Source organism: Shouchella sp. JSM 1781072, assembly GCF_041949915.1.
Classification (GTDB): domain Bacteria; phylum Bacillota; class Bacilli; order Bacillales; family Bacillaceae_D; genus Shouchella.
Genome location: NZ_JBHFQE010000005.1, coordinates 1 through 57,671 on the forward strand (window position 1 = coordinate 1; position 57,671 = coordinate 57,671).

Annotated in this window: 58 protein-coding genes, 1 tRNA gene and 1 other annotated feature (1 of these 60 running past the window's edge); of the genes, 6 read left to right on the forward strand and 53 right to left on the reverse strand. The window is 40.1% G+C overall.

What is annotated here, in order from left to right; all coding sequences use genetic code 11:
- Nucleotides 1-417: 417 nt before the first annotated feature.
- The 22 genes from lysS to yabP form a co-directional block, all read right to left on the reverse strand.
- On the reverse strand, nucleotides 418-1,911 hold the full coding sequence (gene lysS / locus ACE1TH_RS19500) for a lysine--tRNA ligase (RefSeq protein ID WP_375079800.1): 1,494 nt from the start codon (nucleotides 1,909-1,911) through the stop codon (nucleotides 418-420).
- Between the two features lie 252 nt (nucleotides 1,912-2,163).
- Nucleotides 2,164-2,370 (reverse strand): helix-turn-helix domain-containing protein, encoded by a 207-nt coding sequence (locus ACE1TH_RS19505; RefSeq protein WP_375079801.1) that lies wholly within the window; start codon nucleotides 2,368-2,370, stop codon nucleotides 2,164-2,166.
- Complete coding sequence (folK, locus tag ACE1TH_RS19510; RefSeq protein ID WP_099305539.1) at nucleotides 2,319-2,849, reverse strand: 2-amino-4-hydroxy-6-hydroxymethyldihydropteridine diphosphokinase; 531 nt, start codon at nucleotides 2,847-2,849, stop codon at nucleotides 2,319-2,321. Before folK ends, ACE1TH_RS19505 begins: the two co-directional genes overlap by 52 nt.
- Nucleotides 2,846-3,205: a dihydroneopterin aldolase gene (gene folB / locus ACE1TH_RS19515; RefSeq protein ID WP_099305541.1), complete on the reverse strand. Its 360-nt coding sequence runs from the start codon at nucleotides 3,203-3,205 to the stop codon at nucleotides 2,846-2,848. Before folB ends, folK begins: the two co-directional genes overlap by 4 nt.
- Complete coding sequence (gene folP / locus ACE1TH_RS19520) at nucleotides 3,198-3,971, reverse strand: dihydropteroate synthase (RefSeq protein ID WP_375079820.1); 774 nt, start codon at nucleotides 3,969-3,971, stop codon at nucleotides 3,198-3,200. The genes folB and folP overlap by 8 nt, the downstream gene beginning before the upstream one ends.
- Nucleotides 3,972-4,014: 43 nt before the next feature.
- Complete coding sequence (gene pabC / locus ACE1TH_RS19525; RefSeq protein WP_375079802.1) at nucleotides 4,015-4,863, reverse strand: aminodeoxychorismate lyase; 849 nt, start codon at nucleotides 4,861-4,863, stop codon at nucleotides 4,015-4,017.
- On the reverse strand, nucleotides 4,848-5,444 hold the full coding sequence (pabA, locus tag ACE1TH_RS19530) for an aminodeoxychorismate/anthranilate synthase component II (protein WP_375079803.1): 597 nt from the start codon (nucleotides 5,442-5,444) through the stop codon (nucleotides 4,848-4,850). Before pabA ends, pabC begins: the two co-directional genes overlap by 16 nt.
- Nucleotides 5,441-6,883 carry an anthranilate synthase component I family protein gene (locus ACE1TH_RS19535; protein ID WP_375079804.1) on the reverse strand — a complete coding sequence of 481 codons (1,443 nt, stop codon included), beginning with the start codon at nucleotides 6,881-6,883 and terminating at the stop codon, nucleotides 5,441-5,443. Before ACE1TH_RS19535 ends, pabA begins: the two co-directional genes overlap by 4 nt.
- A 105-nt stretch (nucleotides 6,884-6,988) precedes the next feature.
- Entirely contained in the window at nucleotides 6,989-7,927 is a 939-nt protein-coding gene (gene cysK / locus ACE1TH_RS19540; protein ID WP_099305549.1) for a cysteine synthase A, read from the reverse strand.
- A gap of 289 nt (nucleotides 7,928-8,216) precedes the next feature.
- Nucleotides 8,217-9,095 carry an Hsp33 family molecular chaperone HslO gene (gene hslO / locus ACE1TH_RS19545; RefSeq protein ID WP_375079805.1) on the reverse strand — a complete coding sequence of 293 codons (879 nt, stop codon included), beginning with the start codon at nucleotides 9,093-9,095 and terminating at the stop codon, nucleotides 8,217-8,219.
- Nucleotides 9,096-9,109: 14 nt separating this feature from the next.
- Nucleotides 9,110-9,877 carry a type III pantothenate kinase gene (locus tag ACE1TH_RS19550; RefSeq protein WP_099305553.1) on the reverse strand — a complete coding sequence of 256 codons (768 nt, stop codon included), beginning with the start codon at nucleotides 9,875-9,877 and terminating at the stop codon, nucleotides 9,110-9,112.
- 48 nt (nucleotides 9,878-9,925) lie between these two features.
- On the reverse strand, nucleotides 9,926-11,929 hold the full coding sequence (ftsH, locus tag ACE1TH_RS19555; protein WP_099305555.1) for an ATP-dependent zinc metalloprotease FtsH: 2,004 nt from the start codon (nucleotides 11,927-11,929) through the stop codon (nucleotides 9,926-9,928).
- A gap of 70 nt (nucleotides 11,930-11,999) precedes the next feature.
- Entirely contained in the window at nucleotides 12,000-12,539 is a 540-nt protein-coding gene (gene hpt, locus ACE1TH_RS19560) for a hypoxanthine phosphoribosyltransferase (protein ID WP_176554498.1), read from the reverse strand.
- Between the two features lie 38 nt (nucleotides 12,540-12,577).
- On the reverse strand, nucleotides 12,578-13,960 hold the full coding sequence (tilS, locus tag ACE1TH_RS19565; RefSeq protein ID WP_375079806.1) for a tRNA lysidine(34) synthetase TilS: 1,383 nt from the start codon (nucleotides 13,958-13,960) through the stop codon (nucleotides 12,578-12,580).
- Between the two features lie 18 nt (nucleotides 13,961-13,978).
- The gene (locus tag ACE1TH_RS19570) at nucleotides 13,979-14,938 is read right to left on the reverse strand and encodes a protein kinase domain-containing protein (RefSeq protein WP_375079807.1); all 960 of its coding nucleotides are present in this window, start codon (nucleotides 14,936-14,938) and stop codon (nucleotides 13,979-13,981) included.
- Nucleotides 14,919-15,644 carry a vWA domain-containing protein gene (locus ACE1TH_RS19575; RefSeq protein WP_099305563.1) on the reverse strand — a complete coding sequence of 242 codons (726 nt, stop codon included), beginning with the start codon at nucleotides 15,642-15,644 and terminating at the stop codon, nucleotides 14,919-14,921. The genes ACE1TH_RS19570 and ACE1TH_RS19575 overlap by 20 nt, the downstream gene beginning before the upstream one ends.
- 63 nt (nucleotides 15,645-15,707) lie before the next feature.
- Nucleotides 15,708-18,230 (reverse strand): stage II sporulation protein E, encoded by a 2,523-nt coding sequence (gene spoIIE / locus ACE1TH_RS19580; RefSeq protein ID WP_099305565.1) that lies wholly within the window; start codon nucleotides 18,228-18,230, stop codon nucleotides 15,708-15,710.
- A 336-nt stretch (nucleotides 18,231-18,566) separates the two neighbouring features.
- Nucleotides 18,567-18,640 (reverse strand) — tRNA-Met (locus tag ACE1TH_RS19585).
- A 138-nt stretch (nucleotides 18,641-18,778) separates the two neighbouring features.
- The gene (locus ACE1TH_RS19590) at nucleotides 18,779-19,240 is read right to left on the reverse strand and encodes a S1 domain-containing RNA-binding protein (protein WP_099305567.1); all 462 of its coding nucleotides are present in this window, start codon (nucleotides 19,238-19,240) and stop codon (nucleotides 18,779-18,781) included.
- Nucleotides 19,241-19,316: 76 nt separating this feature from the next.
- Nucleotides 19,317-19,694: an FtsB family cell division protein gene (locus tag ACE1TH_RS19595; protein WP_373454121.1), complete on the reverse strand. Its 378-nt coding sequence runs from the start codon at nucleotides 19,692-19,694 to the stop codon at nucleotides 19,317-19,319.
- Between the two features lie 11 nt (nucleotides 19,695-19,705).
- On the reverse strand, nucleotides 19,706-20,263 hold the full coding sequence (gene yabQ / locus ACE1TH_RS19600) for a spore cortex biosynthesis protein YabQ (protein WP_375079808.1): 558 nt from the start codon (nucleotides 20,261-20,263) through the stop codon (nucleotides 19,706-19,708).
- Nucleotides 20,263-20,577, reverse strand: a complete 315-nt coding sequence (yabP, locus tag ACE1TH_RS19605) for a sporulation protein YabP (protein WP_078439973.1) — start codon at nucleotides 20,575-20,577, stop codon at nucleotides 20,263-20,265. The genes yabQ and yabP overlap by 1 nt, the downstream gene beginning before the upstream one ends.
- 102 nt (nucleotides 20,578-20,679) lie before the next feature.
- Here yabP and ACE1TH_RS19610 point away from each other — a divergent pair, with 102 nt between their 5' ends.
- Nucleotides 20,680-21,165, forward strand: a complete 486-nt coding sequence (locus tag ACE1TH_RS19610) for a hypothetical protein (protein WP_099305573.1) — start codon at nucleotides 20,680-20,682, stop codon at nucleotides 21,163-21,165.
- A gap of 48 nt (nucleotides 21,166-21,213) precedes the next feature.
- Here the strand turns inward: ACE1TH_RS19610 and ACE1TH_RS19615 are convergent, their stop codons facing one another.
- Complete coding sequence (locus ACE1TH_RS19615; RefSeq protein WP_099305666.1) at nucleotides 21,214-22,263, reverse strand: NAD(P)/FAD-dependent oxidoreductase; 1,050 nt, start codon at nucleotides 22,261-22,263, stop codon at nucleotides 21,214-21,216.
- A 238-nt stretch (nucleotides 22,264-22,501) separates the two neighbouring features.
- Between ACE1TH_RS19615 and ACE1TH_RS19620 the strand changes: the two genes are divergently transcribed.
- Nucleotides 22,502-23,479 (forward strand): 2-hydroxyacid dehydrogenase, encoded by a 978-nt coding sequence (locus tag ACE1TH_RS19620; protein WP_369682419.1) that lies wholly within the window; start codon nucleotides 22,502-22,504, stop codon nucleotides 23,477-23,479.
- 64 nt (nucleotides 23,480-23,543) lie between these two features.
- Here the strand turns inward: ACE1TH_RS19620 and ACE1TH_RS19625 are convergent, their stop codons facing one another.
- Genes ACE1TH_RS19625 through ACE1TH_RS19640 form a run of 4 tightly spaced genes read right to left on the reverse strand, consistent with a single transcriptional unit; the run spans nucleotide 23,544 to nucleotide 27,529 of the window.
- A complete protein-coding gene (locus tag ACE1TH_RS19625) occupies nucleotides 23,544-24,200 on the reverse strand; it encodes an HAD family hydrolase (RefSeq protein WP_255224338.1) in 657 nt (218 codons plus the stop codon).
- Nucleotides 24,200-24,454: an RNA-binding S4 domain-containing protein gene (locus tag ACE1TH_RS19630; protein ID WP_099305579.1), complete on the reverse strand. Its 255-nt coding sequence runs from the start codon at nucleotides 24,452-24,454 to the stop codon at nucleotides 24,200-24,202. The genes ACE1TH_RS19625 and ACE1TH_RS19630 overlap by 1 nt, the downstream gene beginning before the upstream one ends.
- Before the next feature lie 18 nt (nucleotides 24,455-24,472).
- Entirely contained in the window at nucleotides 24,473-25,927 is a 1,455-nt protein-coding gene (gene yabN / locus ACE1TH_RS19635) for a bifunctional methyltransferase/pyrophosphohydrolase YabN (protein WP_375079809.1), read from the reverse strand.
- A 9-nt stretch (nucleotides 25,928-25,936) separates the two neighbouring features.
- Nucleotides 25,937-27,529 carry a putative polysaccharide biosynthesis protein gene (locus ACE1TH_RS19640; RefSeq protein ID WP_099305583.1) on the reverse strand — a complete coding sequence of 531 codons (1,593 nt, stop codon included), beginning with the start codon at nucleotides 27,527-27,529 and terminating at the stop codon, nucleotides 25,937-25,939.
- Between the two features lie 155 nt (nucleotides 27,530-27,684).
- On the opposite strand from ACE1TH_RS19640, the gene ACE1TH_RS19645 reads away from it, so the two are divergent.
- Complete coding sequence (locus ACE1TH_RS19645; protein ID WP_099305585.1) at nucleotides 27,685-28,293, forward strand: YIP1 family protein; 609 nt, start codon at nucleotides 27,685-27,687, stop codon at nucleotides 28,291-28,293.
- 26 nt (nucleotides 28,294-28,319) lie between these two features.
- On the forward strand, nucleotides 28,320-29,378 hold the full coding sequence (locus ACE1TH_RS19650; protein ID WP_375079810.1) for an undecaprenyldiphospho-muramoylpentapeptide beta-N-acetylglucosaminyltransferase: 1,059 nt from the start codon (nucleotides 28,320-28,322) through the stop codon (nucleotides 29,376-29,378).
- A gap of 75 nt (nucleotides 29,379-29,453) precedes the next feature.
- Here ACE1TH_RS19650 and ACE1TH_RS19655 read toward each other — a convergent pair whose 3' ends face one another.
- The 19 genes from ACE1TH_RS19655 to ACE1TH_RS19745 all read right to left on the reverse strand — a co-directional run bounded on the left by ACE1TH_RS19655 (nucleotide 29,454) and on the right by ACE1TH_RS19745 (nucleotide 47,859).
- Nucleotides 29,454-30,089, reverse strand: a complete 636-nt coding sequence (locus tag ACE1TH_RS19655; protein WP_176554496.1) for a YIP1 family protein — start codon at nucleotides 30,087-30,089, stop codon at nucleotides 29,454-29,456.
- A 98-nt stretch (nucleotides 30,090-30,187) separates the two neighbouring features.
- A complete protein-coding gene (gene spoVT / locus ACE1TH_RS19660) occupies nucleotides 30,188-30,727 on the reverse strand; it encodes a stage V sporulation protein T (RefSeq protein ID WP_099305591.1) in 540 nt (179 codons plus the stop codon).
- A 136-nt stretch (nucleotides 30,728-30,863) separates the two neighbouring features.
- The gene (gene mfd / locus ACE1TH_RS19665; protein WP_375079811.1) at nucleotides 30,864-34,406 is read right to left on the reverse strand and encodes a transcription-repair coupling factor; all 3,543 of its coding nucleotides are present in this window, start codon (nucleotides 34,404-34,406) and stop codon (nucleotides 30,864-30,866) included.
- 121 nt (nucleotides 34,407-34,527) lie between these two features.
- Nucleotides 34,528-34,755, reverse strand: coding sequence for an anti-sigma-F factor Fin (locus ACE1TH_RS19670; protein WP_176554497.1), 228 nt, complete (start codon nucleotides 34,753-34,755; stop codon nucleotides 34,528-34,530).
- Between the two features lie 64 nt (nucleotides 34,756-34,819).
- Complete coding sequence (gene pth, locus ACE1TH_RS19675) at nucleotides 34,820-35,380, reverse strand: aminoacyl-tRNA hydrolase (protein ID WP_375079812.1); 561 nt, start codon at nucleotides 35,378-35,380, stop codon at nucleotides 34,820-34,822.
- Between the two features lie 71 nt (nucleotides 35,381-35,451).
- Nucleotides 35,452-36,108, reverse strand: a complete 657-nt coding sequence (locus ACE1TH_RS19680; protein WP_099305599.1) for a 50S ribosomal protein L25/general stress protein Ctc — start codon at nucleotides 36,106-36,108, stop codon at nucleotides 35,452-35,454.
- A 114-nt stretch (nucleotides 36,109-36,222) separates the two neighbouring features.
- A complete protein-coding gene (locus ACE1TH_RS19685; RefSeq protein ID WP_099305601.1) occupies nucleotides 36,223-37,173 on the reverse strand; it encodes a ribose-phosphate diphosphokinase in 951 nt (316 codons plus the stop codon).
- A 27-nt stretch (nucleotides 37,174-37,200) separates the two neighbouring features.
- Nucleotides 37,201-38,562 carry a bifunctional UDP-N-acetylglucosamine diphosphorylase/glucosamine-1-phosphate N-acetyltransferase GlmU gene (glmU, locus tag ACE1TH_RS19690; RefSeq protein WP_099305603.1) on the reverse strand — a complete coding sequence of 454 codons (1,362 nt, stop codon included), beginning with the start codon at nucleotides 38,560-38,562 and terminating at the stop codon, nucleotides 37,201-37,203.
- A gap of 150 nt (nucleotides 38,563-38,712) precedes the next feature.
- Nucleotides 38,713-39,009 (reverse strand): septation regulator SpoVG, encoded by a 297-nt coding sequence (gene spoVG / locus ACE1TH_RS19695; RefSeq protein ID WP_099305605.1) that lies wholly within the window; start codon nucleotides 39,007-39,009, stop codon nucleotides 38,713-38,715.
- 721 nt (nucleotides 39,010-39,730) lie between these two features.
- Nucleotides 39,731-40,102 (reverse strand): RidA family protein, encoded by a 372-nt coding sequence (locus tag ACE1TH_RS19700; RefSeq protein ID WP_099305607.1) that lies wholly within the window; start codon nucleotides 40,100-40,102, stop codon nucleotides 39,731-39,733.
- A 14-nt stretch (nucleotides 40,103-40,116) separates the two neighbouring features.
- Nucleotides 40,117-40,944, reverse strand: coding sequence for a pur operon repressor (purR, locus tag ACE1TH_RS19705; protein ID WP_099305609.1), 828 nt, complete (start codon nucleotides 40,942-40,944; stop codon nucleotides 40,117-40,119).
- Nucleotides 40,945-40,975: 31 nt separating this feature from the next.
- Complete coding sequence (ispE, locus tag ACE1TH_RS19710) at nucleotides 40,976-41,869, reverse strand: 4-(cytidine 5'-diphospho)-2-C-methyl-D-erythritol kinase (protein ID WP_375079813.1); 894 nt, start codon at nucleotides 41,867-41,869, stop codon at nucleotides 40,976-40,978.
- 547 nt (nucleotides 41,870-42,416) lie between these two features.
- Nucleotides 42,417-42,593, reverse strand: coding sequence for a small, acid-soluble spore protein, alpha/beta type (locus tag ACE1TH_RS19715; protein ID WP_099305613.1), 177 nt, complete (start codon nucleotides 42,591-42,593; stop codon nucleotides 42,417-42,419).
- Between the two features lie 99 nt (nucleotides 42,594-42,692).
- On the reverse strand, nucleotides 42,693-42,956 hold the full coding sequence (gene veg / locus ACE1TH_RS19720; RefSeq protein ID WP_099305615.1) for a biofilm formation stimulator Veg: 264 nt from the start codon (nucleotides 42,954-42,956) through the stop codon (nucleotides 42,693-42,695).
- A 227-nt stretch (nucleotides 42,957-43,183) separates the two neighbouring features.
- Nucleotides 43,184-44,062, reverse strand: a complete 879-nt coding sequence (gene yabG / locus ACE1TH_RS19725; RefSeq protein ID WP_099305617.1) for a sporulation peptidase YabG — start codon at nucleotides 44,060-44,062, stop codon at nucleotides 43,184-43,186.
- Nucleotides 44,063-44,124: 62 nt separating this feature from the next.
- Nucleotides 44,125-45,000, reverse strand: a complete 876-nt coding sequence (gene rsmA, locus ACE1TH_RS19730; RefSeq protein ID WP_099305619.1) for a 16S rRNA (adenine(1518)-N(6)/adenine(1519)-N(6))-dimethyltransferase RsmA — start codon at nucleotides 44,998-45,000, stop codon at nucleotides 44,125-44,127.
- Nucleotides 44,997-45,560, reverse strand: coding sequence for a ribonuclease M5 (gene rnmV, locus ACE1TH_RS19735; RefSeq protein WP_255224335.1), 564 nt, complete (start codon nucleotides 45,558-45,560; stop codon nucleotides 44,997-44,999). The genes rsmA and rnmV overlap by 4 nt, the downstream gene beginning before the upstream one ends.
- A gap of 96 nt (nucleotides 45,561-45,656) precedes the next feature.
- On the reverse strand, nucleotides 45,657-46,961 hold the full coding sequence (locus ACE1TH_RS19740) for a resuscitation-promoting factor (protein ID WP_303709043.1): 1,305 nt from the start codon (nucleotides 46,959-46,961) through the stop codon (nucleotides 45,657-45,659).
- Nucleotides 46,962-47,088: 127 nt separating this feature from the next.
- Nucleotides 47,089-47,859: a TatD family hydrolase gene (locus ACE1TH_RS19745; RefSeq protein ID WP_255224334.1), complete on the reverse strand. Its 771-nt coding sequence runs from the start codon at nucleotides 47,857-47,859 to the stop codon at nucleotides 47,089-47,091.
- 152 nt (nucleotides 47,860-48,011) lie between these two features.
- Between ACE1TH_RS19745 and ACE1TH_RS19750 the strand changes: the two genes are divergently transcribed.
- A complete protein-coding gene (locus ACE1TH_RS19750) occupies nucleotides 48,012-48,671 on the forward strand; it encodes a universal stress protein (protein WP_255224333.1) in 660 nt (219 codons plus the stop codon).
- Nucleotides 48,672-48,733: 62 nt separating this feature from the next.
- On the opposite strand, the gene abc-f is transcribed toward ACE1TH_RS19750, so the two are convergent.
- From abc-f to ACE1TH_RS19770, 4 genes are all read right to left on the reverse strand, one after another.
- Nucleotides 48,734-50,362, reverse strand: a complete 1,629-nt coding sequence (gene abc-f / locus ACE1TH_RS19755; protein ID WP_375079814.1) for a ribosomal protection-like ABC-F family protein — start codon at nucleotides 50,360-50,362, stop codon at nucleotides 48,734-48,736.
- Nucleotides 50,363-50,720: 358 nt separating this feature from the next.
- A complete protein-coding gene (gene metG / locus ACE1TH_RS19760; RefSeq protein ID WP_375079815.1) occupies nucleotides 50,721-52,688 on the reverse strand; it encodes a methionine--tRNA ligase in 1,968 nt (655 codons plus the stop codon).
- 44 nt (nucleotides 52,689-52,732) lie between these two features.
- Nucleotides 52,733-52,957 (reverse strand) — a binding site (T-box leader).
- 46 nt (nucleotides 52,958-53,003) lie between these two features.
- Nucleotides 53,004-54,836 (reverse strand): ATP-binding protein, encoded by a 1,833-nt coding sequence (locus ACE1TH_RS19765; protein ID WP_375079816.1) that lies wholly within the window; start codon nucleotides 54,834-54,836, stop codon nucleotides 53,004-53,006.
- Between the two features lie 15 nt (nucleotides 54,837-54,851).
- Nucleotides 54,852-55,802, reverse strand: coding sequence for a DNA double-strand break repair nuclease NurA (locus ACE1TH_RS19770; RefSeq protein WP_099305635.1), 951 nt, complete (start codon nucleotides 55,800-55,802; stop codon nucleotides 54,852-54,854).
- Between the two features lie 227 nt (nucleotides 55,803-56,029).
- On the opposite strand from ACE1TH_RS19770, the gene ACE1TH_RS19775 reads away from it, so the two are divergent.
- Entirely contained in the window at nucleotides 56,030-56,311 is a 282-nt protein-coding gene (locus ACE1TH_RS19775; RefSeq protein ID WP_099305638.1) for a transition state genes transcriptional regulator AbrB, read from the forward strand.
- Nucleotides 56,312-56,340: 29 nt separating this feature from the next.
- On the opposite strand, the gene rsmI is transcribed toward ACE1TH_RS19775, so the two are convergent.
- The 3 genes in view from rsmI to ACE1TH_RS19790 are tightly spaced (each overlapping or abutting the next) and all read right to left on the reverse strand, a layout consistent with a single transcriptional unit that may run on beyond the window.
- Complete coding sequence (gene rsmI, locus ACE1TH_RS19780) at nucleotides 56,341-57,213, reverse strand: 16S rRNA (cytidine(1402)-2'-O)-methyltransferase (protein ID WP_099305640.1); 873 nt, start codon at nucleotides 57,211-57,213, stop codon at nucleotides 56,341-56,343.
- Complete coding sequence (locus ACE1TH_RS19785) at nucleotides 57,206-57,472, reverse strand: GIY-YIG nuclease family protein (protein WP_099305642.1); 267 nt, start codon at nucleotides 57,470-57,472, stop codon at nucleotides 57,206-57,208. The genes rsmI and ACE1TH_RS19785 overlap by 8 nt, the downstream gene beginning before the upstream one ends.
- Nucleotides 57,469-57,671, reverse strand: the 3' end of a protein-coding gene (locus ACE1TH_RS19790) for a tRNA1(Val) (adenine(37)-N6)-methyltransferase (RefSeq protein WP_099305644.1). 532 nt of this gene lie beyond the right edge of the window; 203 of the gene's 735 nt are visible here — the last part of the coding sequence; its start codon lies off the right edge, out of view; its stop codon occupies nucleotides 57,469-57,471. The genes ACE1TH_RS19785 and ACE1TH_RS19790 overlap by 4 nt, the downstream gene beginning before the upstream one ends.

Below are 57,671 nucleotides of genomic sequence, written 5' to 3' on the forward strand. Positions count from 1 at the left end.
GCCAGCGTTCGTCCTGAGCCAGGATCAAACTCTCCGTTAAAAGTGTTTACTTACACACGGATGTGTTGACTTCGACGTTGCAACACGGATGTTGCGATCGTAGTCGAAGATCCTAAGCTGTTGCACAATTTAAAGCTGTGTCTAACTTCATTGACGAGATACCTTGTATCTCTTTTACGCTTGGCTTTTGTTCAGTTTTCAAAGAACTCGTTTTGTTTTAGCAACTTTTATATCTTAACAGAAACTAAAACCCTTGTCAATCATGTTTTTTATCTTTTTTTGTGTCGTTCGCGTCTGTCGCGGCGACAAGAAATAATATACCACCCTCAGAAAAAATCCGCAAGCCTTTTTTAAAACTTTTTTTAGAAATTCATCCACTATCCAAAACTTCTTGAGATAGTGGATGAACAACAGGGGTTACTCTCCTTGCTTACGCATTTGCGGGAATAACAATACATCTCTTATAGACGGGGCATTCGTCAATAACATGACTAAACGATCGATCCCGATACCTAATCCTCCTGTAGGAGGCATTCCATACTCAAGAGCTTCTACGAAATCTTCATCCATCATGTGAGCTTCATCATCACCTTGTTCACGCTCAACCAACTGCGCTTCAAATCGCTGACGCTGATCAACGGGATCATTTAGCTCCGAGAATGCATTTGCATGTTCACGTCCAACAATAAATAGTTCAAAGCGATCCGTAAATCGCGGATCTTCACTATTTTTCTTAGCCAGTGGTGAGATAGCAAGAGGATGTCCATACACAAATGTTGGTTGAATAAGTGACTCTTCAACAAAGTGTTCAAAAAACTCATTTACAACATGGCCAAAACTCATCGTCTCTTTTACAGGTACTTTATGTTCTTTTGCAAGTGAACGAGCCTCTTCATCACTCATCTCTTTCCAAAAGTCCACGCCCGTTTTTTCCTTCACCGCATCTACCATGTGAACACGCGTCCAACCAGAAGCGAGATTTACTTCATACTCCCCGTACTGCACGGTCGTCTTACCGAGGACTTCTTTTGCTATATGCGCAATTACTCCTTCAGTTAATTTCATAATGTCTTGATAATCTGCATACGCTTCGTAAAGTTCGATCATTGTAAATTCAGGATTATGCCGGGTTGAGACGCCTTCATTTCTAAAGACACGTCCGATTTCATACACTTTCTCTAATCCACCAACAATGAGACGCTTTAGATGAAGTTCAATTGCAATCCTCATATAGAGTTCCATATCTAATGTATTATGATGTGTGACAAACGGACGCGCAGAAGCTCCACCAGGAATGCTATGCATCATCGGTGTCTCGACTTCTAAAAAGCCTTGGTCATCAAGATAACGACGCATAACTTGAATAATTTTGCTTCGAGTAATAAACGTATTTCGGGACTCTGGGCTAGTTATCAAATCTAAATAACGCTGACGATAGCGTTGCTCTACATCTTTTAAACCGTGATATTTATCAGGTAAAGGACGTAATGATTTACCTAAAAGCGTGAGCTCTGTTACTTTAACAGACATTTCCCCTACATTCGTTTTAAAGGGACCGCCTACTATACCAACCATATCTCCAATATCTAAGGACTTAAATAGATCATATGATTCTTCTCCAATTGCATCTTGACGAACATAAATTTGAATTTGCCCGGTTAAATCTTGTATATGAGCAAAGCCAGCTTTACCTTTTCCACGCTTGGTCATTAGACGACCTGCAAGCACAACTTTTTCATCTTTATTTTCTAATTCCTCTTTAGAAAACGCATCAAATTGCTCAACTACTTGTTGTGATGTATGTGTACGCTCAAACTTTCCTCCAAATGGGTCAACACCCTGATCATATAATTGGTTCAGCTTGTCTTTACGGACAGCCAATAAGTCATGTAGCTCTAATTCTTCAGTCAACACTCTCAACCCCTGTTCTCTATCATCGAAAAAGGGCAGATCAACTCCCTGTTAATCAAACCCTTTTTAATCAAGTTATTTAGAAGTGTACTATAAAGCTCGTACCTTTGCTAGTTCATTCAGCTTAAAAATAAACCAAAACAGGATGCGAGCATATACACATTTTATCCTTATACAGTCTTATCTATTATGACTTCCTGCATACGTACTGCACCATACATACCTTCCTGCATGGATACAACGCTCAACTCCTTACAACTGCATCATATCCTGCTTGGAGACTTGTAAACACGCACAAATTCGATTTATTAGTTCTTCATCAGGATGACGAATCCCACGTTCGATTTCACCTAATAGCGATACAGATACATGAATCTCTTTTGCGAAGTCTTGTTGTGTAAAGCCCTTTAACTTTCGATAGGCTCGTATATTCCTTCCCCATTCCATTGTTTCCACCATTTCACACCCTCTTTATCAATAAACGACTCGTTTATGATTGTTTTTAGGGGTAGCCCACTTTTTCCGCTGATTATCTTAGGTGCAATTTCAGCAAGAGGAATTAACACGAATGCCCGATCCCACATTCTTGGATGAGGGATTTGTAACTCATTCACATCCAGTTCCTCCTGCTCAAACAATAAAATGTCGAGGTCTACCGTTCTTGGCCCATTGATAATATCTCGTTCACGTCCAAGATCTAGCTCTATTTGTTGCGTGATGTCTAATAAGTCTAACGGGTGATGCACCGTTGAAATTTCTATAACCATATTAAGAAACTGACCTTGATTTTCATAACCTACTGGGTCCGTTTCATAAATAGAGGAAGATCGAATGACGTTTATTCCTTCAGAACGGTTTAGTCGTTCGACAGATGCTAGTAAATTTTCTTCACGGTTCCCTAAATTTGATCCCAGTGCAATAAAGGCTTGATTCCTCATCTTGATCGTCTCAACTCCACTGCAACCGAGTCGTAGTGTCCTGGAATTGGAGGATCAGGCTTAATAACCTTCACTGTGCAAGCTTCAATCTTACTAAATGATTGAAGCAATTCATCACAGATTCCTTTAGCAATGGTTTCAACAAGCTTAACCGGATCCCCTTCAACGATTTTCTTGACGCTCTTATAAATCTCTCCATAATCTACAGATTCATTAAGATCATCACGATCGGCAGCAGGCTGCAAATCTAATTCTAACACTAAGTCTACTAAGAACCGTTGCCCTAGTTTATTCTCCTCAGGGAACACCCCATGGTAGCCGTAAAAAGAAAGTTGGTTCATATAGATTTTATCCATTTTCGTCACTCCTTTGCAGCATTGCATCCATCATTACAGCCATTCGTTTTATTTCCTTAACATCATGTACGCGTACCACACTTACACCTTTTGCAATACCTAAGCATACTGTGGCACCTGTTCCTTCAACTCGGTCGTGCACAGGTAGATGCAAGGTTTTTGCAATGACAGACTTCCTTGAAGTTCCTAATAAAACAGGGTAGCCTAGCTCGACAATTTGATGAAGCTCTCTCATCACTTCTAAATTCTGCTCATATGATTTTGCAAAACCTACACCTGGATCTAACCAAATTTGATTAGGCTGCACATCTGCATCTATACATATCTTAATACTCTCTTTTAAGTCATTCAAAACATCCGGCATGAAAGAATGATACTGCTGTTTTTCACGATTGTGCATCAATATAATGGGCGCTTTATGCTTTGCGGCTATAGCCGCCATTTGCGTATCTGCTTTCGCTCCCCAGACATCGTTTATAATTGCAGCGCCTGCTTTAAGTGCTTCATCTGCCGTTTTCGCTTTAAATGTATCAATGGATATAGGAACCTCAAAACGCTTTGAGAGCTCTTCAATCACCGGGCTTGTCCGTTCAATTTCTTCTTCTACAGAAACAGGTGTGTAGCCTGGACGTGTCGATTCTCCTCCAATATCAATAATGTCGGCGCCAGCTTCTAGCATTTGCGCGACTTGATCAATAGCGGCTTCGACGGTCGTATAGTTACCCCCATCAGAAAACGAATCTGGTGTCACATTTAAAATGCCCATAATTTTTGTTCGCGTACCTTTGTTCACGTTAATCTTTAACGGCTTACTCACCCTCTACCTCCTCTTGCATGTATGCAGCACGCTTATAGTCTTCTGCAAGTTTAAGCGCGAAGTCTGCATGATAATCTTTCAATTCATCAAACGTGTTCACAGGAACGATTCCCTGAATGGCATTCGTAAGAAATACTTCATCTGCTCTAAACACATCATCTTTTGTGAAAAGACCTTCTACTACTGTTCGGTTGTTTTTTTTACACCAGTCAATCGTATACTGCCTCGTGACCCCATTTAAAATACCCGTTTCAAGCGCAGGTGTACAAACGACACCTTCCTTTATAAAGAATATATTAGAAACAATGCCTTCTGCCACATACCCATCTTTTGTATAAAACAGACCTTCTGTGCCAGTCTGATTTCCTATTTCTTTTTTTGCTAAAAGATTGTTTAAATAATGATGTGACTTATAGCGCCTTTCACCTTCCACAGTATTACGGTTAAGCTGAAGAGATCGCAGTGATTTTGCGGAAATAGAAGAACGAGGTAATTCTTTTACATACACGATTTCTTGTGGAGATGTAAACTCTTCGTTATACAGACCAATTTCTCTGACACCTGCAGAAACATTCCAACGAACATACGCTTCACTCATTTGATTTTTTTGTAGTAGTTTGCGAACTGTATTCAGCACCTTGTCTTCTGACAAAACATACTGGATTCCTATTTCCTTCGCGCTTTCATTCAAACGATTGACGTGTTTATTTAAAAGCAAAACGTTGTCTTCTCTTACAGCAAAGGTTTCAAACAAGCCTAATCCGTATAGAAAACCATGATCGTATGGAGAAATGACCGCATCTATATCTTGTACCACTCGTCCATTTACACTAATGTACACGGTACTTCACCTTTATATGTTTCGACAAACTGTTTTAACATCCTCTTTCCTTCAGTAGTGAGGATCGCTTCTGGATGAAACTGCACCCCTTCTAACGGATACTCTCGGTGACGGATCGCCATAATTTCACCTTCATTTGTTTCTGCACTAATCTCAAAGCATTCCGGCAAAGTTTCCCGGTCCACAATGAGGGAGTGGTATCTCGTTACTTGAAGAGGCTGCGGCAGATTTGTAAAAATGGTGCTCTGATCGTGCATGATTAGCGATGTTTTCCCATGCATGAGGCGCTCTGCCTTGCGTACTACTCCACCAAAAGCTTGAGCAATCGCTTGATGACCGAGACACACGCCTAAAATTGGTATTTTTCCACTGAAATGTCGGATAACCTCCAAACTAATGCCTGCGTCATTTGGCGTACATGGACCTGGTGAAATCATAATCATCGTCGGTTTCATAGTTGTCTCAATTTCGTTAATCGAGATTTTATCATTTCTACGGACGATTAGCTCTTCGCCCATTTCACCTAAATATTGTACAAGGTTATACGTAAAGGAATCATAGTTATCAATCATTAAAATCATCTTTCCCTTACCTCCTCCTTAGCGATTTCGTAAGCATTCCATAAAGCTCGTGCTTTTTTTAGAGATTCCTTATATTCAAAAGCAGGATTAGAATCAATCACAACACCTGCCCCTGCCTGAACATACGCATTGTCTCCTTGACATATCATTGTCCGAATAACAATATTCAGTTCCATATCTTGATGAAACCCAATCCAACCGATTGCACCTGTATACAACCCTCTTCGTACTGGTTCCAGCTCCTCGATAATTTCCATCGTCCTCACTTTTGGAGCCCCTGTTATCGTTCCTCCTGGGAAAACTGCTCGAATGCAATCATATAAGGAATAGCCTTCTGCCAGCTTGCTTTTTACATTAGACACTAAGTGCATCACATGAGAATATTTTTCTACGACCAGCAATTCATCTACTTCTACTGTTCCGTATGAGCTCACACGTCCAAGATCATTCCGCTCTAAATCAACAAGCATCACGTGTTCCGCTCGTTCTTTTTCATCAGACAACAGTTCTTCTTTTAACAAGTCGTCTTCTTCTTCAGTTCGTCCTCTAGATCTTGTCCCCGCAATCGGTCTCGTGCTAAGTTCATCTCCTCTTTTTTTCACAAGAAGCTCTGGAGACGCACTAACAATTTGTCGCTCTGGAGTTTGAATGTAGCTCATATATGGAGACGGATTGAGCGCCCTTAATGCCTCGTAGATACGGAAGGGCTCTACGTCGTTCTTCTTATGATGACGAACCGACAAATTCACCTGGAAGACGTCACCTTCGCTAATATACGTTTTAATCCGCTCAACAGCTGCGGCAAATTTCTCTTCACTTAATGTTCCCATTAAAGCTGATTGCTCGGTAGGAACTGTATGATGTGTTTCGGTCTTGGGATGACTTTCTCGCTTTACCTCTGTAAAGTGCTTTTCGTAATAAGATAGACGTGCTTCTAATTCGTCTTGATCCTCTCCATTGGCACATAACCAGACATTTTGTTTCTCGTGGTCATAAATAAAAAGATTTTCAAACACCATAAAGTAAACCTCTGGGAAATCCAAGTCATCTTCAGCACTAGTATCCAGTAGCTCAATTTGACGCACATAATCATAGCTAATATAACCTAATGCACCACCTTGTACAGGCGGCCCACCTACAACTAAAGATTCATGTATTTGATAAGGCTCCAGTACCTTTTCCAGGCTTTCAAGGAGTTCTCCTTCGTATTGTTCTATCTCTTCCGCACGCTGAACTGTTAATGTGCGATTTTTCCCTTCAATAATGGCTTCAGGCTTTACCCCCATTATACTGTAACGACCCGTACGACCGCTCTCCAATAAGATATAGTGACTTTCATCTACTGTCAGCTGTTTAAAAATGCTAAACCAATCCGTACTGTTCAATTCAATAACCTTTGTTAACGTTTTTCGATCGTGCACGTTCTTTCCCCCGTCCATAACGATATGGACTCATTTTACTAAACTACTAACAATAATAAAAGCAGACTCTCAATTGAGTCTGCTTCTTTTTATTTCCCGGGAAGTAAAATATTCCCCTTATTCTTATGCTTTTGCCTCTTCCTCTTCAAACTGATAAAGAGGAGTACTTAAATAACGCTCTCCATTTGACGGGATCACCGCTACTACTTTCTTCCCAGGCCCTAACTCTTTTGCAAGTTGTAGCGCTCCATAAATAGCTGCACCTGAAGAAATTCCTCCAAGAATGCCTTCTTCTTTAGCGGCTCTTCTTGCGTGCTCAAACGCTTGGTCTGTTGAAACTTTTACAATTTCATCATACACTTTCGTATCAAGAATTCCTGGAACAAACCCAGGTCCAATTCCTTGAATTTTATGCGGTCCCGGCTTTCCACCTGATAAAACAGCTGAGTCTTGTGGCTCAATCGCAACGATTTTCAAGTTAGGAAAATGTTCTTTTAATAATGCACCTGCTCCAGTAATGGTTCCACCTGTACCAATTCCTGCTACGAAGCCATCAAGTTGACCATCAACTTGTTGAAGCAACTCTTTTCCTGTTGTTTCACGATGAATTTTCGGATTTGCACCGTTTTCAAATTGCTGTGGCATAAAATGACCATCTTCTTCAGCTAGTTCTGTTGCTTTTCGAATTGCCCCACCCATTCCTTCTGGTCCAGGTGTTAAAACAAGGTCAGCTCCATAAGCACGTAACAAGTTTCTTCTCTCTAAACTCATTGTCTCAGGCATAACAAGTTTTGTTTTGTACCCTTTAGCAGCAGCAACCATCGCTAAACCAATACCGGTATTTCCGCTTGTTGGCTCTACAATAACCGTTCCTGGCGTTAAATCTCCAGATTCCTCCGCAGCATTAATCATTGCCAGGGCAATTCGATCTTTTACACTACTTCCTGGATTTTGATATTCTAATTTTAAATATACATCTGCATGTTCTTCTGATGTTAAACGATTTAATTTAACCAAAGGTGTGTTTCCAATTAGTTCAGTAATATTGTTTACGACCGTCATACTGAAAATCCTCCTCTAAATCAATCCCTAGTATTTTTATCTGATTAATAGAATGATAGCAAACATTTTCAGATAAGTCAATTAAAAAGCCTCACATTACTTAACTGTGACTTCCACCCAGAAACATCCATTTATTGTTCGTCACAATCCCATTTGCCCTGTTACTTTCAAGGACGCGGTGGCTGGGAGTTTGACCAAAAAAAAAGACAATCAACCCTAATTGGATCGATCGTCTTTTTAATCGGTTCATATCCTTTTTGTCTCACAGCTTCACTCTCAATAAATATGCTTATTTTGCATATTCAAGTAAAGATGTAAGCTCGTCTTCAGTAAATGTGTACACTTCATTACAGAAATTACACGTCGTTTCCGCACCGTGATCTTCACGAATCATAGCTTGGATTTCTTCCTGTCCTAAACTAATGATCGCATTTGAGATTCGGTCCTTTGAGCACGTACAGTTAAATTCAACTGGTTTTGTTTCTAACAACTTCACGTTTTCTTCTCCTAATAACGTGTGAAGGATTTCTTCTGGGGATAATCCTTTTTCTACAAGTTTTGAAACAGCAGGTACAGAAGATAAACGATTTTCAATATCAACAATTGTGTTTTCCTGAGCCCCTGGCATCATTTGAATCACGAATCCACCAGCTGCTAAAACCGTTTCATCCGGATTGACTAATACGCCAACGCCAACAGAAGAAGGTGTTTGTTCAGAGTTTGCAAAGTAATACGTAAAGTCATCGCCTATTTCACCAGAAACTAACGGTACACTTCCCGTAAACGGCTCCTTCATTCCTAAATCTTTTACAACAGACATTGTACCTTGCGAACCAACAACACGGGCTACATCAAGCTTACCTTGATTGTTTAAGTCAGGACTAACATGAGGATTTGTAACGGTCCCTCTCGTTGAGCCATCAGCGTGACTGTCAACAATGATTTGACCGATCGGGCCATCTCCTTCAATACGAACAGTAAGCTTCGCGTCACCTTTAAGCATGGATGCCATCATCGTTCCGCCCATCATTGCACGACCAAGAGCAGCAGAAGCGGTTGGCCATGTGCCTTGTCTTCTACATGCTTCTGAAACCATATCTGTAGCAGTTAGCGCAATCGCTCTTACTTCTCCGTTATATGCTGTCGCTCTTACTAAATAATCATTCATCGTAAACACTCCTCTTACTTATTTCGATCGTATATCATCTTGAGGCCTTTTAACGTTAGGTTTTGATCTACATATTGAATCGTTTCAGACTCATTTGCATAGAGGTCAACAAGACCACCTGTTGCGATCACGACTACATTCCTTTGGCGCTCTTCTTTTTTCATGCGTTCAATCATACCATCAATCATGCTTAAATACCCGTAATATGTTCCGCTATGAATGGAACTTAGCGTTGTCTTATTAATGACATGCTTCGGTTTTTGCAATTCAATTTGCGGAAGTCTTGAAGCATTCATTGAAAGTGCATCTGCTGACAGCGCAGCACCTGGTGCAATGACCCCACCACGATAACGATGTTTTTCATCAATGTAGCAAAACGTTGTTGCTGTTCCAATATCAATAACGATGCACGGCGCTTCGTATAAGGAAATCGCTGCCACTGCGTTGGCAATTCGATCTGAACCAACTTCTTTTGGGTCATCATATAAAATGTTCAGTCCTGTTTTTACGCCTGGACCAACAATAACAGGATCAATCTTAAAATAGTCTCTGCACATTTTTTTAAAACGATGCATGATACTTGGTACAACAGAGGATAGGATAACGCCTTCAACATCGGAAAACGAGTAATGATGGTGTTGAAAAAAGCTGTATAGCAGCATTCCATATTCATCGCTTGTCTTTTCTGTCGTTTTTGAACTGCGGAAGATATTTTCTAAATGATCTTGTTTAAACACTCCTGTTACAATGGATGAGTTGCCAATATCAATGGTTAAGATCAACTTACTTCCTCCTCTTAACAAAAAGAGAGTGCAGCTGCACTCTCTTTTTTAATCGTTTCGTTCGTTATTGTTTGGAGGCTCTTCAGAAGCTGGACGATTCTCTTCCATATTCGTCGTTTCTTCGTAAGCTCCTTTTAAATTTTCTTCTTCGTTCTCGTCTTTCGACTGGATATTCACTTTAAGATCATCCACTTTTCTTGACGCATGATGATTTTCAGGAAGTTTGCCTTCGTTGATAAGCGATTGAATTTGCTCAGCATCAAGTGTTTCTAACTCAATTAATTTCTGAGCAACTAAATCTAAGCTATCTTTATTATCAATAAGAATTTGCTTACAACGTTCGTAAGAATCTTTGATAATGCGCTGAACTTCAAGATCAATCTCATGGGCAATCGCATCGGAATAATTTTGTTCGTTTTGAATATCGCGACCAAGGAATACTTGACCGCCAGAACTTGAACCGAACTGCATTGGTCCGAGCTTATCACTCATTCCATATTCCGTTACCATCTTACGGGCAATCGCCGTTGCACGTTGGAAGTCATTGTGGGCGCCTGTTGACACTTCACCAAACTGCACTTCTTCCGCTACACGTCCACCTAAAAGGCCAACAATTTTATCAAGTAACTCTGGTTTCGTCATGAAATAACGATCTTCTTTTGGAAGCATCATCGCATAACCACCAGCCATACCACGAGGTACAATGGTTACTTTGTGAACCGTATCTGCACTTTCTAGTTTCACGCCGACAACAGTGTGTCCTGCTTCATGCCAAGCCACAATGTTTTTCTCTTTTTTCGAGATCACACGACTCTTCTTAGCTGGGCCGGCAATGACACGGTCAATAGCTTCTTCAATATGCTCCATGCCAATTTCTTTCTGGTTGTCTCTTGCAGCTACTAAGGCAGCTTCATTTAGAAGGTTTTCTAAATCAGCACCAGAGAAGCCTGGTGTTCGAACCGCAATTAAATCGAGTTTCACGTCTTCACGTAAAGGCTTGTTACGAGCGTGAACTTGAAGAACTTCTTCACGGCCTTTAACGTCAGGGGCATTCACTTGAATTTGTCTATCAAATCGACCTGGGCGTAATAACGCAGGGTCTAAAATATCTGCACGGTTTGTTGCTGCAATGATAATAATTCCTTCATTGGCACTAAATCCGTCCATTTCTACAAGTAATTGGTTAAGTGTTTGTTCACGTTCATCGTGACCGCCACCAAGACCTGCTCCACGTTGACGACCGACTGCATCGATTTCATCAATAAAGATAATACATGGAGAATTTTTCTTAGCATTTTCAAATAAATCACGTACACGAGAAGCACCTACACCAACAAACATCTCTACGAAATCTGAACCACTAATGGAGAAGAATGGGACGCCTGCTTCACCAGCTACAGCTCTTGCTAACAACGTTTTACCTGTACCTGGAGGTCCTACTAGTAAGACACCTTTAGGGATACGTGCACCAATAGCTGAGAACCTTCTTGGGTCTTTTAAGAACTCAACCACTTCAACAAGTTCTTGCTTTTCCTCATCTGCACCAGCAACGTCTTTAAACTTCGCTTTTTTCTTTTCATCACTAACCATCTTCGCTTTACTCTTACCAAAGTTCATGACGCGGTTTCCACCACCGCCACCGCCACCTTGGGCAGAGCTCATCATAAAGATAATAATTAGAACGATTAATAAGAATGGGGCAATAAACAGAATCGTTGTAAACCAGTTGCTTTGTTCTTCTTCTGGTTCTATGGAAATCTCAACATTATCAATTTCCGCTAAGAAACCAGTTGTAACCTCAGAGTTAAACACAGATGTAACAAAGTTCTCATCTTCATTTTGATCTGTAAAACGTCCTGTTACAATAAGAACGCCACGCTCTGGCTGAACGTTTATACTTTCAACTTCGCCTTGCTCAAGTCTCTCAACAAATTCATCATATCGTACTTCAGATGTCTCAGTCTGATCACTCGTTACTGCGTTCACTGCAGCAATTACAACTACCATGACCAAAACTAATATTAAGACAGTACGCAATGTACGTCCTTTCATTCTTTACCTCCTCCCACGTCCAACAAAAACTGAACCTATCTTACCACAACCATTTTGAGGATACCAACGATTAGCCTTCATAAATTTCCGGCTTTAAAATTCCGACATACGGTAAATTTCGGTAACGTTCTGCAAAATCTAAGCCGTACCCAACAACGAATTCGTCAGGCACAATAAAACCTGTTAAATCAGGTACTAAATCAACTTTTCTACCTTCAGGCTTATCAAGGAGCGTGACCACTTTTACTGATTTTGCTTTACGATATTTGAAGAGCTCAATTAAATAACTTAATGTTAAACCACTATCGATGATGTCTTCGACGATCAGAACATCACGACCTTCCACTTTTGTATCCAAGTCTTTGACGATTTTCACTTCTCCAGAAGAGACTAATCCTTTTCCGTAGCTTGAAACGTCCATAAAGTCCATTTCTAAATGAATATCAACAGACTTAACTAAATCAGCCATAAAAGGAAGAGCACCTTTTAATACACCAACAAACAGTGGAAAGCGATCACTATACTCTTCCGTAATAGTATGCCCTAATTCTTTAATTTTTTTCTGGATTTGTTCTTCCGTTAGTAAAATCTCTTTCATGTCGTTCTTCATCAACCGTCACGTACCTCCTGTTATTGTCCATTTGCTTTTTAAGTATTTCCTAAAAACGTAATTCGGACATAGTGATCATCTGCTTCTTGTTTGGAAATTTCGGCCTTATGTAGTAAAGGTATCCATAAGATTTCGTCCATCCCATTGACGAGTATAGGCCAGCTCTGCCGTTTCGGGAAATCAATTTTCTTATCAATAAAGACCCGACTAACTTTTTTTGATCCGTTTAATCCCTTTGGATAAAAACGGTCACCTGATCGACGATTCCTCACATAGAGAGGACTGGACAAGTCTTTTAACGGAATCATGACACTCGATTTATGTTCCGTCGTATAAGTTTGACTAAATTCCGCCTTCATTATCCCTAACGGCGTCATCACATCACCAGGTACCTTCAGTTCTAAACAGTAGTTATCTGATTCCACAGAATCCTCTTGTGTAAACCTATAGCAGTCGTTTTGTCGATAAACTTTAAGACCATCACGTAAGTCAATTGATGCAAATTTCGAATGGTTTTTTAAGAAATGCTCTACTTGCTCTATGTATGAAGAGAAATCACGTGCCTTCTCTTTATTATACAGACAGTTTAATATTAGATGAATCAACCTTCTTTGTAAAGGAATCGCTAGTTCGTGATAACCAAAACGTGAGATTGTTACGGCGCCATCACGTTGAGATATGATAAGATTCTTTAATTTTTCGTTCGCCAGCTCCATTAAAAATTCATTATCCTCATGCTGCCATTCTTCATAACGACGAATATGTTTGTAGTTTAAAGGGTTTTCTCCCTTTAAAAATGGCATAATCTGTTTACGGAACCGATTCCTAGTATACGCTTCCGATTGATTGCTCGAATCATTTCGGTATGGAATATGATGGGTGCGACAATAATTTACAATCATCTCTTTATTGACACATAAAAGCGGTCTTACCAGCTTGCCAACTGCAAAATTCCGCTCTAGCGTGATCCCAAGTCTACGATAGGGGCTTGTGCCACGATTTAGCTTCATTAATGTTGATTCTGCATGGTCGTCCCCGTGATGTGCAGTCAGTAAAACATCGGCATTTACTTTTCTCATGACTTCCTCAAATGCCCGGTAGCGAACCGTATGGGCCGCTGCTTGAGTCCCGACATGATCACTTATTTTTTGAGCGCTCACATCGACATTTCTTTGTTCAAGGGGAATCTGTCGTGCTGCACACCATTCCTTTAGAAAACGAGCATCTTCTTCTGACTCTTCGCCTCGAAGTTGATGATTCACGTGTACGGCGTGAAGCGTTAACGACCACTCAACTCTCATGTCTTGCATGATGGACAAGAGCGCCATTGAATCAGCACCACCAGATACAGCCACGAGAATGGTTTGATTTTCTTTAAACAAATCGTTTTCTTCAATAAAGTTTTGAATTTGCTGTTTCAACTCGTTCGCCTTCCTTGACTAAAACTTAGATACTAATAAGTATAGAATAATCAAGAGTCCAACAAAAGCGATTAAGAAAATTAAATCGGTTATGGCATGCTTTTGACGCTGTTTCTTTATTCTTGTCATCCTAGAAGTATTGATTTCCGCTGAAGAATAAGACGTCTTCTTTGTTGATTTTAAGTGAAGTAGCTCATTTTTCATATTCTCTGCACTTTGGTATTGGCCTTGTAGCGCCCCCAAAATGATTGACTTAAACGGTTTTAATTGCTCTGAACGTTCTATTTGTTTTTTCAGTTGTTCAAGTGGTTTATGGCTTTCTTTTTTTAACTGACTAGGATACGCACAATGGATCATTAATATGGCAACGGAAAAAAGATCGTAGCTCACTTCAGCCTTTCGTGATCCACCAACCCAGTAGCCGCGATCGTACAATTCTGTATACTCTTTAATTGCTCGATCTTTTTTTGTTGTGCCACCAACATCTAATAACCTGACCTGGGAAGCATGTTTCGTTACGATAATATTTTCAGGTTTTAAATCTCCGAAAATCCAATCCCTTTCATGTAGCTGCTGTAGTTGTGTGAGTAACTGAATGATGACGACAGAAAGCCACTCGCTTCCCTTCCCACTCATAAACCTTAAAAAATCAACACCTTGAATATACTCCATTACATAATACGGGATGGCACGACTCATCGGCGTCGCTTGATAATCATCAACATCATGTAAATAAGGTCCAAGACGAATCTCTTGAACCTTACTTAATTCTTTAAGCACATTGACCTCTTGTGCGATCGACATTTGATCCAGCCCAAATTTTATTGCTACTTTTCCATCAATGGACTGTGCAAGATATACAACACCAGTGACGCCCTCACCTAATTGACGAATAAGTGTATAGCTGCGCGCATTCCATTTGCCCACAATCGTTAAGCCGGGAGAGACCTCATTCTCTTTAGCCGAAAAGTTGTTCATCTACATCACCTATAACTTTCCTTCTTGAACGATTGCCTCTCATAATTTCAATCGCTGCTTTAAGAGCAGGCCCTGTTGGCGTCAGTCCTCCTGATGCTAACTTATTAAACAATTTATTTAAACGGTTCAAAGTCGGAGAAAAGTCCATTACTTTTTCCACTGGTTGCTTTCTACCAGGGAACGTATAAACAGCAAAGGACGTCTCCCCTGTTCTCGAATTTAACCCGATTGAAAGATCTTCTAACGCCTCTTGAACTTTGCTGAGCTTATTTGCCATGCTCGCGCTTGTATCAATTAGGATTAACACATCTAGTTGAGCGGTTTCGCTAATTTCATCGACGACTTCCATCACTTCTCCTCTTTTTTCAGGAGGAAGAGCGTCCATCTCTTCTTCTTTTCCTAAGATCTGCTTTAATTCTTGATTAATGACACCGTGCAACGTTTGCGTCATTGCTTTTTGAGTAACAACCTGCACAGTCTGTGACAATTGCTTGGCGTATACAATTTCACTGACACCACCTCCAGCATCGGCAATGGCCTCCACTTCATTAAGTCCATGAAGATTTTCTTTTTGATCACCCATAATCCCTATGACATTTACAGCAATGCCAAATTCTTTCGCCAGTCGAGCTATTGCAATTGGATCTTCACCATCATTTGAGTACCCGTCTGTTATCAGTAAGATTTGTTTTAATGTCCCTTTCATCGCGTTCCCTCCAGCTAGCCCATAGTCTTACAAGCATCGCCATCAAGAAACGCTTTTATACGCTTATGTTCCCGTCGCCTGCTTAAAAAATGGTCTTCCTTTCTTCGGCTTTTGGATTTTTGGATGGATTGGAATTGACGTCCATTTCGGTTTGTGTAATTTTACTTGAGTGACCACAATGGTCATGTCATCCTCTATCACGTTTCCTTCCTCCGAACGAATGACCCGTTCTAAAATAATGTCCGCTACTTCTTGAGGATCGTCGGTTTCAATTTCTGATATAACGCGCTTCATCCATTGCTCACGATTTTCAATGGATCGCTTCGCTTCTAATACTCCATCGCTACACATAATTAACAAGTCGCCATCCCGAAGTTGTTCATGGACAACTTCGACTTCAAATTCTGGGATGATTCCCATTGGAAGGTTGCCTGCCTCCACTTTTGATACACGTTCACCTCTTTTTATGAAGCTTGGTGTCGAACCAATTTTCAGAAATTTCGCGTGTGCATCATGCATATCAATCATTGCCAAATCCAGTGTTGAAAACATTTCCTCTGTATTTCGCAGTGACAAAATGGAATTAACAGATTTAATCGCAACGGTTTCTTCAATGCCTGACTGCAACACTTTTTGTAAAAGCGCCAATGTCTCGCTACTCTCCAAGTATGCTTTTTCACCGTTCCCCATACCGTCACTAATGGCGATCGCATATTTATCGCTGTTTAGTTCAATCATCGAATAATTATCTCCTGATAACCACTCTCCCCCTTTGGCGACCTTAGCCACGCCAGATTCCATTACAAATGGTTGCGCCGACCCGAACGAAATATGGCTGTATCCATTTGCATAAAATTTCGGCTCCTCTCGTTTTAACATAATCGTTTCTTTTACCAAATCGGACAACATTGGCGCAATCACCTTTTCCGCTTCTCCGTTTGCATGATCGCACTGAACACTCATTTCAATTTCAATTCGCCCACTTTCAATGCTGTAAATATCAATATGACCAACATCCATCCCAGCACTACGAAGCGCATCAACCATATATTCTTCCTGAATTAAATGAGGTTGCTTTTCTTTTTGAATTTCTTTTGCAAAATCCCCCATCACTCTGGAGACCCCTAATAATTGGTCAGCTACCAATCGTTGACTTTCTTGAACTTGTCTTTTAAGTTCTTTATTTGCGCGATATTGATTTGTTTCCATATTGATCGCCGCAATCACTTGGTCAGGTTTGCGACACTGACTTCTCCATTGCCGCTGTAGTTTTGGATCGTTCATCGTACCGTTCACTTCAATATGGTCCACCATTTTTGACATGGAATCGTACGTTTGATTAAAATTTTGAACCCAACACTTTTCTTTCATCATGCACATTTGGCATGTTTTCTCCGTCACATGACTAAGCAGAACATCCACATCATTTGAATGTTGTTCTTCATCACTCTTTTGCTGGACTTTAAAACTATTAGACAACGTTTGAAACAGAGACGAAAAGCGTTCAACTCTTCCCGCGGTCGCATCTCGTACTTTGCGTAAGTATTGCTGTTGTTCTTGTGAATGTTCGACTGTCCCAGGGATATATTTTGCAATCGTCTTAAGCCACCCCCTTGGCGTTAAGAGAAACAACGCAATGGCGATCCCTGTTTCAGCGACCGTTCCAGCAAGACTTCCACCACCGTCGCCGTAAAGACCAATTAACAGTGTTCCTACTAATAAACCAAATGCGACACCGAGACGATTCCCTTCTTTTAATAGACCACCTAATAACCCCGCAAAAGCAAGCAAGCTCATCTGGTACAAACTAGCCACACTCGCTAAACTTAAGATTAACCCTGTCACAACCCCCACAGTTGAACCTATAGCCGCTCCCCCAACAAATGCAAAAATAAGTACTAAATACCGGGCGAGACTATGCTGCATCACAATGTCATTTAATGCCCATCCAATTGTCCCCGTCATAACAGAAGCAAGTAAGATAATTAAACAAATAATTTCTTCATTTCGTAATGCTTGTCCCCCTCGCTTCCCGGTAACGAGCGGTATACTCTGAACAAAGATCATCGTTAAGATAAACGCTAGGCCGGCTTCCACCGTTGCCATCATTAACGAATACTGGCTCACTGTCCCTGTTGTAACAAAAACAACCCCTATCCTTGTTACCATACTTGCTCCAAATACAAGGTACGGAAGCGATTTTCCTGGCTGATCTAAAAACGTTTTTGCCCCTCTATATAGTAATAGGAAGATTCCCATTCCAATGAACGCGTAAGCAATTTCGCCATGGTAACTAAAAACGGTCCCAGCGAGTAATGCTACACCAGCTATAAGCGCATGACTTCGTCGTAACAAAAATACTGCAGCAATGAACGGAAGAATAAACGGCGTTAATTCTGCTAGGATCATCGCTCGTCCAAGTAAGAAACCAACAATCGCAATGAGTAATCCCCATTCAAAGAAAAGTGTTTTACCCATATTCCTTAATGCTTGTCCACTTACGACTAAACGAGCTTGTACATGATTGAACCTTTCAAAAGCACCTGTCGCCAAAAGTGTTCCTGTAGACTTGTCTGTTTTATTCATTGAGCGCCCACCACCTATTCAGATATCGTACCGTTACTATATCAATGGCAATGAACAGAATTTGTCAGAATTACGAAACATTTTTTAAAAGACTTTCGACCTTCTTCGGCTCCAGTAGCAATAAAAAAGCACATTCGCTAATAAAAATGGAAACCATGCTAGCAGATTCACGCAAGTTAGCACTACCTTTGCCAAGAAATGACGGAGAAAAAGATGTTTAAAAAATAAATAATGGTTCTAGACACGGAATCACACTCTACCTTTGTATGAAATTACAACAGCCACGACAAAAAAAGATGATCCTCATTAATGAGAATCATCTTCTTTGTTCTTTGATAGCGGCGGAGGGGATCGAACCCCCGACCTCACGGGTATGAACCGTACGCTCTAGCCAGCTGAGCTACACCGCCATGTTTTTCACGACGCTTATTACTATACTTCTTTTTTCAAAAGAAGTCAATAGAAGATGAAAGAAAAAGAGTGATTGCTCACTCCTCTTTCTCCTTCAGTCTTTTTATATCACGGACGCTACGTTAACAAGCTGCATACTAACCTCGTTTTGCGCCTCTGCCTCCACGTTTTGATTCAGTTTGACGCTTAATTGTTGTTAGACGTTCTTCGCTATCTTTTAAGAAACGACTCACCTTATCTTCAAAAGATGGCGTAACACGTGGTTTGCTTCCACCTCGAAAACCACCTGACTGACGATTTTGACGTGGTGAATCAGAATGAGAAGGGCGAGACGGACGAGGTGGTCTCTTTTCTTCTACTGGTTTGTCAATGGCCTTACGGATCGAGAGTCCAATTTTGCCATCATTTTCAACATTGACGACTTTAACGGTTACCTCATCACCGACTTTTAATAATTCATTAATATCTTTAACATAGTGATCCGCAACCTCACTAATGTGCACAAGTCCTGTTTTTCCTTCTGGCAATTCAACGAATGCGCCAAAGTGTGTAATACCAGTAACCTTGCCTTGCAGCTTGCTGCCTGCTTCTATGGACATGAAAACGTACATCCTCCTTAAAATTTTAGGTAAATTCCATACTTGACAACATTATACTCGACAGGAAAAAAACGTGTCAATCGCTGTTTTGCTTTGTGACGTTAATTCTTTGCTCGCCTGGGAATGTTAAGAAGTAATCTCTTCTCGCAATATCCTGTATAAACTCATCATCCTGGTAGTTTGTGATTTCTTGTTTGAGATCGTCTCGTTCTTCTAATAATGCTGCTTGCTCTGCTTGTAAACGTTCATATTCAGCTTCTTTTTCACTGATTTGCGATGTTTGATTAAACAGCGTAATGCCACAAATGATCATTACTATTCCGAACACGACCCCCATAAAGGTTAAACGTCTAAATAAACCTTTCCGACGCTTTGATTGTCTGTCTAATTCTTGCTGCCGTTGCTCCATATACTTTGTATCAATTTCTCTAATTGTTGCTCGATTAGACGCCAATTTCCTCACCTCTACTTCTTCTTCATTAAACGGCTGCAGAAACCCTTTATTTTTTCATAGATAGGCTGTCCTTTTTTTAATACTTTGACAACACCAAGAAGAGACAGAATGAAATAAATAGGCTTCACTAGCAAATAGAAGACAAGACTCCATAATGTAAGTACTATCATCATAGCTAAACGCCTACAAATGTGCAATAACCATTTTATAGGGATTAGGATGAGAATCTTTAATACGTACAAAAGGAGAGAGAAAAGTTTCATAAAGAATGTAATGAATCCTTCGAGCGCATGGTTGTAAAAGCTTTTAAATAGCGCTTGGTACATGGCATATCCAAGTAGCAGCGCAATAAATACAAAAATCCGCACTTCTCCAAAATTCACTTGATATAGAATGTAGAAAATAAGAATAGCCTGTACGGTCCAGAAAGAAAGATCCAACAATGCCGTTCTACTATCAAAGGAATGTCTTTTTCCAACAAATCGGCTGTATGTATCGATGGCCGCACCGAGCCAAACCCCCATTGCGGCCATGGATAACATTGACATGAATTGGACTGTCAGTGTCATTATTTAAATAGCTTTCCGAATAGTCCTTTTGATTTTCCTTGCTGATTTTGATCGACATAAATTAAATCGTAAATCTTTCCTTCAATAGACACATTCCCTTGTTCTACATTCAAATTTTTCATATGAAGATTCTGTCCTTTAATTGATAGGTAGCCCATAACCGTCTCTAATAAAAATTCTTCATTATCAAAGCTATCGACTTGCTTTACACCCGTTATATCTAACTGCTTTCGACCTTTTATCGTAATATCATGGTCATTGTTTTTTCTTTCCCTTCCCATTGGTGCTCCAAACTCGTAGTTTGTCTGATCCATACTATGCACGCTCCTCGAAAAAACAGTTCTTTACTTGATAGTTATGCGTCGTTTCAGTAAGGTAGAACAAGCTATTTAATTCAAAGATCGGAGGGTTGTTTGTTGAAAACCTTACTGCTTGACCCAGTAACAAATGAAAAAGCGTCATTTCTAGCAGATGCAACGCCCATCTCCACATACGAGCAAATTTACGAAGAATTGTACTCTCTTTTACTGTGTACAAGCTCATTTTTAATGGAAAGCGCGGAAGCACCCTCTTATTACGAAGCGTTGCAACTCAGACACATCGACGCCGTGCTTGCGCTTATGATCTCACCAACGTTTACGTTTTCTTACGAGGCGCATACAACCGTTTTATCTTTTTTACGCTTTATGGACGGGCTGTTACTTACAAAAACTCAACTTTTGCAACTAACAAATGAAGAAACTCTAGCCGAAGCCATTCAAAAAATTTTTTCGAATGCTCCTCTAAAAGCTGTATTCATTCAAGACGACCATCATGTTTATTTCTATGATCACCGAAATCTCGATCAACCGAAACGCCTTTCTCAAAAAGACATTCTATCTCAATTGAGCCAATACGAATAAATAGATTCACCACAAAAAAGATGCTTAAGGCTTATCGCCTTGAGCATCTTAGGAAAACTCAATTTTCTTTCGTTTGTTTTTATGTTTATGTTCAATTTTAATTTCTTTGTTTCGCTGTTTAAATTTCTCATTGTGCGAAGAAACAAACGCTTGTTGATTTGCTGTCGGTTCAAGGAATTGTTTGACACCATTTACAGCTGTAGCGCCTTCAACAAACGCACCGGAAATCAATTGAAGCTTACCTGCATGCCTCGTCACATCACCTGCAGCAAAAATACCCGGCTGACTTGTTTCCATTCGAGGCGATACACGAACAAAGCCATCAGCTTCTAATTCAAGCCCTGCCTCCATAAGGAAACAGCCATCTAGCTTCATCCCGTGATTTACTATGACTGCATCAATATCAAAACGCTCTTCTAATTCAGTTTCACAATTTGAAAGCGTAACGGAATCAATGTTTGCCAATTCTCCATGCAATTCTTTTATTTGAAATGGCGTTCGCAGCGCGACCGTTGATTTCATTTGTTCAACATTTTTCTCGTGACCACCGAAATCATGCCTTCTATGGCAAACGATAACCTCTTTGGCCACACCTACTAACTCATTTGCCCAATCAACTGCTGCATTTCCGCCTCCTGAGATTAACACACGCTTACCACGAAAACTTTCTATTTGCGTTACGGTATAGTGTAAGTTTGAGATTTCAAAGCGATCCGCACCCTCTAACTCTAACTTCTGCATAACCGGAATTCCGTGTCCAGAAGCGAGCATAACCGTTTTACTATAGTGTTTTTCACCGTTCGCATTTAAGAGCGTAAACGTCCCATCAGGCTCTCGCACCATTTTCTCGATATGTTCATTTGTGCAAATGGTTGGTTCAAATGTATTTGCTTGATTGACAAGCTGATCTATAAGGGTTGCACCAGGAGTAGGAGGCATTCCTCCAACATCCCATACAATTTTTTCAGGATAAAAGAGAATCTTACCGCCTAGTTCGTGATTGTATTCAATTAGCTTGACCTTGAGATCGCGCATTCCTGCATAGAACGTGCTGTATAATCCAGCAGGCCCACCGCCAATAATTGTTAGATCGTACATCTCGTTTTGTTGCACGGTCCTTCCCCCAATTTTGCTAGGATAATGAAAATCATTCTCATGTTACTTACAGTTTATGCAACAATGAGGTGAATTTCAAGCCAAAGCTTGATCATTCCTAAAAAAAAGTACCATTATCTGTGACAGCGATGTTAAGATGAGTCTTTTTTCGGTAAACGTTTGTTTTGATTTCTAAAGCGTTTACTTTTATAGTTTAGACAAAAGCAATCATTCATAAGGAGTGAAAATATTGAAAAAACCTGAAGTATTCCTCGCCCACTCTGTTCCTGGACGCGTATTAAACTATCTTGAAGAACATTGTACATACCAAATTTGGGATCAACAAAAGAACTTAAAACGAGAAGATTTAAAGGAAATTCTTAAATCAGTAGACGGTGCCCTTCTAACAGGTCACTCCGCTGATGCCGATCTTGTTAAGGACAGCGAGCGGTTGAAAGTCATTAGTACAGCAACTGTTGGTTATGATAATTTTGATGCGCAAGGATTGGCTAGTGAAAACGTACTGTTAACCCACACACCTTACGTATTAGATGAGACGGTCGCCGATCTTCTTTTCGGTTTAATATTGTCTGGTTCACGGAGAATTGCTGAATTGCATAGCCAGATCCAAGCAGGCAACTGGGATCGTAGCACTTCGCAAGCTGCACTTTATGGACAAGATGTTTATGAAAAAACACTCGGGATCGTCGGGATGGGACGTATCGGTGAAAAAATTGCACATCGGGCAAAAGAAGGTTTCGGAATGAAGATTCTTTACCACAATCGCTCGAACAGACCGAAAGCGGAAGAGCGTTATAACGCTGAAAAAGTTGAATTAGATGACCTTCTTACCCGCTCTGATGTAGTCGTTCTAATGGTACCTCTTACGGAAGAGACTACGCATCTTATTAACAAAGAAGCGTTACAAAAAATGAAAAAGACGGCTTTACTTGTGAACGGTGCTCGCGGCCCAGTCATTGATGAACAAGCATTGATTGAAGCCTTGCAAAACAACGACATCTTTGGTGCAGCCTTAGATGTATTTGAAACAGAACCCCTTCCTAAAGATCACCCATTTCTACACCTTCGTAATGTCACCCTTACTCCCCATATAGGGTCTGCCACAGCTGCGACAAGAGAAGCGATGGCGATGCGCGCGGTTAAAAACCTCGTTGCAGGAGCGAAAGGCGACACTCCGATGGACGTCGTAAAGCCATAGTCATAGAAGGTACAAGCAAAAAAAGATCTTTGTGACTGAACGTAGTCACGAAGATCTTTTTGTGTCAGTTTCGTACAGAAACACTTTCTGTTTGAATGGTAATGTCTGAGATGCCTTTAATCACGTGATCAGCTTTTGATAAGTCCTGGTTTCCTGAATGAGGATTAACAAAACCGATTACATCCATCCCAGCAGCTTTTCCGGCTTGCACCCCGTGTGCTGCATCTTCTAAAACGGTGCAGTCTTGAGGCTCAACACCTAATTGTTTTGCTACTTCTAAATAAATGTCAGGAGCAGGTTTTCCCTTTGTTACTTGTTCGCCACTTAAGACTACATCGAATTGATTCTTAATGGAAAAAGCGGTCAACACTGCATCAATAAAAGCGACGGGAGAAGAAGAGCCTAAACCAACTTTATAGCCCTTTTCTTTTAATTGCGCTAGTAATTCTCGTATTCCTTTAATTGGTTCTATTGATGCATCATTTAAATAGGCAAGTTTCTTTTCATTCGCTTCCACTAAGAGCTCGTCTACATCAAATGACGCACGATGCTTCGCTTTTAAAGATGCCCACATTTCATCTGCACGAACGCCGACATAGGATTCTAGCTCTCCCTCTTTTAACGCGATTCCTTTTTCCTTTGCAAGTTCTGATTCTACTTGAAAATGAAGAGGCTCACTATTAATGATGACGCCATCCATATCAAAAATAAACGCCCTCATTAAACAGATTCCTCCTTAAGAATGGTATACATTTCGGCCGCAACTTCTTTTTTCGTTGTATCTCTTAAGTCGTTAATTTTCACCGTCACAATCTTTTGGCCAAACCGAACAGCAAGCTCATCACCTGGCTTTACGGTGGTACCTGCTTTTGCCGTTTGTCCATTAACCGTAATTCGTCCTTGATCACTAATCTCTTTTGCTAATGTCCGTCTTTTGATTAAACGGGATACTTTTAAAAATTTGTCCAGTCTCATTGATTACCTCCAGATGGGTTAGTTCTCTAGCTCTTTTGCTTCTTTCCACCATGTTTCAAGCGTATTCATATCGATTTCCAGCATCGTTTTTTCTGTTCCGTTCGCTTGTGCCTCCACATATGCAAAGCGACGCATGAAGGTCGTTAGCGCTGTATGAAGCGATACTTCTGGTGATTGTTTGATAAAGCGACCTAAGCTGACGACAGCTAAAAGCAAATCACCGTATTCCTTTTCGCGTTCAGCAGGTCCTGCAGCCTTTATTTCTTCTAGCTCTTCCACCACTTTGTCATACACTTGTTCAATTGCCTCATATTCAAATCCTAATTTGGCGACATCCTTTTGCAACGTCTCTGCAGCGACTAGCATGGAAAGAAACGAACTGATTTCCTGCCTCGGTTCCACATGGCCTTGCTGTTCTTTTTCTTTTTGTTTTACTTCTTGCCAGATGGAACTGACAGCCTCTGCTGTTTCTACTTGTTGGTCGCGGTCGCCAAATACGTGTGGATGCCTGCGAATCATTTTTTCAGTAAGGGTACCAATCACATCGGAAAGCTGAAAATATCCCGACTCTTCACCAATCTGCGCATGGAGAAGAACTTGTAATAAAACATCGCCGAGCTCTTCTGTTAACTGCTCATCATCTTCTAGGTCAATTGCTTCAAACACTTCATATGACTCTTCCAGTAAGAAACGCTTTAACGATTGGTGCGTTTGCTTTTGATCCCACGGACAACCTCCAGGCCCTCTTAATTGCGCAATGATGGTTTTTAAATAATTGAGATCCTTGTAAAGCAAGGTTTCATCTTTTATTGGCGGTACATAAACCGCTGTTAAATTATTTACTTCTGTATAATGATCCAACTCGTATAACGGGACATTTACAAGCACTTCTTCTGATGAGCCAGCCGCGGTAACAATTGTCACCTCATAATCATCTGGGTACATTTCCATTAACGTTAACTTGACGTCAGATGCAATCAGGCTATCATACACTTGCACAATGATGAGGTGGTGACGCAGCTGCACTTCTTCCTGCTTTAAGACTGTACCATCAAGAATTTGGCATCCTTCAATAGGGTCGATTCTTAAACTTGTATACATCTGATCAAGAAACGATGCGCCACCTATAATCTCTAACTGTACATATTTGTCTGCAGCTGCCTGATGAAGCAACTGCACGGTTTTTTCCGCAACAAATGGGTGTCCTGGTACTGCATAAACCAAGTCTTCATTTTGAGCGCGTTCGATTAAATCACCTACAATGGCGTCATAGACATTTTCAAATGCGTCAAATGTTTCGTAAATATGATCGTAGGACGAAAACAATACTCCTTCTTGCTTAAGCTCTTCTACAACGGGATGATCCAACGTACGAACCCTTACACCCTTAGCTTGTTTCATTGTACGATAGATTCCAATTGGCATTTGGTCTAATCCGCCTGCTCCTAGTCCAACTACTTTAATTGTACCCATATGTCACCTCTAATTCTTCATAAACGTTCGTATAATTTTTCGTTTCACGGCAGCCAATTTAGGTGCGCTTGCCCATTCACGTAACGTAAAAACATTACTAAATAAGACAGCAACACCGACAAATAAAGCCCCAATTATCGCTAAAAATACAGCTTGCAGTGCGTGTGCACTTCTTTGATAAGGAATAGAGAATATCGTTTCTACTCCTATTTTAAGTCCAAAAACAACTAGTCCCATACTTAATAAGACCACAACTAATGTAACGAATGATTGTTTTTGGATAAAAATCGTTTGATCGATCTTTTTCAGTGAATACAACACGATCATCATCATAACGGTAAACGCAACAACGTTAGCAAGCGCCGCGCCCATCGTCGATTCGAATATATCAATAAACACGATATTGCCTACCGTTTTCGCAATCAAACCTGCTAAGATGGCATACACAGGAATATGAATGCGTCCGTAGCCTTGAATGATTGCCGCACCTGCTAAATAGATTGAGCATGGCAAAATGGAAAGAACAAAAACTCGGAGTACATTCGTGCCTGCTTGGTCAGTAAAAAGCATCACGTTCAGCGAATCCATTAATAACACTAAACCAATTGTTGCCCCACCGCCAAGCAAGATCGCCAGCCTCATCATAACATCACGGTAACGACGTGCATCTTGATCATGTTGTTTTGCAATCGCATTTGATAAAAGCGGAACGACCGCTAGCGCAATAGATGTAATTAAGATTGTTCCTAATTGAATCATTGGCTGACCGCGATCGTATATACCTTTTGCGGTATAAACATTTACATCTGCTACATCCAGTACTTGAAGTCCACGAACAACAGTGAAGACATCAATAAGCTGAAACAATAATAGGATGAGAGAGTTAAGGCAAATAAATACACTTTGCTTTAAGAAGCTCGCGTTATGCTGAATAAACGATTTAAAAGATCCTTTTATGTTAAGTTGAATGTCACTTTTTTTTGCTAATAGGATTAAGATTATTGTACCAACTCCGCTTCCTAATAGCGATGCATACATTGCTCCTTCGCCGACTGCATACGCGTCAGATCCTTGGGAAGTAAGAAGAAACGTTACAAAGAGAATGCCGAGTACCCGAACCGCCTGCTCACTCAATTGCGAAAAAGCAGTTGGGGCCATGTGATTAATGCCTTGTCCAGCCCCTCGAAAAACACTTAATAACGGTAAAAACAAAAAGCCAAATCCGACAAGCTGGATAACGGAATAAAGGGATTCATCCCCTATAAATAACGCAATGTCTTTAGCAAACAATAAAAAACCAATACATAATAATAAGGATAGGAATAATAAACCCCAAAATGTATAGCTAAGTAATTCTTTCACTTCATCGTCTTTTCCTTGTGCTTTTTTTTCTGCAATTTGGCGAGAAAGCACTACCGGAAAGCCATAAAGCGCAAGAATGGTAATCATACCGAAGAATGGGTATACCTGCTGGTAAACATAAAAACCCATATCTCCAGCCATATTTTGAAAAGGGATGCGATAGATTGCACTAAATATTTTTGTAACTAATGCGGCTATCGATAAGAGGAAAGCCCCTTTTACTACTTGTGATTTTTCCAAGTACTCTTCCTCCTTTACCTTTCTAAAATATCATCATCCTCCATGGTTGTCGAAAGAAAAAGCGATTACTTTTTAATTCTTTTTTCAGCCTATTCATACATAATGATAAATCATGGTATGATAAGAACAAAAGATATGCTATAGTAGGTGATTGCTTGAAAACAACAAATCCATGGCTAGGCATATGGATTGCGCCTCGTCAAACAATGAAAGACGCATTGAGTAGTGATATACATAAACAAGCAACTTTAATTTTATCGATCGTATTTGGAGGATTGACGGCTTTTTGGTTTTCAAGAAGCCACACCCTGCTCCTTGCTTCTACAGGCGAATTCTTGCCTTTGCTCATTACCATATTCATTGGCACACTGACAGGACCGATTCTTTATTATGGCTTTAGTTTTGCATTTGGTCATGTTGGAGGTTGGTACAACGGAAACGGTGATGTAAAGGCCACACGAAAAGTGTTTGTATATGCTTTGTTTATGCCAGGAATTATTGTTGGCTTAATCAATTTATTTTTGTTCGGTCTCGCTCTACTGACACTGCACGCTCAAACAGTTTTATTACGAACGATTGTAAGTTTTGGATCTGTAATGATCGACTTAACAGTTGTATGGGTTTTCGTTATTTTTCTAATTGCTTACTCAGAGGCACAGAAAATTAGCATTATGAAAGCTTTACTCGTTGTTGTTGCGATGATTGGATGTCTTGCAGGACTCTATATTGTCGTAGACTTCACAGCAACGCTTATTATTGGTTAACATTGAACTAGACGGAGAGGTTTAGAATGAAAAAAATTATCTTTACTGGTGGAGGATCCGCGGGGCACGTAACACCAAATTTGGCGATTATTAACGAAATGAGCACAGACGTTTGGTCCATTGCTTATATCGGTTCTTATAACGGTATTGAAAGAGAACTTGTTGAAAAGAGTGGCATTACGTACTTTGGTATTTCAAGTGGAAAATTACGTCGTTACTTTGATACGAAAAATATAACCGATCTAGCACGGATCTCAAATGGCCTTCGACAAGCCCGTAAAATCTTAAAAAAAGAAAAGCCTGATGTTGTGTTTTCAAAAGGTGGTTTTGTGACGGTACCTGTCGTCATTGCTGCCTATTCTCTAGGCATCCCTGTGCACTTACACGAAAGTGATTTAACTCCTGGGTTGGCAAATCGCATAGCGAGACGATTTACAAAGACCTTTTATACATCGTTTGCAGAAACCGCAAAGCATTTTCCAAGTGACGCTACCCATGTTGTGGGTTCGCCCATTCGGAAAGATCTTTTATCCGGCTCCCGCACGCAAGGTTTATCGCTTACTGATTTTGTAAAACAAAAGCCTGTTATGCTGGTAATGGGCGGTAGTTTAGGAGCTAAAGCAATCAACGAGGGCATTCGTCACTCTTTAGATGAACTTCTAAACACCTATCAAATCATTCATATTTGCGGGAAAGGTCACCTGGACCCAGAGCTTAATGGGAAACGCGGCTATAAACAGTATGAATATGTACATGAAGAACTTCCGCATCTTATGCAAGCGGCAGATCTTGTTGTAACCCGCGGTGGGTCAAATGCAATTTTTGAATTTCTTGCACTGCAAATTCCAATGCTCATTATTCCACTCTCGAGACAAAGCAGTCGCGGGGACCAAATTTTAAACGCGCAAACCTTTGTTAAAAATGGCTATGCGCATATGCTCGAGGAAGAAGCTATGAACGACGACAATCTCGTAAAAGAAATTCACGCTCTTTATGCCAATCGTGAACCAATTTTAACAACGATGCAGCAAAGCGAGGCTACTCGCGCAGTCCAACTTATTATTGAGAATTTAAATACCGTATAACGTGCATGAATGTGCTGCTATACAAACTAAGCTATCGGCAGTACGCGCCGGTAGCTTAGTTTTTGTTCACGTCATCTAAATAAATGTAACCCCTATGGTAAAGACGATAATGAGCATAAATATTATTAACACTACTGTTAAGATCGCTGTAAAGATAATGTAGACGAGCAGCGATTTCCAAGCTGAAAACCCGTGAGCTTCGCCAAGACCGTGCAGCATGATCACAAATTGCCAAATAAATAAAGTAATCATTATTAATGCCGCAATTAAAAGAGCCCACTCCTGCATGGCAGATAGTTCGACTGTATACGTTGATGTAGCAGACAAGAAGTAGCTTTCCCCAATAATGATAATAAACGGTAAAAGGATGAGTCCAATTAAAATTTGCGGCAGAACTTGCGTATAAATCACCGCAACACGAACTTCAGACAACGTACCTTTTCCACCAATCCAGCTACCAAACCACTTAAAAAGCAGCGGCATTAGAAAAACCGATAGTACAGCCGTTAGAATCGCACCAAGAAAGACAGATAAAATAAAAAATGTTGTGGTCATTGGTTCTTCTGTCTCAAGGGAACTTGTAATGGAAAATAGCCCTGATATATAGGCCAGCAGCAAGTACTTCCCATACGGCTGCACAGCCGCCTCTTGCTCAATTTTTGTTTTTACAACTCCTCGTGGATTGATCCACACGTTAAAAAATGAATTCATATGTATCCCTCCTTTCATACTTTTAGTGTAGCTTTTTTAAGTATATGAAGCAAAACAAAAACAGATGAGCATGGATACTCATCTGTTTTTTATTTTGTTTATTGTTCCATTTGTCGAGCTAGAAAGCCCGCTGCCGTTTCAGCCATTTTCTGTTCTAATTTCCCTGACAACGGTTCTGATTTTGAAATGATGACAACGGCACCGATCGGATCACCACTTGCAATAATTGGCGCAGCGACATAACCTTTAAAATCATCTTTGTGGTCACCAACAATGTTATATTCGCCAGCGTTCGCTTCCATATAAGATTTGCGGTTGCCCATTGCTGATTCGACAGCCTCGCCGACCGCTTTATTGGCATACTCTTTCTTAGATGCACCTGCCACGGCAATATATGTATCACGATCAGAAATTAAAACGTAATGATTTAAGCTATCGTATAATGCCTCAGCGTACTCCTTTGCAAAATCGCCTAGTTCAGAAATTGGAGAGTATTTCTTTAAGATTACTTCCCCTTCACGGTCGACAAAGATTTCTAAAGGATCCCCTTCACGAATTCTTAGTGTTCGTCTTATTTCTTTTGGGATAACGACCCTGCCTAAATCATCAATACGTCGAACGATACCAGTTGCTTTCATAAATAAAGCCTCGCTTTCTAAGGTGTAAAATCAAATCATTTAGGAAGAATACAATTTGTTATAACTGTAGTATCCTTCCTTTTTTAAGAACTATTCACCAATAGATGAAATATCTTAAAGATTTGATTCTTCAACCTCAGCTAACGGTCATTTGGTCTTGCGGTAAATAGGACCGGTGCACGGCTTGTAGCACTTCGTACGTCACATCAAGTATTTGTTCAGATAACATACTCTTTGTTTTAATTGTAATCTTTAATTGATCTCCTTGCGTTCCGACCGTCACAAAACGACCAATGGCTCGAGCAGCTTCCATAAACGAAGCAATCTTTATCGATTGAGTGGTTTCAACAGACAGTAATATCGTAATCGTGTCTTTTGCTTCCGCTACTTTTTCTACTTTATAGCGATCAGCTAAGTGCTTGATTTTCGTTAAACTTAATAAGTAATCCACTTGTTTTGGGTATTCACCAAAACGATCAATTAACTCATCTTGTAAATCTGAGAGCTCATCAATGGTTTCTATGCCTTTAAATCGTTTATACATTTCAATCTTTTGCTTAGCATCTGGAATGTAGCGCTCAGGAATATAAGCATCCACACTAATTGCCAGCTCGGATTGGAACCGCTCTTGTTTTGGAACATTGCCTTTCCGCTCATCAATCGCATCTTTTAGCATTTGCGAGTAAAGATCAAACCCAACAGAATCAATAAATCCATGCTGCTGAGAGCCTAAAAGATTACCTGCTCCTCTAATCGTCAAATCACGCATCGCAATTTTAAAACCTGAACCGAGTTCTGTAAACTCTTTAATGGATTGAAGCCTACGTTCTGCTACTTCCGTTAATACTTTGTCTTGCTGGTAAGTAAAGTAGGAATAGGCAACTCGATTTGAACGTCCGACACGACCCCGTATTTGATAAAGCTGCGATAATCCCATCTTGTCTGCATTGCTTACAATTAACGTGTTCACGTTTGGAATATCGACACCTGTTTCAATGATTGTCGTAGTCACAAGGACATCGCTCTCACCCTCTAAGAAACTTAAAATAATGGATTCTAGTTCCCGCTCATTCATTTGACCATGAGCATACGCCACTTTTGCATCAGGGACGAGCATCGAAATCTGCTCAGTCATCCGTTCAATGTCTTCCACACGATTGTATAAGACATACACTTGCCCTCCACGGGTCATTTCACGCTCAATTGCCTCTCGTACAATCGATGGATTGTATTCCACCACATACGTCTGCACAGGGAAACGATTTTCTGGAGGCGTTTCAATAATGGATAAGTCTCGAACACCCAGCATCGACATGTGCAACGTTCTCGGAATTGGTGTGGCAGTTAACGTTAGGACATCAATATTTGACTTTAATTGCTTAATTTTCTCTTTATGTGTAACACCAAACCGTTGCTCTTCATCCACAATCAGTAATCCTAGTTCTTTGAAAACGAGGTCTTTAGATAACAACCGATGCGTTCCAACGACCAAATCAACAGAACCCGCTTTAAGCCCTTTTAATACCTCGTTTTGCTCTTTTCTAGACCGGAATCGGCTCAAAACCCCTACTGTAATTGGAAATTCAGAAAAACGCTCTGAAATCGTTTCAAAATGCTGCTGAGCCAAAATCGTAGTAGGCACAAGAATAGCCACCTGTTTCCCATCCATAATGGCTTTAAATGCAGCTCGAATTGCTACTTCCGTCTTTCCATAACCTACGTCACCACATAACAAACGATCCATCGGTCGTTGTTTTTCCATATCTTCTTTAATTTCAACAATGGCCCGCGCCTGATCTTCTGTTTCTTGATAAGGAAATGAAGCTTCAAAATCCGCTTGCTCCGGCCCATCTTCAGAAAATTTGTGACCCACACTTGCTTCACGCTCTGCGTAAAGCTTAATTAAGTCATCTGCAATATCTTCGACTGACGACTTCACTTTACTCTTTACTTTTTTCCAATCGTTGCCGCCCAGTGCATAAATTTTAGGATCTTTTTCTTCAGATCCAACGTATTTTTGCACTTGGTCGATTTGTTCAACTGGCACATACAGCTTGTCATTTCCTGCATAACGTAAGTTCAAATAATCTTTATGAACCCCATTAATTTCAAGCGTTTCTACACCTAAATATTTCCCTACGCCGTGGTTTACGTGCACGATGAGATCGCCTACAGCCAGTTCTGAATAACTTTTGATTCGCTCTGCATTTGACATCGTTTGACGACGCTTTGGCTTTCTTGCTTGTTTGGCAAACACTTCTTCCTCTGTAATGACAACAAGCTTTTCTTCCGGTAATTCAAAACCAGCGTGTAAATGACCCGTGAAAATTTGTACAGTGCTTTTCGTTAACGCTGTTTTTCCTTCAATTACATGGGCATCAATGTTTTCGTCGGATAGATTTAACGATAAGCGTTTGGCTCGATCTTCAGTTCCTGCAATAAACAAAATCGTATATTGATTGGATAACCATCGATTAATTTCAGACGTCAGCAAATTCATTTGCCCATGAAAATTCTGCATCGACTTACAAGAAACGTTAATCGTTTGCTGTGGCTTTGTTCCTGGTATTTGCTTTTGAAAAAGTGACGAATAGACGATCGGCTGCGATACTTCCTGTAAGCGATTAATTAACTCGAAAGACATTTCTGCCCCGTGAACAATCGCGCCTTGTTCGATCATACTCGTATGCCACTCAGCTTCTTCCTTGTAGAGGTTTTCAGACATTTCTTTTACACGAGTCATTTCATCAATCCAAATAACAGCATGGTCTGACATATACGATAACAACGTATTTGGACTTTCATAGTAAAACGACATATATTTGTACATGCCTTCGAATGACTGGGCTTGCTTTAATTGCGCCAATTCAAACGGAATTCTTTCTTGCAGTAATTCACGTGTCTTCTTATTGGAAACTTTTTTTGTTGTCACATGTAGTTGTTCTTCTAGCACCTTTGCCGCGTGGCTATAATGACTTGGGGTTAAAAGAACTTCTTCAGCTGGTCCAATCTTTATGGTCTCGATAGGTCCTTCTGAACGTTGGGTTTCTAGCGAAAAATAACGTAATGAATCAATCTCTGTATCAAAAAGTTCAATTCGAATTGGATTCTCTTCCGTAAGCGGATACATATCAATAATACCACCACGAACACTCATATCTCCTGGTGCTGCAACCATATCTGAGCGTCTATAGCCCATGGAAACAAGACGACTAATAAAAATATCGAGTTCTTGTACATCTTTACCGACATTTAATTCAATTTGATGCTGTTCCCATAACGTTTTAGGAGGTAATAATCGTCGTACACCTGCCAATGGAACCACAACAATTCCAGAAAAAGAGCCCACAAGACGATTTAATACATCAATGCGTTGCGCTTTCATTTCTGGACTAGCTACTGCTATTTCTGCAGAGATTAATTCGTTAACAGGATAAAGAAAAACTTTTTCTTCCCCTAATAAATCAACTAAATCTTCGTAAATCTTCTGTGCTTGGAATAAATTATGGGTAACAATCAATTGGTTACGCTGTGTTTCACGGAAAAGTGATGCACTGGCAACGGTCCTTGATGAACCGGTTAAACCTGATAAAACTTGCTCACTCTTACCGTTTTCTATTCCGTCAGCAATGGTTTGTAGTTCATTCGTTCTACTTACAAACTGTTGCAATCCTAACATTTCTTTTCCCCCTGATATCACTAACTCTTATTGAACCGTAAAAATCGTTTTATACTACAATTCTACGTTTGTTTTAAATGAAAAATGCCTTGGTCTTTAAGGATACCAAAGCTTTCTACCTTTACTGAATAACTTGCTGTGTCTCATGTAAAAGCGGATTTAATTGAAAGGCTTCATGACAATCTTCACAAATTGACGCAATATGAACATCCCCTTTATTCGTAAGTCGAACAATATCCTTTTGATCATTTGCATGAAGATTGCTAATACCTAAATCATCGAATGTATAAGGCTCTTCTAACGTTGCCATCGCTTTTTGACAGTAGCTACATTTATAATGTACGGCCATTTTCATCACTCCTTATAGACCTTTATGCTTGTCTACAGTATGATCAAAATGCGCCGACATTATCCTAACGATTAAAGACGTTCATGACTTCAATAAACGGTTTACTTAGCCAAGACTCCATTGCTTTTGCTGTTTTTTTCACAGCATCATCCAAATGAATTTGCTCATCGCTAGATGCACGGTTTAAAACGTATTTAACAATCGGCTCTGCGTTAATAGGCCGACCAACACCGATTCGAACACGATTAAATTCCTGTGTCCCTAAATGATGGATAAGAGATTTAATCCCGTTATGTCCACCAGCACTTCCTTTTTGACGAAGGCGGATTTTTCCGGGTGGGATATCTAAATCGTCATATAAAATGACAAGATCTTGTAAATCAATTTTAAAGAAATCCATAAATGGTCTGACACACTCGCCTGATAAATTCATATAGGTTAATGGTTTAAGCAAAAACACTTTTTCACCGTCGATAATCGCTTCCCCATAAAGCCCATTGTATTTTTGTTTATTTAACGAAATGTCAAATTGCTTTGCCAACTCATCGATGCTGTCAAAGCCGATATTATGTCGAGTGCGGTCAAACTGTTTTCCAGGATTGCCTAAGCCCACAATTAACTTCATGTGTAACTCCTTTATGCTGACTTGACGAAAAAGGCATAACCCCAAAGGGTCATACCTTTCGCCAAATTTTTCTATTCTACGCGACCTGGACGATCTTTATCGTCATCTTCACGCTCTTCTGTTGCTTCAACACCAAGTGCAGTTGTTCCATCTTCTTCAGTCGCTTCTGGATCTTCATTCACCGTTGGTGCTTGTACGGTTACTACAGCTTCATCGTCTTCGTTAACGATTTGAACTGATACATTCGAACGAATTTCTTCAACTGATAGCGAATCACCAATGTTTAGATTGGAGATATCTACTGTAATACTCTCTGGAATATCTGCTGGTAAGCAGTGAACTGTGATCTCATAAAGAAGGTGGTTTACAATTCCACCCTCGCTTGCTCCAGGTGCTTCTCCTTCTAAATGAACCGGTACATTTGCGTCACGTTCTTCGTTCATATCTACTTCAAAGAAATCAATATGAGTGTAGTGATTTTTTAGTGGATCTATTTGAACTTCTTGAACCATTACATTATGCTTTTTGCCGCTTTCTAGTTCAAGGTTAAATAACCCATTTTGTCCTACTTCTCTCATTGTCTTTAAAAAAGCAACACTTTCAACCGATACAGCTTGGCTTTGAATTTTTTTGCCATATAGTACGCCTGGCACGAAGCCATCTAAGCGAATTTTTCTTGTTTCTTGTCCTGTTAAGTCTTTACGATCACGAGCTTGTAATACTGTCATCTTTCTTTCACCTCATCTTAAATTTACACGTCTATTAAATGTGTTCCCTTAAAGGTCAGTTTTCAAACAGAATTCCTTGTTCTTTTCGTAATTTCTCTCTAGGTGTTTATGGAATTAATCAAACAAGGTCGAAACTGAAGCATCTTCATGTACACGAATAATTGCTTCGGCCATTAATTCAGCAACTGACAACTCGGTAATATTGGCACCTTTTTTCTCTTCCTCTAAGTCGATCGTATTCGTCACTACAAGTTCTTTAATTTTAGAGTTACGAATTCGTTCAACGGCAGGTCCAGAAAGAACAGGGTGCGTACAACAAGCATACACTTCTTTTGCTCCTTGTTCTACTAATGCATTCGCCGCAAGTGTAATGGTTCCTGCTGTATCAATAATATCATCAATAATAATAGCTGTCTTCCCTTCAATATTCCCTACAATGTTCATCACTTCTGATACATTAGGTTTAGGTCGACGCTTATCAATAATGGCAATCGGTGCTTTTAAGCGATCAGCCATTTTACGAGCTCTTACCACGCCACCGTGGTCTGGAGACACAACGACAATATCATCTAATCCTTTTCCACCAAAATAATCAGATAGAATCGGTACACCCATTAGTTGGTCCACCGGAATGTCAAAGAATCCTTGAATTTGCGTAGCATGAAGGTCAATTGTTAGAACACGTGTTGCACCAGCTGTTTCAAGCAGATTCGCCACAAGCTTAGCTGTAATCGGTTCTCTCGCTCTTGCTTTACGATCTTGGCGCGCATATCCGTAATACGGCATAACAACATTTATCGTTCTAGCTGAAGCTCTTTTAACAGCATCAATCATAATTAAAAGTTCCATTAAATGTTCATTTGCTGGGGCAGAGGTAGATTGAATGAGGTACACGTCACAACCACGTATACTTTCTTCAATATTGATCTGTACTTCGCCATCACTAAAGCGCATAACGGAGTTTTTCCCTAATGAAACACCTATATGCTGAGCGATTTCTTCAGCTAAAGCCTTGTTTGAATTAAGAGTAAAGACCTTTAAGCTTGGGTCGCTGTAATTTGCCATCTCTTGTGTTACCTCCAATAAATGTTATTAATCTTTTTTTACGTAATTTTGTTTATCTACTTGTCTCGCTCGAGCAATAGCTAATGAATACTCATCTACACTATTCGTAATTGTAGATCCAGCCGCAACAAATGCACGCTTTCCTACCTCAACTGGTGCGACTAAGTTAGAACCTGAGCCAATAAATGCTCCATCGTGGACAATCGTTTGATGTTTATTCTTACCGTCGTAGTTCACCGTTACTACGCCACAGCCTATATTTACATCTTCCCCTATAGCGGCATCGCCAATATACGTTAGATGAGATACTTTACTTCGATCTTTAATCGCAGCTTTCTTTAACTCAACAAAGTTCCCGACTTTAACTTCTTTTCCTACCGTTGATTCCGGTCGAATATGTGCGAAAGGACCAATTGATGCGCCTTCAGATACGTAACTATTGTAAATATAAGATGATCGAATATGAACACCTTTTTCAATGACCGAGTCATGAATTTCCGTTCCAGATTCAATGATGCAATCCTCACCTATATGAGATGCTCCTTTGATACTGACATTCGGATAGATTGTTGCATCTTGTGATAGTATTGCATCAGCTGATATATAAGTGGTCTCGGGATCGATAAGGGTGACACCTTCCGTCATCCAATAGTCATTTATCCGCTTCTGCATATACTTTTCAGCTTGAGCCAACGCAACCCGATCATTTACGCCTATCGTTTCATTCAATGAAGATGTTGAGTAAGCACTCACTTTCTCTCCACTGTCTTTTAAAAGTCCTATAACATCAGGTAAATAGTATTCACCTTGCTTGTTATCGTTATTAACTTTTTTTAATGCAGCAAAAAGAGCTTGGTTGTCAAAGCAATAGATGCCAGTATTGATCTCTGTAACAGCTTGTTCTTTAGCAGTAGCATCTTTTTGTTCAACAATTTTACTTACTTCACCACGCTCATCGCGGATCATTCGACCATAACCATGAGGGTTATGAGCAATCGCTGTTAAAACTGTCACTTTGGAAGCTTCCTGCTCATGAAAATCAACAAGTTCCTGAATCGTTTGTGAAGTGATCAATGGTGTGTCACCGCATAAAACAACCGTTGTACCCTGCTTCTCTTTTAACAGAGGCTCTACACATCTAACTGCATGTCCTGTGCCAAGTTGTTCCTGTTGTAAAGCAAAAGAAACATCTCCTACAATGGCTTCTTTCACCTGATCAGCCCCGTGTCCAACAACGACTGAAATGTGATCAAATCCAACTGCTTCTGCTTGATTTACAACGTGTTCCACCATTGTTTTTCCACAAACTTGGTGCAACACTTTATAAAGCTTTGATTTCATTCTTGTTCCTTGTCCAGCAGCAAGAACAATTGCATATCGTCCGCCCATAGTCCCCTCCACACTCGTTCATGTTCATCATTAAAACTATACTTGAAACGGTCGATCATTTCAACATCTCTTGCCGTCTTTACATACTTGAAAAAAAATACAAAAAAAATCAGCCCGCCTCTTTAGCTGACTGATTTGTTCTCCCTTTGATTATGAAGCACCTGCTTCTTCATAATTGTTAGCGTCATCATATTCTCCTACACGATCGTACTCTTCTATAACAGCCACTTGAATCTTTTCTCTCGTTTTAGAGGATATTGGGTGTGCAATGTCTCTAAATTCTCCGTCAGGTGTTCGCTTGCTAGGCATTGCAACGAATAGGCCGTTGTTTCCATCAATGACACGAATATCATGAACAACAAATTCATGGTCAATCGTAATTGAAGCTATTGCACGCATACGTCCTTCCGTTTGCACACGCCGTAACCTTACGTCAGTAATTTCCATGGTGGTCACCTCTCTTATAGATAATCTATATAGTAGATTCTAGAGAGTCAGATTAAATCCTTCAAAGAAATAAAGTTTTTTTATGATTTTTCAAAAAATAATAATAAGAAGTATATCGTCATTTAAATACGACTCAAACTGGCAAGGTTCTTATAACAACAAGATCGTGAAAGACAAGTCCAGATCTCTGTGTAAAATTACGATACAATGCTTTTATATTTGATTAGGTCGGTCTAAAACTGCCAGCCTTTATCCAAAAATGAGGTCGCTCAGTTCAAAATAATATTCATCAAATAGCGTGCTGATGGACACTTTCACCACAGGCACAAGCGCGACATCCGTTTGCGCTACGTTATCACTTGCGCTCACGGTGTCTTCTTTGCCGCGGGCAACGCCTCAATACCTTTGAGGACGTCACTCTTGGGATTTCGGGCTGTTGCTTTTTCTGAAGGGAGTCGCCATTAGCGCTAATGAGGAGATATGAAAGCAAAATACGGCTTACATACACCCTAGTTCCATTCACTATAGTAGAACCCGTTTTTATGGATGTCCATAGTCACCGCACAACTTCACGCTCAGAATCCTTGGACAGTTTTAGTTATATGACTTTTTTCAAACAATTATCTGGACTTTGTCCTAGAGAACAAAAAAAGACGAGTAAGTCATTAACTTACTCGTCTTTTCAAAATGTTCATATTCTTTTGTTGCAGCCTCTTTTTGCTTATACGAGCGCGATAACTTCTATTTCAATTAATACGTCTTTAGGAAGACGAGCGACTTCTACACATGAACGGGCTGGTTGGTGTTCTGAAAAATATTCTCCATACACTTCATTGATTAGCGGAAAGTCATTCATATCTTTAATGAATACGGTTGCTTTTATCACTTTATCAAGGGATGAGCCTGCTTCAGCAAGTACAGCTTTAAGGTTGCTGAAAACTTGATGAGTTTGTTCTTCTACCGAACCATTTACAAGTTCTCCCTCTGCAGTTAAAGGTATTTGTCCAGAGCTGTAGAATACGTTGTTCACGATCATCCCCTGTGAATATGGACCAATTGCTTGAGGTGCTTTTGTTGTGTGCACAATTTTCATATGAAAAATCCCCTTTACTGTAATCGATCTAAAATATTTCCACTTAATAACTCAATTTGTTTTTCACGAACATTCACATTCGTTAGTTTTGTTAAAGATAAGTAATCTTCAACAAGTCGTTCCGCTACACCAGCTGCTTCTACTAGTACACCGACACCAACCAACTTTGCTTCAAATTCCGCAAGTAAATCAACCATACCACGAATTGTACCGCCTGCCTTCATAAAATCATCGACGATAAAGACGTTTGATCCAGGTGCTAAGCTCCGTCTAGCTAGTGTCATCGTTTGAATGCGGTCTGAAGAACCAGATGCATAGTTAATACTCACCATCGACCCTTCTGTAATTCTATGGTCACGTCGCACGATGCTCACAGGCACACCTAAATGTTGCCCTACCGCATATGCAAGCGGAATCCCTTTTGTCGCAACAGTCATCACAGCATCAATCTCTTTATCCACGAGTGCGGCCGCAAACAAGCGCCCTACTTCATGCAATAATTTAGGGTTTCCTAATACATCCATCATATAGAGATACCCACCCGGTAAAATACGTTCCGGTCTATTAAGGTCTAGGACAAGTTGGTGAACAAGCGTTTCCGCCTCTTCTTTCTTCATCCTAGGCATAAATTTAACGCCACCGCTTGCTCCTGGGATGGTCAGTAGTGCGCCATACCCTTCATCCTCGAACATTTCTTTAATAATAACCAAATCTTCACTAATAGATGATTTAGCAGCTTGGTAACGCTCTGAAAAATGCGTTAACGAAATAACTTCATGCGGGTGTTGGAGCAAAAAATACGTCATATCAACAAGACGTGAACTTCTTTTTAACTTTTTCATAATCCCTCCGAGCCATAACCGAATTATTTACTTATAAGATATCATTTTCGTACGGTTTTGGACAAGTGCTGCTTGTACGAATTAAGCGCACAGCGTGAACTTCTTCACAAAATCCTCTTAATCCGTTGTAAATTCGATTAACGCGTGACTCTGTTTCCACTAAGCCAAACACGGTTGGACCACTTCCACTCATTAATACAGCGTCTGCGCCAAAACGTTTCATTTGATCTTTTAAGTGCTTAACTTCTGGATACAGCTGAAGCGTCACACCTTCAAGCGTATTGTGCAGGTTTTCAAAAATCCCTTTCGTATCTTGATTGACTAAGGATTGAATCATGGCTTCCGTGTTTGCATGTGTTGCTAGGTCCAACTTTAAATTTCCATATATTTCTTTTGTTGAAACTCCAATTGGCGGCTTTGCAAGGATTACCCATAATGGCGGAGGCGAAGAAATCGCTTCGATTCTTTCTCCTCGTCCCGTTGCAAGTGCGGTTCCGCCATAGACACAAAAAGAAACATCTGATCCAATCTCTGCACCAAGCTCAGCTAGTTGATCCAGCGTTAAGCCAAGCTTCCAAAGCTGATTTAACCCTTTCAACGTCGCTGCCGCGTCACTGCTACCACCTGCAAGACCTGCTGCTACAGGAATACGTTTTGTTATATAAATATGGACCCCTGATGATACTTTAAATCTTTTCTTCAACAATGCGGCCGCTTGATAGGCAAAATTCCGTTCATCATTAGGCACAAACCCTTCAGATACATCAACGGTTATCTTCCCAGAAGAACAATCTGTAAGGTCAATTCGATCAGCTAGATCAACCATGGTCATGATCATTTCCACTTCATGATAACCATCGTTACGTTTCTTTAATACATCTAATGATAAATTGATTTTTGCCGGGGCCTTAATCGAAACCTTCACTTTCTCACCTTCTATACATGCATAATGCTGAAGTTATTTTATCACTTGTGAAACGAACATACCACCTTTTCTCTTGGTGGGCCGACATAAAAAAACACCCTTATATAAAAAAGGGCGCTTTACGCTTCATTTTCCGTATGTACATTTGTCTTGGCTTCTTCCAGCATATCATTAATTTCTGTTATATATTCTTGTAAACTCATCTTTAATCATCTCCATTTTAATAGGTTAGTAGTATTACTATTCCCAAATAGAGATTTCTTAAACAAAAAAAGTATAGCGGTATAAAAGTCGATTCAAAGCCAAGTCCACCTCCCCGTTAAAATCACGATACACTGCTTTTAACATTTGATTAGGTCGGGCAGCGCCTTAACTCCTGCGATAACATCACTCTTGGGTTTTCGGACTGTTGCTTTACCCGTTGGAGTCGCCAAGCCATGATACATTGATTCACCTTATAATGAACACATCACTTCTTAAATATAAAAACCATGAATGCCTGTGCATCCATGGATTTTCTTACTTGTATTCTTGTTTGTTTAGCCTATTATTTTCTTTCGTGAAGATTTTGTTCAGCAAGCTCGATTGCTCGCTTCACCATGTTGCCAGCATCTTTGGCTTTGATGCCGCCCCAACCTTCTTTTTGTACAGTATCATAAAAACCAAGCTCTTTTGCAATTTCTTCTTTTAAGCGATCTGACATCATTCCTCGTCTTCTGCTCACGTGAAAACCGCCCCTTTGCTTGTTAATGTACTGCACCCTTATTGTGCGCAACTTCATAAAAAAAAGACTTTCTTTTTTTTGGAAAGAAAGTCGCGACTTTTAAATGAGTGTTGCAGGTTTTCCTCCGTCACTCGGTAAAAGTAATTGTACAGTTTCTGTTAATACATCTGCATAGCTATATGAAACACGCTCAACAGAATTTTGATCTTCATCTAGCTTAACAATAAATACAGCTGGATATGTTTCTTCAATCATCCCTGATTGTTCAGAAGACTTCTTACGTCCTCCATTTGCTTTTATTGTTATTTTCTTTCCAATGTTGCTATCTAGTGCTCGCTTAATGTCAATTAACGTCTTTGCCATTTTCCACAACCACCTCACTATGTTCTTAGTATAACAAGAAATGTGCAGAAAGTCAAAATTTATAATTTTAACAACGTTACACATCTATGTCAATGACTAAATTTGTAATTTATTGTAGATAGTATATGTTTTTTTCCCGTTTTTATAAGAACGTCTATAAAAAATAGCAAAACACCTTGCATATTGACATGCAAAGTGTTCTGAGCTTAAATGATTTTTTATTCGCGTTAATCATTTGCATCGTCGCTATAAGCTTCTTTATAGGGTAGCCCAAGTCTCATACACCCTTTTGTTTCGATCCCGCCTAAGCCTTTTTGGCCAGTAATGGTATTTCGAATAACGTCCCATAAATTAACAGTATCCGCAAAAGACGTTCGGCTTAATTTTGCTGCAATATAAACTGGATCAAGAGCGTGAATATTCACCCGATCTGGTGATGATGCAAAATTTGCCCCTGCACGAATAAGCGTCTCAAAATGCGATTGGCAAGCACCTGCAAAAATAAGTAAACGGTCTAAATCTTTAGTGTGATTACGAGCTATTCTGACACACTCAGCAAAGTACTTTGTATGCCGGTAAGCTTTCAAATCGTTACGGTTTCCTTTTGCCTTCGAATAGGCGTCGTGACCTGTAACAACAAGAATATCCGGCTGAACCATCTCCATTAAAGATGCTAATTGAGCAGGCATTTCTTTTTCCTCAAGGTGAACGCCATAAACAGGAACACCTAGTTTATTATAAATATCCGTACATCGATCTAGATAGTTCGCATCGCCGTCAATGTGTAGGACCCTACCTCTTAATTCAAAGAAATGTGACGTATCTTCATAACCAGCATGTGTTTGATAATCTTGTCTTCGCTTCATTAATTTTGCATCCTGGCGAAATAAGCGATAAGATGCGTCTTCTTGTTCTTTTACTTTATTCTTATCCTCTTCACGTTCCTGCAGAGACATAACTTTCAGATCATCTATAGGTGCATCTGCAAGTAAACGCATCTCTTCTCCTACAAGCGTGACTACGCCTTTCTCAATCGTTAAGACACGAAACAACAGATCACATTTATAAGAGAGCCGGCCAACTACATCACCCATTTTCACTGTCATCACGTTGCCCCCTCTCATGTAGCCTATGTGAACGTAGAAGGGGAAGTGACACGATTTATCGGTTAATTACGTAAATCGTATAATTCATCACTAAGCGCAGCAAATTCTTCAATGGATAACGTCTCGCCTCTTCGCATTGGATCAATGTCTGCACGATGCAGGGCTTCTTCTGCGAATGATTTTTTTTCTTTGCCAACTAAATTATGAACAAGATTATTCATAATCGTTTTTCTTCTGTTCGCAAAACAAGCATGAAACACCTGAAAAAACCACGCTTCTTCTTTGACAGAGACAAGCGGTTGTTCACGAATAGTAAGTTTTAAAACAGCCGAATCGACACGAGGCGGCGGCACAAATACACTTGCAGGTACGTGCAGTTTCTTCTTAGCTTCTGAATAGTATTGTGCAGCAATCGATAACGATCCATATTCTTTCGTCGACGGGACGGCAGCTATACGCTCAGCTACTTCTGCTTGAATCATGACCGTTATACTTTTTAATGGCAATCGCTCCTCTAACAATTTCATCAAAATAGGAGTTGTTACATAGTAAGGCAAGTTTGCAACTACATGAATATGCTCCACGTCATTAAAGGATGAAGCAAGGATACTTTTTAAGTCCGCTTTTAACACATCTTCATGAATGATTTCAATATTTGAATAAGGGGATAACGTATCCTCAAGAACCGGTATTAACCGATCATCAATTTCAAACGCAACGACTTTTTTTGCTTTTTTAGCTAATTGTTCTGTTAACGCACCAATGCCAGGACCAATTTCAATGACCCCATCTTTTTCCGTAAACCCACTTGCATCTACAATTCCATTCAAAATGTTTAAATCAATTAAAAAATTTTGTCCTAAGCTTTTTTTAAGATGAAATTTATGTTTCGCTAAAATTTCTTTCGTTCGCGCTGGTGTAGCAATGTCTTTTTTCACGTACGTTTTTCCTCCATTTGTTTTATATCTTTCAATGCTTGTTTAAATTCTTCTGCGGTAATTTCAAAGGCATCCAATCGTTTCTTTAATTGCTTTCCATTTGCATAGCCTATAGCAAGTCTTTCGCCTAATGCCTCCCGCTTTTGTTTAGCGCCTTCACCTGACATTAAGCCAGCCATGATGAGGTCACTCCGTGTCACATCCGATTCATACGTTGATTTCCCTACTGAACGTACTTCTTTCAACGCTTGTTGGATCGCTTCATCGCTTGCATGCTCAATGCCGAGACTTCGGTTCTTCCGCATAGCTTTCGATTTTGGGATAAACGCATGTTTACAGCCAGGAACCCGTTCACTCACAATTCGTCTAATTCGCGTCCCTGGATAATCTGGGTCTGTCAGAATAATGACGCCTCTTCTCTCATAAGCAAGTTCAATTCGTCTGAGAACGTCTTCTCCAATCGCTGACCCATTTGTTTCAATTGTATCGGCATCAACTGCACGCTTAATCGCTACCGTGTCTGAGCGGCCTTCTACAATGATTATTTCTTTAATTTTCATGATCCGCCTCTTTCATCTATCTCCTATACTCCTTTTATTTTAGCTGTTTTATACGCAAAAAAAAAGAAGCGAACTTGTCGTCGCTTCTTTTATCACTTAATCAAGGATTGTTACGTTAACTGTCTTACGTCCATAACTCATTGCTTGATCTCGAGTCGGTACGTGTAAATCAATTTTATTTCCATTAATTGCTCCACCGGTATCTCCAGCAATGGCCTCACCGTATCCCTCAACATGAACCTTTGAACCAAGAGGAATAACGCTTGGGTCTACAGCCACTACTTTCATATTTCGGTCATTTAACAAGTTAATTCCCGTTGCCGTGACGCCACTACACCCATCGCATTCAGCTGAATAAGCCGTCGCTGTCATTTGAATCGTTTTTGATTCAGATTTCTCCTCATTTTTAGAGGTGCTAGTTTGACTTGGTTGATTCGATGATGAAGTTGTTGTTTCTGGCTTCGCATCCCGTTGACTTACAGTGGCATTTGCCGTTTTTGTTTCAGATACAAACTGCTTTGCTTCTTCTTCTTTCGTTCCAACCGCTACAATACGCTCTTTCGGCTCTTCAACCATTTTTGTTTCAACAAGTTCGCGCTCCACTTCTTCCCCATCTTCATACGTAATAAGATAATGAAGTTCTTGCTTTCCACGCTCCCCTTGTTCCAAAACACGTTCGACCCCTGTATTTAGTGAGTCATCGTCTTCACGTACAGTTTCATATGCAGTTGATTCCTCAATGACATCGGTGACTTTTTCAATTCTTGTAAGCTTAATAGACAACCCATTTTCCAAATGTTCGTCTAGACCTGGTTTTACGCGATCATCTTCTCCAAGTTCTACATTTGCTTCTTTCAAAAAGTCAGCGACAGTCGCTGATGCACTCCAGTATGTATCTTCGTTCCCATCATAAGCAAAATTAAGTTCAACAGAAGGTTTATACGTAATTGTTAAGCCATCTTCAATTACAGCGTCACCACTTGGCAATAAATGATCCTCTGTTCGATACTCATATCCTTGTTCTTTCAAGAAGTCATAAATTGTATCAACCGTTGTTAAGACTTCTTTTTCCTCACCGTTTATCTCTAATGTCACAACGTTTGCTTGCTTATACAACACACTCATGTCGTCAGATAATTCAGTCTCGAGATGAGGTACTACGAGGTCGTGCTCCGTAACATCTATGTCTAAACTTAGAAGTAGTTCTTCAATTGATTCTGCGTGAGTCGTCACAACCGACTCTTCTCCATTTACATGAACAGTGACAGATTTTTTGTTCCATTCGTAAAGGCCCGTAAAAAATAAAATAAGAGCGATAAATAAGCCGACTACGATAAACGTTTTTGTCTGCAATGGAAGTCGATTTTTTGTTAAATCATCGTGTTTTGACAATTGGTCCATTTCAGCCCCTCCTCAAGGACTGAATTATAGAGACCAGCTTGTCTAGTGTCAATAGACGTTACACAATCGTAATATTGTAGTAATGTTTGACACTTTCTTGCATTGTTACTGCATTATTCATTTCCAATTATTCACTAAAAGCGAACAATCTTTTCGCATTTTCAGTTGTTTTTTGACATAATTCTTCAAATGTCATTTCACGTAAATCCGCAATATCTTCAGCTACCCTTTTCACATAAGCAGGTTCATTTCGCTTTCCACGATAAGGATGAGGAGCTAAAAACGGCGCATCTGTTTCTACAATTAAGCGTTCAAGGGGGATCTGTTTGGCAACCTCTTTTGGTCGTTTTGCATTTTTAAATGTAACCGGACCTCCGAGCCCAATATAAAAGTTGTTTTTAATGCAGCGCTCTGCAATTTCAACACTCCCACCAAAGCAATGCATTACACCGCCGACTTCATGAGCGTTTTCCTCTTCTAATAATTCAACAACATCTTGGTCAGCATCACGATTATGAATGATAATTGGTAAATTCACTCGTTTTGCTAGCGCGATTTGTTTGCGAAACACTTCTTTCTGAACATCTTTAGGAGACTTATCCCAGTGATAATCCAAGCCCATTTCTCCAATCGCAACAACCTTGGGATGTTTAGCCAAATCCTCAATCCACTGCAAATGTTCATCGGTCATATCGATTGCATCAACTGGGTGCCAGCCGATCGCTGCATAAATTTGTTCGTCTTCTTCAATTAAGTGCATCGCTCGTTTAATTGTTTTCTCATCAAACCCTACGACAACCATTTCTTTTACACCAGCTGTTCTTGCTCGATCAATCGTTTCTTGCAAATCTTCATTAAACTGATCTGCATTTAAATGTACATGCGTATCAATTAACATTCTATTCACCTCTCTGTTCGCATTTTATGACTAATGAATTGTAGAAAGCAAGTAATATAATTATCGTCAATAACTCGCTTTAACATAAGTTGTTTAACGATTAAAGATAGGGGAATAATACGGTTTAGTTACGAAAGGGGTTGAACAACATCATGACGTTTTCAACATCGCAAAAAGAAAACATTCTTGTTTGTGTAAACTATGGTCATAATGGGAAAAAACTTATTACGCGAGGCGCTTCATTAGCAAAACAGCTTGATGCTTCTTTAACGATCCTCGTTTTTGATTCTCTTCCTGAAGAGGAATTTAAGAATGATAAAGATGTGGATATGACTTTGTTTAAAGAGCTTGCTAATGAGTACGAGGCCAAGCTCGTATTAGAAAAATCGCATTATCATGACATTACAAAAGTCATTACCAATAAAGCAAAAGAAGTCGATGCTTCCCAAATTATTATTGGTCAATTTATTGAAAGCATTTGGGCAAAATTAATCGGTGGGTCCATCGTTAACGAACTGCTTGAAAAAGCTCCTTTTGCAGACTTACATGTTGTGCCGCGAGAACGATCTGAAGAAACGGAAGACTGGAATTTTGAACGAGGCGTCCATGCATTTTTAGTCGATGACGGCAACGGTGCCTATGATCTTCATTTTGATGACCTTGAAGGACAAACGTTTGAAGGGATCTTCTTTAAACACTTGCAAACCGACTTTAACAGTGGCATTTTTGCTTTAACGAAAGATGGACAACTCTTAGAAGTACGTGTTGACGACGGGAAAGTATCTGACTTAACAGATATTGATGATCACTAACAGTATTGTATCTAAACAAGCGACCTGCACAGTACATACAGGTCGCTTTTCTAGTTTGAATTTTAATCACACGCTTCCTTACGTTTCGCTTGCACATAAGAGACATTGCCTTCGTACCTCGTTATTGTCCCATTTTCTAACCAATACGAGACGGGGAAGTGTTGATTTAAAAAATAACGATCATGTGAAACCGCTACGACTGTCCCACTAAATTCTACTAATGCGTCTTCTAATACTTCTCTTGAATCAATGTCGAGATGGTTCGTTGGTTCATCTAACAGTAACACGTTATGATGCTCTTCCATTAATTGAGCAAGACGCAAGCGCATTCGCTCTCCCCCACTTAAATCTCTCGTCTTTTTGAAGACATCCAAGCCAAAAAATAAAAATTTCGCCAACTTCCCTCGTGCAGCACCTGCTTCTACATGTGCATATTCTCGATAAGCATCCAGCACGGTTTGCTCTCCTTCGAGCTCATTGATATGTTGTGATAAATACCCAATCGACAGACTTGACCCTATTCTCACTCTTCCTTCAATCGGAGAATATTTCCCGCGCAATAGTTGAAGTAAAGTTGACTTCCCTGCACCATTTGGACCAATAATGGCGACTCTTTCTCGATGGTAAGTGACAAAATTTGCTTTATGCAGGATGGTTATTTGTTCAAATGCAAACGACACATCTTCGAGCTTAAATACGTCTTGACTACTTCTTTGATCTTGCTTAAATTGAAACGAGACACGTTTTGACTGGACCGGTTTTTGTAAAACTTCAATTCGATTTAACGCTTTTTCCATACTTTTTGCTTGCTTGTGCAAGCTTGCATTTGGTGGGTTTGCTTGATTTGCCCATTCTTTTAAACGCTTAATGGTTTCCTTCATTTTCTTTATTTTCTTTTGCTGATCCTCGTAGTGTTGAAATTCTTTTAACACCCTTTCTTCCTTTTGTTGCACAAAACGACTATAATTCCCTTGGTATTCATACAACATCCCTTGATCCATTTCCCAGACCGTTGTCACAACACGATCTAAGAAGTACCGATCGTGAGAAACGACTAGCACACTGCCGTCATATTGGTTGAGCCATTGAATTAACCAATCGACGGCAACAAGATCTAAATGATTGGTCGGTTCATCCAAAACGATTAAATCAGGTTGCTTGAGCAGTAAACAAGCTAGCTCAACCTTTGAACGCTCCCCACCACTTAAAGAGTCCCAACTATGATTCAGATGATTGTCCAAAAGGAGACCTGCTGTCACCTTGCGAATGAGAGCGTGATATTCGTAGCCCCCGTTAGTTGTATACTGTTCTTGAATTTCGGCATATTGGTTTAGCGTTTCTGAAAGTTTTCGTTCACTTAGCGATGTTGACATAACATGTTCCACTCTCTTACGTTCAGCTTCCATTTCAATCAGCTTAGAAAAAGGTGTCAGCAGTACATCTTTAACGAGCATATCTTGGTAGTATGGATTTTGATCAATCATTGCTGTTTTCAAGCCTTTCTTCCATCCAACTACTCCTGCAGAAGGGCTTTCCGTTCCTGCAACAATTTTTGCGATCGTCGTTTTCCCTGCACCATTTTGCCCAACAATACCTATACGGTCTCCGGCTTTTATTTCAACTGAAACCTTTTTAAAAATATGATTGCCTGCGTAGTTTTGAGCTATTTCTTTTCCATAAAAATAAATCATTTTATCGTTTCTCCTTTAATAAAAGAAAGAAACCGAACACAAAAAAGCAGCAAAACCTCGCCGCTGCATGTGTAATCCGTATGCAAGTAGACAGACGTGTTTCTTTCTAATGGTTTTTCGTATACAGTTATTTAAAAAAGGACAGACGTATCCAATTTTCTAACTGATGCCGAAAAAATCGCCTGACAAATCCACAAATATGCTAATCGTTTTGCCTGGCTACCATTAAAAAGATCCAATCTACTCACCTCCTATTAACGAATAAGTTAAATATATCTGAATATTCAAGTGTTGTAAAGAGCTTTTGTAGAATTGAAAGGAGCGTAGCGGGGTTTACCCTACTTCGCTCCTTTGATTATTATTTCACTTGCGCACCGTTCGGAAGATTCCCATCTACAGTCGCAAGCTGTAGTTTTTTCCCTTTTGAACCAGCTAGAATCATGCCTTGCGAAAGTTCACCACGTAACTTCACAGGCTTTAAGTTCGTCACACAAATCACTTTTTTACCCTTTAAATCTTCTGGCGTGTAAAATTTAGCAATCCCCGACACAACTTGACGCTTTTCATTCCCTAAGTCAAGCTGAATCTTTAGAAGACGATCCGCTCCTTCAACCGGTTCAGCACCGATGACTTCCGCTACTTTCAACTCTACTTTTGTAAAATCATCAATCGTGATTTGATTTTCATCTTCAATTTCTTCCGGCTCCGGGTCTGCTTTTCCGCCCATCAAATCCACAATGTATTCTACTTCTTTTTCAACATCTAACCGTGGAAATACAGGTGTTCCTTTGCTTACCTTCGTTCCGGATTCGATCATACCAAACGTACGTACAGATTCCCAAGTTGCTTGATTTTCTGAGATGCCAAGCTGTTCCCACATTTTTTGCGGTGTTCTCGTTAAGAACGGACGTAAGAATACAGAAATAATTCGCAGTGACTCTGCCAAATGGTACATAACCGAACCTAGCTGATCCTTTTGCTCCTCATCTTTTGCTAACATCCATGGTTGTGTTTCATCAATATATTTATTTGTACGACTAACAAGCTGCCAAATTGCCGTAAGCGCAATCGAAAATTCCATCTCTTCCATCGCATTTTCTACTTTTGTTGCGGTGGCATCAATTAACTCTAGCAGTTCTTCATCAAACGGCGTCGCGCCTTTAATATAAGTGGGCATGCTTCCATCAAAGTACTTATTAATCATCGCCACAGTACGGTTTAATAAGTTTCCAAGGTCATTTGCTAAATCATAATTTACTCGTTCTACAAATGCTTCTGGTGTAAAAACACCATCGGATCCAAATGGAACTTCTCTTAAAAGATAATAGCGAATCGCATCCAGACCAAAATGATCAATTAATGGGACAGGATCAATCACGTTTCCTTTTGATTTCGACATTTTTCCATCACGTGTTAAAAACCAGCCATGTCCGAACACTTTTTTAGGAAGGGGTAAATCAAGCGCCATTAACATGACCGGCCAATAAATCGTATGGAAACGTAAGATATCTTTTCCTACGAGATGAACATCTGCTGGCCAATGTTTTTGATAGAGTTCATCTTCAGACGTGCCGTAACCAAGAGCGGTAATATAGTTCGTCAGCGCATCAATCCATACATAAACAACGTGTTTTGGATTACTTGGTACCTTCACACCCCAAGTAAACGAGGTTCTTGATACAGCAAGATCTTGCAAGCCTGGTTTAATGAAATTATTTACCATTTCATTCTTTCTCGAAACTGGCTGAATAAACTCAGGATTTTCTTCGTAATACTTGAGCAATCGATCTGCATATTTACTCATTCTAAAGAAATAAGATTCTTCACGAACTTTTTCTACAGGATGACCTGAATCGGGACTTTTTCCGCCAATAATCGTGCCATCTTGATCTTTAATTGGATCGATGAGCTCTCTTTCTCCATAAAACGTCTCATCTGATACACAGTACCAACCTTCGTATTCGCCTAAATAAATATCATCTTGAGCAAGAAGCTGATCAAAGATTTTTTCGACTACCTTTTTGTGACGGTCTTCTGTTGTACGAATAAAATCATCGTACGTAATGTCAAGTTTTTCCCAAAGCTCTTTAATTGGCTTTACCATTTCATCCGTATATGCTTGCGGTGAAATGTTTCTCTCAGCTGCTTTTTGTTCAATCTTTTGACCATGTTCGTCTGTACCTGTTAAATAACGCACGTCATAGCCGCGAAGGCGCTTATAGCGAGCCATTGCATCTCCAGCTACGGTCGTGTATGTGTGCCCAATATGAAGCTTTCCACTCGGGTAATAAATTGGTGTTGTAATGTAAAACGATGGTTTTGTCAAAATCCTCATCCTTTCAAATAAAATACAAAAAACCTTTCGTCCGCAATCGGGACGAAAGGTTATCTTACGTGGTACCACCCAAAATTCCCTTATCATGTATGACAAGGCTCTAGACCAATAACGCTGGCAAACGTCACTCCCTTACCTTAACTGGCTCGAAAATGAATTCTCCAGGACCATCTTCTAAAGGCATCCTTGACCGGCTTCCACCTAACCCGGCTCTCTAGTACAAGCATCTTCCTTTATACTCATCCATTCATAGAAACGTATATCGTTCATTCTTATCAAAAATATAGCGAATCATACATCGTATTGTCAAGTGCGATCGTAGAGTGTTGCAAAAGGTGTTTTTTGTTTTTTCAACGATCCGTCCTCACATAGTCGCTCTAATTCTTGTTTCCATTCTGACACATCCCACGACTTGCCTGCTTTTTTATTCATCTGATCGAGCTTTTGCATCACATGCATTTCGGCTAAAGGGAGAAAATCATTAAGCGCTGCAATTAGCTCTTCATTGCTTGCTCCATTCATTTGTTCAAGCTCATCGAATGGATTCATCGTGTGCGGACTTGTTGAATGTGCCAGACGAATCCGAACCGCTACCGTACGTCCAATAATAGCTGATGAGACAAACACATCACCTGACTGTAAGTACGGAAGCCGCTTTCCTTCTTCTGCTGTTAAATCGGTTTCCTCTTTTATAGTTTGAATATCTGTGCCTCGGACTGTACGAAAAACAAACTTTGAATTTAGTTGTGCCGTAATGGTTTCATCGAGTAACGTCGGTCGCTGGGTGGCAAAAATAAGAAACGTTCCATATTTCCTTCCTTCTTGTGCAATTTCTTTTAAAACCGATTTTGCCGGTGCTTCAAATCCCTTTGGTGCAAAATTATGCGCTTCATCCGTTACGACGACAAACGGAGGAAAGAATTCACTTTGTTGCTGTTGCAGCTTAGCATCTTTATAAGAACGCCGTTTAAAATAAAGTGTCCCAATGACATAACTTGCAAACACTTGGAGCAACCAGACAGCGCCTTGGATGACCACTAGCTTTCCATTATGAATACCATGTTCAATTGCTCGAATGTTTTGTTGAAACAAACCTGCTTGATAAAGACGGTTGGCACGCCACTGAATGCCTTTTACAGAAGAAGGCGGCAGGCTACCAAACTGATCGAGTAAACGTTTGAACTCACTGTATCGTTTAATCTCGTCTTTCGTCATCCCACCATCATGAAGCATTCCGTCAATTTTTTGTTTCCCCATATCCAGTGCTTCAATTAAGTTAGCCACGCGATCACTAAATGATTGATAGCTGTCTTTTCGTTTATGGACCGATTGAATGACGTTTACCATTGACTCCGTTAACTGCCCAGCAGCTCCAAGTAAACGTTCAACGTCTCTTGTTGTTAACGCCGAAAAATCAACGCCAACATCACGACCAATTTGCACGACTTCATATCGAGATGAATACGGAACATCCCCGCGATCGGCTTCTGTTTTACCTGTAAAATTCATTTCAAAATGTGGGTCAAATACGAGCGATGGAATCTTTAACTTCATTAATTCTTCGAGCATCACGCGAAGACCAAACGATTTCCCTGAGCCAGAGCCACCAAATACGCCAATATGAGGATATTGTTGCATCGCCCGAATATCAAAAATAAACGGTACACCATTCTGCTCTCTAACCTGGCCCTGTTCTTGCATATGCAAGATTTGATCTAAATGATCTGGTAAAGATTCAGCAATAAAATCTGTCGACTTAATTTCACCTAGAACCATACCTTTTTCTTTTGATGCCGACACAAGTAAATGCTCAATCTCATAAAATTCAGGGTGGCGAACAGTCGCACCCGTTTGAATCGGCTTTTGGGCTTCTTCAAATAGCCTTACTTTTGCTAAGTGAATATCGTCTTGACCAATATCGTAGCCAATCGCTTCTAACGTCTCTAACACATTTCGGTCCACTAACCCCTTATCCATACCCATCGGAATATAGCGATTGTATGATAAAGTTTCGACAACCTCTCCTTTTGGCTCTTGCAAATCTTGATCTTGAATCACTAACATTTCGTTCATTCGAAACTTATGTGATTTTGACGCAACATGAATTTCATGCTGTGTTGTGACGCCGACCACTTGCATCGTTCATTCCTCCTCTTAATATGGACGCTCGGTTCTCATTTTCACATAAAATTGCTTACGAATGTCTTCATCGACATATTGTTCTACTAAACCTTCGACTAGCTTGTCCGTTATCCGAATCTCTTGATCAATATGATCAAGCCAGAGCGGAATGCCTCGACCATCAGCCGGAGTCAGCGTACAAATTAAGTCTCCTACCCAGCTCATATGTTCAGATTGCTCTTCTAGCATATCAAACCCTGTAATCGTCGGCGTTGATCCTAAACGCATCCATGCTGATAGTAACCCTGCTTTATGTTGAATCGCATCAATATAAATCATTTCATTTTGTTCCAGCATACCGAACAACAGGTCCCGATCATAAGAATAAGGATTTCGTGCATAGGAATCAAAGCTTGATAGCTTAATAAGATTTTCCGTTGTAATTTCTTCTGATACACCAATAAGTAGCGTCCCCCTGGATAACGCAGACTGCCGCAACTGCTCCCATTCTTCTTTTGCATCAATTCGATAGTGATACAGGGCGCCGTCCATCAGCATAACAGCCACTTCTTCTTCTTCGATTAATGTTCGTGCTGCATTTAATTCTAGCGTGGCTAAACGCTTTGCTCGTTGTTTACTGATTCCATCTTCCTCTTCTTCGCGCTCTAATAGAGGGACAAATAAATCAGACGTCCATTTCGCTATTCCATCTGTTGTTTTGGCTACAGCTTGAAAAAGATAAATTATATGCGGGGATTCGCCCTTTGTTTGATTTACCGATCCATCTGTACCAGCCAATTTCTTCCCACTCAATGACCGTACTAAATCTTCCTTATGAATGTGCTGCATTTGTCGAAAAACGTCTGCTTCTTTTATCAGTTTTTGTCGAAATGGTTCTTTTTTTCTATGACTCTGAGCATATTTTTCTTTTAAAATCTCATTTGATTCTTGTAACTTATGAATAATATCTGCATGAATATCCATTGAAGCGGTCTCCTTTCTCCATCTTATATAGCTTTTCTTTTAAAAAAAGCCCGTCAATTCAACTTTTAAAGCACTTCAAATAAATTGTCGCAAAATATAAGTTTTTTTATTTAAAGCGATTGACTTGTTTTGGAAATATTGTTATTCTAAGATTACTATAGAATTATGTCGAAATATGACACAAAATTATTCTTGACTACATACGGCTTAATATAGGGGGAAACGTAATGAAATCAACTGGAATTGTCCGCAAGGTCGATGAATTAGGTAGAGTTGTGATTCCGATTGAGCTTCGTCGCACGTTAGACATTGCTGAAAAGGATGCACTTGAAATTTATGTTGATAATGACCGCATCATTTTAAAGAAATACAAAGCCAACATGACTTGCCAAGTAACTGGTGAAGTATCTGATGATAACTTATCACTTGCAAATGGCAAGATTGTACTTAGCCCTCAAGGAGCCGAAGCTGTTCTTCAACAACTTCAAGACTATGTGGCACAGAAATAATTACTTAAACCTGCCCATGGCGGGTTTTTTTATTTTTTAGCCTCATGATACTGCTGATAAAGTTCACGTTTGACTAACTTCCGATCACTCGCTGTCTGCTTGATCGCTTCTTTTTCTGTAAGTCCTAATTCTACATAGTGCTTCACATGTTGGATGTCCGTTAATGCTTTCCACCACGTATCCTGTTTGTCCTCAACCTCTCCGTCGAAGCCTTCGACAACAATACAGAATTCCCCTTTTAATGAAGCGTCCTTCACCCACTTTGTGGCATCTTCTAACGTTCCTCGCTTAAATTCTTCAAATCGCTTTGTTAATTCGCGGGCGAGTACAATCTTTCGATTCCCGAGAGTTTCCTGCAAAGCAGTAAGGGTTTGGCTTAATCGATGGGGCGCTTCATAAAAAATTAATGTCTCCGGATACGTTTTTAATCGTTCTAACTCTACTTTGCGCTCTTTTTTTCCTCTAGGTAAAAAGCCGACAAAAGTAAAAGAAGCCGTCGATAAGCCCGATGCCACGAGTGCTGTTAGTGCGGCATTTGCTCCTGGTAGTGAAATAACAGGAATCTGCTCTTCTATACATAACGTGGCTAGGTCTTCACCAGGATCAGATATTCCCGGCATGCCTGCATCTGTAACAAGTGCAATTACAGTGCCTGCCTTCATTTTCTCTAATAAGTCTTGTCCCACTTTTTGTTTATTATGTTCATGGTAGCTAACTAAAGGAGTCTCAATATCAAAATGATTCGTTAGCTTCTTCGTTTGTCGTGTATCTTCCGCAGCAATTAAGTTTGCTTCTTTTAACATGTTAATTGCTCGAAAGGTCATATCTTCTAAATTTCCAATCGGGGTCGGTACTAAATATAATCCCCCACCAGTAAGGGGGTAGCTTTTTTGTTCAATCATTTTGACTTAAACTCCTTTTTTCTGCGACATAGCGTTCTTTGTCGCTCCGCTTCTTTTGCTTTAAATGGTACTCGTGCTTTAGCGCTTCAGTCTTTGTTTCAAACGTCTCTACATGAATCAGTTTAAATGGCCCTCTGCCACGTGTGTATTTTGCCCCTTTCCCTTCTTCGTGCTTTCTAAGGCGCTGCGTTAAGTCATTTGTGTAGCCGGTGTACCACGTTTGATCGCGACACTCAAGAATGTAGACATAATGCTTCATACACCAAAATACTCCTTGTTAAAAGCCGTTGTGTACTTACCGTCTTGATCGTATACAAATAAAGGAGCCTCACACACGAGTCCTTGTTTCCCGCCTTTGGTTCCTTCAATCAATAGCATCGTTGACGGCTTCTTTGCGCTACTATGGCAAAAACGAATCCGCTTTGGTTCAATCCGATGTTGTTTCATCGTTTCCATGA

What these genes read in the sequence shown, in the direction of transcription:
- ACE1TH_RS19505 (WP_375079801.1), bottom strand. Translation starts at nt 2,370, where the DNA reads ATGGTGGAAACAATGGAATGGGGAAGGAATATACGAGCCTATCGAAAG.
- folK (WP_099305539.1), bottom strand. Translation starts at nt 2,849, where the DNA reads ATGAGGAATCAAGCCTTTATTGCACTGGGATCAAATTTAGGGAACCGT.
- folB (WP_099305541.1), bottom strand. Translation starts at nt 3,205, where the DNA reads ATGGATAAAATCTATATGAACCAACTTTCTTTTTACGGCTACCATGGG.
- folP (WP_375079820.1), bottom strand. Translation starts at nt 3,971, where the DNA reads ATGGGCATTTTAAATGTGACACCAGATTCGTTTTCTGATGGGGGTAAC.
- pabA (WP_375079803.1), bottom strand. Translation starts at nt 5,444, where the DNA reads ATGATTTTAATGATTGATAACTATGATTCCTTTACGTATAACCTTGTA.
- ACE1TH_RS19535 (WP_375079804.1), bottom strand. Translation starts at nt 6,883, where the DNA reads ATGGACGGGGGAAAGAACGTGCACGATCGAAAAACGTTAACAAAGGTT.
- cysK (WP_099305549.1), bottom strand. Translation starts at nt 7,927, where the DNA reads ATGACGGTCGTAAACAATATTACTGAACTAATTGGAAACACACCTTTG.
- hslO (WP_375079805.1), bottom strand. Translation starts at nt 9,095, where the DNA reads ATGAATGATTATTTAGTAAGAGCGACAGCATATAACGGAGAAGTAAGA.
- ftsH (WP_099305555.1), bottom strand. Translation starts at nt 11,929, where the DNA reads ATGAAAGGACGTACATTGCGTACTGTCTTAATATTAGTTTTGGTCATG.
- hpt (WP_176554498.1), bottom strand. Translation starts at nt 12,539, where the DNA reads ATGAAGAACGACATGAAAGAGATTTTACTAACGGAAGAACAAATCCAG.
- ACE1TH_RS19570 (WP_375079807.1), bottom strand. Translation starts at nt 14,938, where the DNA reads ATGAACAACTTTTCGGCTAAAGAGAATGAGGTCTCTCCCGGCTTAACG.
- ACE1TH_RS19575 (WP_099305563.1), bottom strand. Translation starts at nt 15,644, where the DNA reads ATGAAAGGGACATTAAAACAAATCTTACTGATAACAGACGGGTACTCA.
- spoIIE (WP_099305565.1), bottom strand. Translation starts at nt 18,230, where the DNA reads ATGAATAAAACAGACAAGTCTACAGGAACACTTTTGGCGACAGGTGCT.
- ACE1TH_RS19590 (WP_099305567.1), bottom strand. Translation starts at nt 19,240, where the DNA reads ATGTCCATAGAAGCAGGCAGCAAGCTGCAAGGCAAGGTTACTGGTATT.
- yabQ (WP_375079808.1), bottom strand. Translation starts at nt 20,263, where the DNA reads ATGACACTGACAGTCCAATTCATGTCAATGTTATCCATGGCCGCAATG.
- yabP (WP_078439973.1), bottom strand. Translation starts at nt 20,577, where the DNA reads ATGGATCAGACAAACTACGAGTTTGGAGCACCAATGGGAAGGGAAAGA.
- ACE1TH_RS19615 (WP_099305666.1), bottom strand. Translation starts at nt 22,263, where the DNA reads ATGTACGATCTAACAATTATTGGCGGTGGGCCTGCTGGATTATACAGC.
- ACE1TH_RS19625 (WP_255224338.1), bottom strand. Translation starts at nt 24,200, where the DNA reads ATGAGGGCGTTTATTTTTGATATGGATGGCGTCATCATTAATAGTGAG.
- ACE1TH_RS19630 (WP_099305579.1), bottom strand. Translation starts at nt 24,454, where the DNA reads ATGAGACTGGACAAATTTTTAAAAGTATCCCGTTTAATCAAAAGACGG.
- yabN (WP_375079809.1), bottom strand. Translation starts at nt 25,927, where the DNA reads ATGGGTACAATTAAAGTAGTTGGACTAGGAGCAGGCGGATTAGACCAA.
- ACE1TH_RS19650 (WP_375079810.1), top strand. Translation starts at nt 28,320, where the DNA reads ATGAAAAAAATTATCTTTACTGGTGGAGGATCCGCGGGGCACGTAACA.
- ACE1TH_RS19655 (WP_176554496.1), bottom strand. Translation starts at nt 30,089, where the DNA reads ATGAATTCATTTTTTAACGTGTGGATCAATCCACGAGGAGTTGTAAAA.
- spoVT (WP_099305591.1), bottom strand. Translation starts at nt 30,727, where the DNA reads ATGAAAGCAACTGGTATCGTTCGACGTATTGATGATTTAGGCAGGGTC.
- mfd (WP_375079811.1), bottom strand. Translation starts at nt 34,406, where the DNA reads ATGTTAGGATTGCAACAGTTTGTAAGTAGAACGAATGAACTACAAACC.
- ACE1TH_RS19670 (WP_176554497.1), bottom strand. Translation starts at nt 34,755, where the DNA reads ATGGCCGTACATTATAAATGTAGCTACTGTCAAAAAGCGATGGCAACG.
- pth (WP_375079812.1), bottom strand. Translation starts at nt 35,380, where the DNA reads ATGAAGTTAATTGTGGGCTTAGGCAATCCTGGAAAACAGTTTGACCGC.
- ACE1TH_RS19680 (WP_099305599.1), bottom strand. Translation starts at nt 36,108, where the DNA reads ATGACAGTATTACAAGCTCGTGATCGTAAAGACTTAACAGGACAAGAA.
- ACE1TH_RS19685 (WP_099305601.1), bottom strand. Translation starts at nt 37,173, where the DNA reads ATGGCAAATTACAGCGACCCAAGCTTAAAGGTCTTTACTCTTAATTCA.
- glmU (WP_099305603.1), bottom strand. Translation starts at nt 38,562, where the DNA reads ATGGGCGGACGATATGCAATTGTTCTTGCTGCTGGACAAGGAACAAGA.
- spoVG (WP_099305605.1), bottom strand. Translation starts at nt 39,009, where the DNA reads ATGGAAATTACTGACGTAAGGTTACGGCGTGTGCAAACGGAAGGACGT.
- ACE1TH_RS19700 (WP_099305607.1), bottom strand. Translation starts at nt 40,102, where the DNA reads ATGAAAATTGTGCACACAACAAAAGCACCTCAAGCAATTGGTCCATAT.
- purR (WP_099305609.1), bottom strand. Translation starts at nt 40,944, where the DNA reads ATGAAAAAGTTAAAAAGAAGTTCACGTCTTGTTGATATGACGTATTTT.
- veg (WP_099305615.1), bottom strand. Translation starts at nt 42,956, where the DNA reads ATGGCAAAGACGTTAATTGACATTAAGCGAGCACTAGATAGCAACATT.
- yabG (WP_099305617.1), bottom strand. Translation starts at nt 44,062, where the DNA reads ATGACAGTGAAAATGGGTGATGTAGTTGGCCGGCTCTCTTATAAATGT.
- rnmV (WP_255224335.1), bottom strand. Translation starts at nt 45,560, where the DNA reads ATGAAAATTAAAGAAATAATCATTGTAGAAGGCCGCTCAGACACGGTA.
- ACE1TH_RS19740 (WP_303709043.1), bottom strand. Translation starts at nt 46,961, where the DNA reads ATGGACCAATTGTCAAAACACGATGATTTAACAAAAAATCGACTTCCA.
- ACE1TH_RS19745 (WP_255224334.1), bottom strand. Translation starts at nt 47,859, where the DNA reads ATGTTAATTGATACGCATGTACATTTAAATGCAGATCAGTTTAATGAA.
- ACE1TH_RS19750 (WP_255224333.1), top strand. Translation starts at nt 48,012, where the DNA reads ATGACGTTTTCAACATCGCAAAAAGAAAACATTCTTGTTTGTGTAAAC.
- abc-f (WP_375079814.1), bottom strand. Translation starts at nt 50,362, where the DNA reads ATGATTTATTTTTATGGAAAAGAAATAGCTCAAAACTACGCAGGCAAT.
- ACE1TH_RS19765 (WP_375079816.1), bottom strand. Translation starts at nt 54,836, where the DNA reads ATGCAAGTGGTCGGCGTCACAACACAGCATGAAATTCATGTTGCGTCA.
- ACE1TH_RS19770 (WP_099305635.1), bottom strand. Translation starts at nt 55,802, where the DNA reads ATGGATATTCATGCAGATATTATTCATAAGTTACAAGAATCAAATGAG.
- ACE1TH_RS19775 (WP_099305638.1), top strand. Translation starts at nt 56,030, where the DNA reads ATGAAATCAACTGGAATTGTCCGCAAGGTCGATGAATTAGGTAGAGTT.
- rsmI (WP_099305640.1), bottom strand. Translation starts at nt 57,213, where the DNA reads ATGATTGAACAAAAAAGCTACCCCCTTACTGGTGGGGGATTATATTTA.
- ACE1TH_RS19785 (WP_099305642.1), bottom strand. Translation starts at nt 57,472, where the DNA reads ATGAAGCATTATGTCTACATTCTTGAGTGTCGCGATCAAACGTGGTAC.